Origin of the sequence: Nonomuraea sp. NPDC005650 (genome assembly GCF_040605375.1) — a bacterium.
In the GTDB taxonomy this organism is placed as follows: Bacteria; Actinomycetota; Actinomycetes; order Streptosporangiales; family Streptosporangiaceae; genus Nonomuraea.
The window spans coordinates 1-57,128 of the sequence record NZ_JBEXCR010000043.1 but is presented as its reverse complement, the minus strand read 5'-3'; the positions used below and the strand labels follow the sequence as shown (position 1 = coordinate 57,128).

Sequence of the window (57,128 nt, the reverse complement as noted above, 5' to 3'; positions counted from 1 at the left end):
CCCGAGGGAGACGGAGATCGCCCAGCTCATCGCGCGGGGAATGAGGAACAAGGAGATCGCGGCGGCGCTGGTGATCGCTCAGCGCACGGTCGAAGGCCACATCGAGCATGTTCTGTGCAAACTCGGCTTCAACTCCAGGACCCAGATCGTCGGCTGGGTCGCCGAGCAGGCCCGCCGCGCGGGCGAGCGGCCTTCCGAAGGCGAGTGAGCATGCCCGTGAAAGCCACGATCCGGAACGCCCCAGAACGGCAGGCGGACCCGCAGCAGGGCGAAGCCTGCGGGTTCGTCGGCCGGCGGCACGAGATCTCCCAGGTCAGGCGGCTCCTGGCCACGACCCGCCTGCTGACCCTGACCGGCGTGGGCGGAGTCGGCAAGACCCGGCTGGCGCGACGCGTCAGCGAGCTCCTGCCGCGGCGGTACCGGGACGGGGTCCGGCTGGTGGAGCTGGCCACCATCGACGACGAGGACCTGCTGGCCCCCGCCGTGGCCGCCGCGCTGGGAATCCAGGACCGAACCCCGGACCTCGCGGCCCTGCTGATCGAGCACCTGGCGGACAAGCAGCTGCTGCTGGTGCTCGACAACTGCGAGCATCTGCTCGGCGCCTGCGCCCGGCTGGTGCAGCAGCTCCTGCGCGGCACCGTGCGGCTGCAGATCCTGGCCACCAGCCGCCAGTCGCTCGGGGTGTACGGCGAGCGGGTGCTCCCCGTGCCGTCGTTGCCGACCCCGCAGCCCGGCGACAGCACGCGCGACATCGCCCGGCGTGACGCCGTACGCCTCTTCGTGGAGCGGGCGGCGACGATCCGGCCAGGCTTCCTCGTCGACGCCGCCAACGCCCAGGCGATCGCCCGGCTGGCCCGGCGCCTGGACGGGATCCCGCTGGCCATCGAGCTGGCGGCGGTCCGGCTGCGGGCGACGTCGGTGGAAGACCTCGTGAACGAGCTCGACGAGCGCCTGGAAACGCCGGCCCTGTCCGCCGGGGAGGCCGGCCCCGGCACGCTCGCCCGCCACCAGACCCTGCGGGCGACCATGGACTGGAGTTTCGGGCTGTGCTCGTGCGGCGAGCGGCAGTTGTGGGAGCGGCTGTCGATGTTCCCGGGGGGTGTGGACGTGGAGACCGCCGAGGCCGTCTGCCCAGGGCAGGGGCTGGCCCGCGAGGACGTACTGGATCTGATGATGGGGCTCGTGGACAAGTCCATCCTGTGCGGGGCGGAGCCGCACGGCGCCGGGGCCCGTCACCGCATGCTGGAGACCATCCGCGCGTACGGCCGCGAGCAGATGCCCGCGGCGGAGGCGGAGGCGCTGCGCGAGCGCTACATCGACCACTATCGCCGGCTGGTGGAGCGGCTGCGCGTGGACCGCGTGGAGCCGGGCCAGACGGATCACTACCTGCGGCTGAAGCCGGAGCTGCCCAACGTGCGCGTCGCCCTCGACCTCTGCTTCGCCCGGCCCGGCGACGCTCCCGCGGGTCTGGAGATCGCCTCCGTGCTGTGGGCCGGCTGGCTTCTGTCCGGCGCTCTCGGCGAAGGCCGGCACTGGCTGAAACGCGGCCTCGCGCTCGTGCCCGGCTCGAGCGTCATCAGGGCGATGGGGCTGTGGGCCGACGGGCTGCTCGCCCACTACCAGGGCGATCCGGCGGGGGCGGCCGACGCGCGGGAGTGCCTGGTGCTCGCGCGGCGGCTGGGGGACGAGACGGCGCTCGCGTTCGCCCTCCAGCTCTCCGGCGTCGCGGCGTTGTGCGCGGGCGACGCCGAGGGCGGGCTCACGCTCCTGGAGGAGGCCCGCACCCGGCACTGGGCGCGAGGTGACATCCACGCCGCGGCTGTCACCCTGTATCTCGCCGCCCTCTTCGGCGCCATGATGAGCCCGGACCGGGCCGCCGGGTACGGTGATGAGCTCGTGACGCTGTGCGAAAATCGCGACGCGTCGCTCTTCCGCGCGTACGCGCTGTACGCGGTGGGCATGGCCCGCTGGGAGCAGGGCGACTGGCAGGAGACCGAGGCCAAGATGCGGGAGGTGGCCGCGTTCTGGGCCGCGGCGGACGACCGGTGGGGCCTTACCCAGTGCCTGGAGGTGCTGGCCTGGACGGCCGGGGCCCGCGGCCGGCACGAGCGGGCCGCCCGGCTGCTGGGCGCCGCCCACCTCCTGTGGGAGGCGGTCGCCTCCTCACCGATGCGGCTGCGGTACCAGGCGAGATCGCACCAGGAATGCGCCGAGCGGGCACGTCGCGCGCTGGGGGCACAGGCGTTCACGGCGGCTTTCCGCGACGGCACGCGGCGCGAGCTCTTCCGGGCGGTCGCGTACGCGCTGGAAGAGCCATGACAGACCGCCCGCGGCACGCCGGCGATGCAGCGGCGCGGCCGGGGGCTCGGTCCAGAGTGATCAGCGGTGCGGGCGGGGGCCCGGACACGGCGATGCAGCCGTGCGGACGGGGGCCCGGTGCAGGGCGATCGGCGGTGCAGGGTGATCAGCGGTGCAGGCGGGGCTCGGGGCAGCCGCAGGAGCCGCGGGTGACCAGGTGGGCGGAGAAGATCTTGGTGACCGGCTCCACGCCCTCCGACTCGATGGCCCTCACCAGCGTCTCCGTCGCGTGCTGGGCCATCTCGTCGATGGGCTGGCTGATCGTCGAGAGCCCCGGCACCGTGTACGCGGCCTCCCGCGCCCCGTCGAACCCCACCACCGCCACGTCCCCGGGCACCCGCAGCCCGAGGTCGGCGGCGGCGCGCATCGCGCCGATGGCCTGGCCGTCTATGGAGGCGAACAACGCCGTGGGACGGTCAGGCGGCGACAGCAGCCGCAGCGCGGCGTCGTAGCCGCCCTCCAGGCTCAGCTCGCCCTCCGCGACCAGCTCCGCCGGCGGTTCGACGCCGGCCTCCTGGAGCGCGCGACGCCAGCCCGCGGCCCTGAGCTGTACCGGGGTGATGTCCAGCGGGCCGCCGACGAAGCCGATGCGGCGGTGGCCGTGTTCCAGGAGGTGCCGGGTGGCCTGGTAGCCGCCCTCCTCGTCGTCCACCGCGAGGCGGGAGAAGAACGGCGGAGCCGCGTGGTCGATGGTGACCACCGGAACGCGTCCCCGCATCTCCTCGGCCTGATCGGGCGAGACCGGCACCCGCATCAGCACCAGCCCGTCGACCTGCCGCTCCAGGAACCCCCGGACATAGCCCTCCGCCCGCGCCGGATCCTCGGCCGAGTTGCCGAACAGCACCGAGTAGCCCCGCTGCCAGGCCACCTCCTCGCACGCCCGGGTGAACTGGCCGAAGAAGGGGCTCTTCCCGCCGGCGCTGTCGGAGGCGATCACGCCGATGGTCCACGAGCGGCGCGAACGCAGTGACCTGGCCACCGCGTTGGGGCGGTAGCCGAGCTGCTTGATGGCGTCCAGCACGCGCTGCCTGGCGGACTCCGAGACCGGCCGGGGCCCGTTGTTGATCACGTAGCTGACCACGGCGGGCGAGGTGCCCGCCAGCCGCGCCACGTCGTTGCGCGTCACCACTCGCGTCTCACCAGGTGCCTACAGCGTGGAGGCCCCATCCTTCAGCCTCAGGGCGGGGAGGAGAAGCGGAACGGTCGGGCACGGCGTTCTCCCGGGTTTGTCGGTGTCGATCGGTAGATTGATCGGCATGTCTCGCTACCGGCTCCAGCCTTCGCCTGCCCAGGAGCAGGCTCTGCTGGAGCACTGTGGGCATGCCCGGTTCGTGTGGAACTTGGCCGTCGAGCAGCACGCGCATTGGAAGCCGGGGCGTAAGAGTGCGCCGGGGTTCGCCGAGCAGTGCCGCCAGTTGACCGAGGCGCGAGCAGAGTTTGAGTGGTTGCGCGGCGGGTCGATCGTCGTGCAGCAGCAGGCGCTCAAGGACTTCGCCCAAGCCATGGCCAACTTCTTCGGCAAGACGCACCGTCGCCCGACGTGGCGCAGACGCGGACAGAGCGAAGGGTTCCGGATCGTCGCCGTCAAGGCCGGGGACGCGCGCCGCCTGTCCCGCAGTGTGGGCGAGGTGAAAGTTCCGAAGGTGGGGTGGGTGCGGTTCCGCTGGTCCCGGGTCATTCCGGAAGGTGTGAAGTCCTACCGGATCACCCGCGACCGGGCGGGACGCTGGCATGTCGCGTTCGCCGCGATCCCAGAGCCGATCCCCGCGCCCGGCACGGGCACGGCGGTCGGTGCTGACCGTGGCGTGGCCGTGTCGGCGGCGCTGTCCACCGGCGAGATGTTGAACGCGCCCACGCTTCGCGAGCAGGAGAAGGCGCGGCTCCGGCGGTTGCTGCGCAAGCTGGTCAAGGCCAAGCGCAGCAGCAACCGGCGCGGCAGGGTCAAAGCTGCGATCGCGAAGCTGAAAGCTCGCGAGGTCGACCGGCGCAAGGACTGGGTGGAGAAGACCTCCACCGATCTGGCCCGCCGATTCGACGTGATCGCCGTCGAAGACCTGAACATCAAGGGCATGACCCGCTCGGCCAAGGGCACCCTCGAAGCGCCTGGGAAGAATGTTCAAGCCAAGGCTGGGCTCAACCGCTCCATCCTTGCCGCAGGCTGGGGTCAGATCATCGAACGGCTGGAGCATAAAGCACTCGGCCGGGTGATCAAGGTCAACCCCGCGTACACGAGTCAGCGTTGCTCGGCGTGCGGGATCGTGGATGCGAAGTCGCGCAAGAGCCAAGCCGCCTTCGCCTGCCGGTCCTGCGGATACGCCTGCAACGCCGATGTGAACGCGGCACGCAACATCGAACACGCGGCAGGGCATGCCGTGTCTGCGCGGGAAGGGCCACGGGTTGCCGGGCGGGTGCACCGCGAACCTCAACCTCAACTCCTCATCACGTAGGAAACCGGGTTGGTATCCCCCTCGTTTACCAGGGGGAGGATGTCAAGAAACCAGCTTATGGGCTGGTCCCCGGTGAAGTGGGCCTCAGCCCTGAGCGCGCTCGGGAAGCCGACAACCATCTGCACATCTTCACCGCCGGAGAGCGGCGTTACGGCTAGCCCCCGCTCGAATTGACGACGGCCTGTTGGACGAGACGACGACCACCCTGGCCGACGTGGCGGGTGGCGTGGGCGCGCGGATCAGCTGGGAGCGTGAGATCGTTGTCGAGCGGGCGACGGTGGCCGAGGAGGATGTCCGGTATCCGGCGGTCGTGGCGGGAGAAGGCGCCTGCCCGCCGGAGGACTGTGGTGGGAGGTGGGGATACCGCCTGTTCCGGGCCGCTCTGGCCGATCCCCGCCATGAGGAGCACGAGCACTTGGTGCGATGGGCGGGGCTGACCAGCGCCGCGGAGTTAGATCCGAAGCGTTTTGAACTGGCGGCGGTCCGGCGAGCGGTGCTGACCATCGCTTGATATCCGCTTCATTTGGTCAACAAGAGGGCGAAGTTCCAAGGCGAGCACTGCAGGAGTGGCGTCCGGCTGCGCCCGGTTGCGGTGGTTGCGCCAAGATAGAGCGGTTGAGTACGAGCTCAGGCTCCGTTGTCGTCACGATGTACGACGACGGAGCCCTTGCCGCGCTTGGTGATGATCAGCCCTTGCTCTCGAATGATCTTCATGGCCAGGCGCACAGTTGGCCGGGCAACGCCGAACTCCTGTTCAAGGGCCACCTCGGATAGGACGGTTTGCGGCGGGTAGACGCCGGATCGGATGCGCTCGCTAAGGGTCTCCGCAATCTGCTCGTACTTGTAGAGCGTTGCGTCCCATTCGATGTCTTCAGAGTCCGTCACATACATAACGCTACGAAGCCATTGACGTGTATGCATAGAACTGCTAAGGACCTCTTGAGAGGTAATATCTATAGACAGGACCTCACAGGTTGGCTAGAGTGAATGACGCTCAGTGATCCAGCCAGCCATGGCCAGACGGAAGGAGATCGCGTGATGGATCTGTACGGCAGCAAGCTTGGCGACGTGTCGTTCACCAAGATCTGCGGCGGAAATCAGCAGGAGGAGAACATGGAGAGCTGTGTCCTGATCGCCCCGATCCCCGGCGTGGAGGACGCCTACGCCCTGCGTGACTCGAAGAACCCGGACGCCGGGACCCTCCGATTCACCGGTGACGAGCTTCGCGCGGCCGGGATCGCCACTGTCTAGGCGTCCCCCCGAGGACGGCGGTCCCTGCTTGATCGAAGCAAACAGGGGCCGCCGCCTCCCAGGATCGTACGGGAGCTCCTCGCCATGCACTGGCACGCCTACCACTGGATCGGCGCCGGAGTCGATCGCGCCAACGAGGCCGAGCGTCGGCCGAGCTCGTCCGACTTCCTCTCTTCGGTGCTGCCGCCGATGCGGACCGGCGACTGGCTGGCCAAGCCGGCATCGCGCATCGCGGCGACGTTCTACGAGGTCGAGCAGGCGGCGGACTGGATGGCGGGCGTGTACGCGAAGGTGGGCGAGGCGCTTCTGCTGCCCGAAGGAGTGCCTCTTGGGGACCGGCTGGAGATCGCCCTCGATCTGCTGCCCCGCGGTGTGGACGTGCAGTGGGGCGAATGGCTGCAGGGAGGCCGGTTCGCCACGATCGGTGTGATCTGCTGCCCGAACCAGCATGTCGCCCACCCTTGCCCGACCCGCTCAGGGCGAACACTGCGTTGAGCGGCACCCCGTTGCCGGGAACTTGAACAGCACGATCGGCCCTGGAGGTCGGCATGATGACGGAGGAATTGCACGGCCCGCATGTGAAGCCGCTGAAAGAGGCGTACGTGGCCATCGACTGGTCCGCCCCGATGGCCAGATGCAACTCCGTCAGGGTTTGCGGCTACACGTGCGACTGCTCGCCGACGATGTACGAGCTCTGCGTGGCGGGCGGCCTCGGCCATATCCGCCGAACGGAGAGGTCCGCCAAGGGCGACCGGGTCAGCGAGAGCCCGTGGCTCCGAGACGCGGAGGCGAAGCGCCTGTGGCACGACCTCCTTGAGGGGGACGCGCGGTAGCGTTTCCGCAGGTGAACTGGAAGGTGGCGTTCTGGAGGAAATGCCGGCCCGGCAACTGCGCCTGATCATGCTCGGTCACTCAGCGGTGGTCACCGATAACGGCTGGTTATGGCGAGCTGTCGTGCGGCGAGGGCTGTGTCACCGTACAAGGTTGTGGCAGGTGATGCGGCTGGGTTGGAGGAGGCACTGGCCCGGGTGGTGCGACTGGCCGGCGATCACGTCGGCGCACTCGACTCCAGCATGCGTTACCTGGCGGCCCGCGCCTGGGTCGGCGGCGGCGCGGGCGCTTTCACGCAGGCCATGGGGGAGCAGCGGGCCCGGTTGCAGCGTGCCTTCGAGACCGCCGCCGCGCAGCTCGCCGAGCGCATCCGCGTCCTCGGCGGGTACGCCGCCGCGCCGTCGCTGTCCGCCTCGCTCGCCGCCACCCCGTCCGCGCGCGGCGGCTACGCAGGGATGGACGTGGAGGCGATGACCCGCATGGTGGCGGACCTGGAGCGCGCTGGGCACAACCTGCCGGCCGCGGGAGGCCGGCTCTCGGTGGAGTTGGCCGCCGCGGGCGTCAGTGCCGTACCCGCCCAGCAGGTCGCGGACGTGGGCGCCTGGGCCGCCGGGCAGGTCGTCGACCTGCGCAGACGGCTGACCGTGCTCCAGCGGCGCCCCGACGGCGAGGCGGGCACTGCGGCCGTGCTCGGCTTCGGGCTGTTCGGCGGGTCCGCCCCCGGCCCTGGCCGCCTCGGTTTCCTGCTGGCCGCCGCCGCGGCCGGCGACACCTCGGCGCTGGAGAAGCTGGTGGCGGCGCAGAACGCCGGCAAGGACCCGACCCTCGCCGCCCGGGTCGCCGCCTGGTGGCAACTGCTCGACCCGTTCGCTCGTCAGCGGCTCATCGACACCGCGCCGCAACTGGTCGGCTCCCTCAACGGCGTGCCCGCCGCCACCCGCGACAGTGCGAACCGGGCCTACCTGGCCCTACGCAAGGACGCCATCGCCAAGCGGCTGGCGGAGCTCCGGGTCCTGGACGAGTTCCTGGCGAAGGGGGTCATCGCGGCGGACGCGTGGCGGCGGATGAGCATCCACCGTGAGATCGAGGAACTGGAGCGGCAGCGGCGCCAGATCGACGCCGTCACCGAGAGCCTGGCCCTGGGCGGGGTCAACGGCCGCCCGCCCGCGTTCCTGCTCGCCCTCGAACTGGGCGGGCTCGGCAAGGCCGCCATCTCCTTCGGCGACCCCGACAAGGCCGACTCGGTGGTCACCTCCGTGCCGGGCACGGGCAGCACTCTGGAGGGGATCGGCGCCGACGTGGCCCGCGCCGGAACCCTGTGGGACCAGGCGAACCGTTCGGCCCCCCGCACGAAGACCGCCTCGATCCTGTGGCTCGGCTACACGGCCCCGCAACTCGACGCCGGGATCCTCCGGGCCGCCACCTCCGTGGCCGCACCCCACCTCGCCCAGGCCGGGGCCGGCCCGCTGGCCGCCTTCCTCGACGGCCTGCACGCCACCCACCAGTCGGCCGGCACACCGCGCTTCACCGTCCTGGGCCACAGCTACGGGAGCGTGGTGACGGGCATCGCCGCCCAGACTCGGAAGGGGGCGTTCGCCGATCAGCTCATTCTGGTGGGGAGCCCGGGGACGATGGCGCTGCGGGCGAGCGATCTGGGCGTCAAGCAGGTGTGGGTGGGGGAGTCACCACAGGACCCCGTCGCCGACCTGGGGCATGTTCCGCTGAGCGGCGGCCGGCACCCCGTCACGGGCATCCTGCAACCCGCCCTCCCCAACGGCCCAGGCCCCTTCGGCACCGACCCCAGCAACATCACCTTCGGCGCGCAGCGTTTCCGTGTCGATGAGACGCCGGTCTCGGGTTTCCTGGGTTTTACTGGGTACGACATCGAAACTCACTCGGGCTATTGGGACATTGACTCCAGCTCATTGAGGAACATGGGGCTCATCATCACCGGCCAGTATGAGGACGTGGCGAAGATGCCGACGCCGAAGCCGGTGTCCCCGCCGTTGCCCATTCCGCAGCCCTCACCCACCCCGCCGGGAGAGTAGATGTTCCGCTCTGTGAGGTTGATCATCGCTGTTGCGGTCCTCGTCTCCGGGTGCGGGCCCGGCGGACCTCGAAGGGGGGTGATGAACGCATCGGCCGACAAGCCGACGATTACCAAGGCCCAGGCGCTCGCCCGGATCGAGCAACTCATCAACGGGACCGTCAGTGTCATCCATCCCAAGCCCGAGCTGGAGCTGCACCGGCCCAGTCTCAACGACGGTCTCTGTCTCGACCCGCTCGACGGAGGCTCGGAAGAGCGGATCGTGGTCAACCGTGCGTACTTTTTGCACGGGCTGTCCCAGGATGCGACGAAACTCAAAGAAGTGATCGCCCAAGTAAAGGCGTACTGGCAGAGCCAGGGCCACCACATTCAGACCGAGTCCGAGAACGGCCTGCAGCTCTACGGCCGCTCGCGCCCTGACGACTTCTATATCACCATCGGAAGGTCGGAGGGTGACGTGCTCACCTTGGGCTCCACCTCCACCTGCCTGTGGCCCAACGGCACCCCTAAGCCCTCCTCCACCCCCTGACTCCGTCAGACCGTTTCCGTTGGGATGGTGATCGAAGAGGGGTCAGGCCGCGCTGTCTGGAGGCTTCTTCATTGACGGGCGATCGCAAGGTCCGATCGCCGAGTCGACGACCAAGTCGAGGCGTGCGCCGAGTGCCTCGACATGGCGAGCGATGACATCGAGAGAGCCCACCTCGACATGATCGCTGCAACGTCTTTCTGCCCAAGCCGCACTCTTTCCGCACTTCGGCCAGCGGGAGGTTTCCCACCGCTCCCAGTTGCCTGCCTTGTCACCGCCCAGGGCGTGTTTCAAAGACGGCCCCGCCTGAGACTCCGTGTGCGAAGGGCAGTCTCAGGCAGGGCTGTTTGCCGTCCAGTGATTGGCCGGCCTCCCGGGGCGCTAGTTGATCACTTTGGGTGGGGGCCCGCCGATCCTTTGCAGCTCGGATCGGATGGCGGTGAAGCAGTCGTTCATATGGCGGCGAAGGCCGGCGAGTTCATCACCGAGGGCCGCGAGGTCTTGTCTCATCTCGGCCCGGATGTCGGCGAGATCCGCCGGCACCAGGGCAATGCCGGTCGTCTTGGAGCTGTCGTCTCCGGGCTGCATGCTCTCCTCGAGTGCCCGGATACGCGCTATCAAAGTGAGGATCTGTGCCTCTATGTTCACCGCATTCCTGCCTTTGCGAAGGTGGGAAGGGCAATCCCGCACCAGTGGGTGGGTGCAAGGTCTGACAGTGAGCACAGTGGCACACAGCTGGGATTCGTGCAGGTCATCGCCCCGTGCGCGGGTGTGATTGTTTCTCCCGGTGTCCGGCGTGTTTCTCCCCCAGGATGAGATTGGGTGCTGGCGGCTCGGGCGCGAAAGGGGCCCGTTCTGGCGAAATGAGGGCAGGGCGGAAGGGGCGGCGGCTTTGATCATGGTTCGAAGTTCGGGCGCAGGCGGGCCTCGCTGTACGGGACAAGCCGTACGGGCCCGATGAGGCCGTACGGTTGGCGGGGTAGGCCGCCGTAGACCGCCGGGTCCGCCGCCCTGAGGCGGTTGCCGAGCGGTGTCGCCACCTCCACCTCGATGGTGTTGGCCCCCCGCCTGAGATACGGCCCCACGTCCACCACCGGGTTGATCTGGTTCACCGGGTCCAGGCGCCGGCCGTTGACGCGGACCCGGCACGTGTCCGTCACCTCTCCGAGCTCCAGGTACGCCCCGCCCTCCCAGTCCACCTCCACCCGGGTGGTGTACGTGCCGACGCCCGACACGTCGGCCAGCGTGGGAAGGTCCGTCCAGGCGGTGAGAGGGTCGAGGTCCAGCGAGTGTTCCAGCTTGACTGTCTCCACCGGTGACGGGCCGGGCTGCCAGTCCTCCACCGTGAGGTGCCATGACGACAGAGGCACGGGCGCGGGGAGCGGGCCGATCGATGTGGTGACGGCGCGGCCGTTCGAGAGTTCGGCGGTGTAGGTCCCGGCGCGGGAGGCCCGTAGCAGCAGGGCGTCGCCGGTGTGCCTGACGAGGTCCGCGTCGGTCGCCGTGACGTGCGGGCCTCGCCACGGCGGTGTTCCGAACAGCCCCGGCGGGCCGATGGCCACGAGCATCGACTCGCCCGGCTGCAGCCGCACCCGCAGCCGGATCCCGTCGCCGTCGGACGTGTAGAGCGCCAGGCGTTCGGCCCGGCCGGTCCACGGGTTCAGGAGGTACGGGACGCCGTCGCGGGACGTGTGCGCCAGCGTGACGTCGTGGTCGATGGGCGCCACCGGTGGCTTCGGGTTCTCGGTGTGCTTGCCGTTGCAGAGGTAGTAGTAGTCCACCTCGCCGGCCACCCGGCGGGCCGCCAGCAGGGTGGATGCGGTGGCGTACCGGATGTCGGGCCGCACCCCGAGGGTGGCGAGCGCGTCCGGGAGCTCGGCCTGGTCCGCGATCAGCCGGACGAACGGCTCGGCCAGCAGGTCGGCCAGAACCGCTCGAAGCCGCTCGTTCTCCCCCTCTGCGGCCACCCCGGGCACCGAGGCGGACCGCCACGCGCCGAGGAGCACGATGGGCAGCCCGGCCCGCGCGAACGACAGCAGCCGCCGGGCCACCGCGACCGTCATCGTGCACTCGGAGGCGTAGAAGCGGTCGCCCTCCACGAACAGCGCCTTGTAGGCGGGCCCGGAAGGCGCCAGCCGCCGGCCCGAGACGCGGGCGGCGGGCAGGTCGAGCAGGGGCGCGCTGACGAACTGGTGGGTCCACCCGGTGGGGACGCCGCTCGCGGTGAACCAGGCGGCGCCGATGCCGGTCTTGGTGTAGCCGGTCTGCCGCAGGACCGCGACGTCGGCCCGCGGGGCGCCCTCCCGCAGAACCAGGTGAACGCGGGCGAAATATCCGGAAATATCGCCGACGTGCCCCCAGGTGGGCTGCCGCGGCCCCCATGACTCCGCGTACCCGGCCGTCCCCGAATAGGGGGTGAAGGCGGCGAACCCGGGCCAGGTCGCGCCGGGCGCGGTGGCGTAGGAGAAGCCGTGCAGGACGACCTGGTTGAGCCCCGCCGCGTACGCGCCCCCCACAGTACGCAGCAGCTTCTTCCAGGTCGTCGTGTACGCCCCGCCCGCGTACGCCCCCGCCTCGCACGACAGCACCTCGTGCCCCGCCAGGTCCCGGCCACCGGCCAGGCAGCGGTAGTCGTCGAGGTTCTTGAAGCCGAGCGACTCGCCCTCGGGCACGTCGAGGACGGCCGCGGCGGCGATGGCGTCGGTCTGCAGCCCGTACGGCTGCGCGCGCAGCTCCAGGCCGATCGAATGTGCCCAGTCGCGCAGCATCCCGAAGTGGTGCTCGTTGAACAGCTCGGACACCGTGTCCCAGTAGTCCTTGCGGGCATGCCTGGTCAGCACGGCGTCGTACGCGAAGACCGGGTCCTCGTCCGCCAGCACCACCACCGGCAGGAACGGCGCCAGCGAGTACCCCCGCCGCCGCTCGAACTCCGCGAGCAGCCCCGGCGTCCACGGCAGCGCGTCGCTCTCGATCTCGATGGAGTCCTCGAACAGCGCACCGCCCGCCCGCTTCAGCAGCCGCCGCACGGTGGGCGTGAGCAGCCGGGACTCCCAGTAGTCGATCACCGCCTGGGTGCCCGCCCGGCTGAAGTGGTCCACCACGTACGCCTCGGGCGCCGTGTGCGGGCCGGACTCGGGGCGCTGGCCCGAGCCCCGCTCCCAGTACGCGATCAGCACCCACTCGCCCTCGGCGGGCGCCGTCCAGTCGACGCGCCCGTCGCTCACGGGCACCCGTACCACCGAGGCGGGGTCGAGGCCGGTCTCCTTGCGGGTGGAGTTCGCGGGGTCGAGCCGGGCCGCCTGGACCAGCAGTGGCGTTCGCGCCGGACGCCCGGCGACGGCGGGTGGCGGCGCCTCGCCCGCGTACGTGGCGCCCGCGGCCACGGCGACCGAGCCGTGCGCCAGCTCCTTGACCGTGGCGGGGTGCTCGGGCGTGATCGTGGGGACGGCGGCCGGCCAGGAGGGGCCGATGGTGAGGTCGACGGTCAGGCCACGCCGGGCGGCCTGGTCGAGCGCGGCCTCGACGGCGGCGTTCCAGGCGGGGGTGCCCCAGCCGTGCCCGGCCGGGTCCAGCAGCGACTTGTCGCGGATGCTGTGGTGCACCGCCGCGATCTCCGCCCCGCCGAACCCGGCGTCCGCGAGCCGGTCCACCTCCCGCCGGAGCTCGGCGGGATCGACGTGGGCGTCGGGCCACCACCAGCGCACCATCGGGCGCACGGCCCGGCGCGGCCGCGCGAACCACCCCGCCCCTGGAGGACCGGAGGCGGCAGCGGAGGCGGAGGCGGAGGAGGGCGAGCCGGAGGCGAGGGTGACGGCGAGGGTCGCGGTGAAGAGGAAGCCGCGGCGCGAGAGGTCGTCCATGATGCGTGCGCTCCAGGGGGTGCGGCGCCCGCGCGACGGACGCGGGTGCAGGCTGCTCGGAGGCGAGGAGGCTCGGGGCTGGGGGGCGAGGGGGCGAGGGCCTGGCCCGGCCGGACCCAGGCCCGGGGGCGAGGGCCCGGCCCGGCCGGGCCCTCGCGACCGCGTCTAGCTCGGGATCGGGTACGGGAACGCGCTCGTCACGCCGATCTTGTCGTACTCCATCTTCGAGGTGTCGAAGCCGTCGGCCCAGTTGGCGTTCTTGACCTCGTTGCACTTGTAGGCCTGGTACTTGTCGTCGCTGACCTTGCCCACCTCGACGTTCTCGATCGAGAACCCGCAGCCGCCCGCGTCCATGTGGACGCCGCGCGTGCCGGAGTCCGGCATCTGCCCGGCGGGGTCGTTGATGACGTCGCCGATCACCATCTGCGAGACGTAGTTGTCGATCGGGTGCGGTTCGACGTTGTGCACGCCGTAGGTGTAGAAAGCGCCCATGTCGCCGCTGTCGAGGCCGGTCTCCTCCAGGCGGATGTAGGAGAAGCGGTTGTTGCGGGCGTAGTTGTCCTCGTTCTTGATCTCGGGGCGCACCTCCAGGCTGATGCCGTAGCGGGCGCTGTGCTTGACGACGATGTTGCTGACCACGTTGTTGCCGGTGTTCATCATCTCGATGCCGGCCGCGTCGCCGGGCACCAGCTCACCGACGTGGTAGATGTAGTTGTTCGAGAACGTGTGGTGCCCGGTGATGTCGCCCTCGCCGGGATAGCCGCCCTCCACCTTGATGCCGTCGCCGCCGAGGTTGTCCAGCAGGCTGTCCGTCACCTTGACGCGCTCGTTGGCGAAGAGCAGGAAGACGCCCGTGAACCCGCTGTCGGACAGGTGCAGCCTGGTCAGGTCGATGTCGCGGGAGTTCGTCACGGTGATCATGCCGAACCGGTTGCGCGGCAGCTCGATCTGCCGGTCGTAGATCGGGTACTTGTGCTCGTAGCCCGAGTCGCCGGCGGCGTTCCACCCGTACCGGTACCAGTCGACGAAGTCGGAGTACTGCAGCGCCAGCCCGTCGAAGGAGAGGTTCTGCACCCGCCGCTCGGGCGAGGACCCGGCCAGCGAGATGAGCGTCTTGACGGTGGGGGCCATGACCTTGTCGATCGAGCCCTTCGGCCAGTAGTAGACCTCGCTGTTGGCGAAGTCGAAGTAGTACTCGCCCGGCTGGTCGAGGAAGCGCAGCGTGTTCTGCAGGAAGTAACGCGAGCCGCTGCGGCTGTTGACGAGGCTGAAGCGGGTGTCGTGGTTGAACGTGAAGAAGTTCTTGCGGAAGTCGGCCCCGCCCAGCGGCACGGTGTCGCTGAACCAGCTCCACGACCCGCCCGACCAGACGACCATCTGGGAGTTCTTGTCGAAGTCGGCGTCCCACTCCTTCGGGACGTCCTTGGGGTCGAAGAAGAGCCAGTTGTGCACGGCCTGGTACTCCGCCTCGGGCAGCACCGAGAACAGGTACGGCGACCAGAGGTCGTCGCTGGTCCTGTTCGGGTAGCGGGCGGTGGTGGCGCGCTTGCCGTCCTCGAAGAGGGTGTAGAAGTTCCGGTCGACCTTGGTCTTGTAGATGTTGTCGTCGTACTTCTGCCAGCCGGTCAGCGGCCTGGCCCCGAGCAGCCTGGCCTTGCCGGGGCCGTCGGCGCTGCGGTAGATGATCTTGTGGCCGTTCTCGCCGGAGTCGGCCTCGGTGAAGGTGATCGTCTTGTCGACGACGTAGTCACCGGTCTTGAGGTTGACCACGATGTCGCAGTTCTGGTGCTGCTTCTTCTTGGCCCGGAGCTGGTCGCGGGCCTGCTCGATGGACTTCCACGGGCGCTGGGCGCTCCCGTCGCCGCGGTCGCCGCCTGAGGGGGAGACGAAATAGTCACATGTCTTGGCGGCCACCGCCGGGGTCGGGGTCGTCAGCCCGCCCAGGAGTAAGACGACCGCGCCCAGGGACCTGAGGATCACTGGCTCTCCTTAACTTCCCGCCACCGCTCGTACTCGGCGCGGGTCTCGGGGGTGAGTGGGTAGTAGTCGGAAAGCGCCCCGCCCTCCTCGATGCGGGCGCGGCTGTAGCGCTCCCACTGCTCGTGGTCGGCGGCGGCCTCGAGCACCGACGCGGCGCGCCGGCGCGGCACCACCACGGCGCCGTCGTCGTCGGCCACGCACAGGTCGCCGGGCAGCGCGAGCGCGCCGCCCACGGCCACCGGCACGTCGTACGCCCACGGGAACAGCTCCGCCTGCGAGGCGTAATGAGGGGTCGCGCCCGTGGTCCAGAGCGGCAGCCCGATGCCGCTCACCCGGGGCAGGTCCCGGATCCGGCCGTCCACAACGATGCCCGCGCCGCCCCTGCCCTTGAAGTAGCGCACCAGCATGTCGCCGAAGCAGCCGGTGTACGCGCTGCCGTACGCCTGCACGAGCAGCACGTCGCCGGGCTCGATCGTCTCCAGCACGGCCCACAGCGCGGTGTGCCGTTCGACGTACTCCTGGCCGAGCCCGGAGGCGATGTCCTCGCGCTGCGGCATGAACTGCAGCGTGCGGACCCGTCCGGCGATCTTCTGCCCCTGGGCGATGGGACGCGGTCCCTCGATGAAGGTCCGCCGGATGCCCTGGGCGTGCAGCTTGGCGCAGGCGGTGGCCGAGCTGATCCGCTTCAGCCCCTCCACGAGGACGGGGTCGGGTCCGGCGGGCAGTGGCCCGCGAACAGGCAGATCCCAGATGGCGTCGTCCATGTAACTCCTCAGTAGTGCTGGTGCGACGGCGTGCGGACGCGCGCGGTCGTGTGCAGGTCGAGCCGGATGCGGCGGCCGGGCGGCAGCTCGACGAGAAGGCGCGGCCCGTCCACCGTCACCTCCCGCTCGGACTCGGTGATCGGGGGAGTGGTGTACGCGCGCGGGTCACCCGGGTAGCCCTCGTCGGCCCCGGTAGCAGACACTGTGATGACCGCGCGGTCGATGCGGTGCTCCCCGAACGCGCCCGCCTGGAGCACGACCCTGCGGGTGCGGGTGAGGCCGAGGTTGACCAGCTCGACGCGGGTGCCGTCGGGGCGTACCGAGTCGACCAGCGCGGCCACGTCCTGGGGCAGCCCCGGGCGGTGGCGGTCGGCGTCGAAGTAGGCCAGCCGGGTGGGCAGCAGCCCGCCGTTGTAGAGCACCTGCGGGGTGCCGGTGACGAGCTGCAGCAGCGCCTCGGTGAGCACGGGGTTGAGCCGCTGCCAGTGGTGGACGTGGATGGCGGACAGGTCCTCGCGGTCGGCGTCGATGAGCGCCATCCGGCGCTGCACCTGCCCGAGCGCGGTGGACAGCATGGCCTCGGGGAAGCCGGGGTTGGCGCCGCGCAGGAACTCCAGCCAGGGCGCCTCGTGCCCGGCCTCCTCCTTGTTCCTGAACGGGCGCACCGTGGCCCAGTCGTAGCCGGAGGCGGCTCTCAGCCGGTCGAGCCGATCAGCGTCCTCTCCTCCGAGCGAGGTGTGCCAGAGCCAGACGGGCAGGCCGAGCTGCGGCGGCTGGAAGTCGAACCAGCCCCGGTCGTCGTGCCGGTTCGGCACCAGCATGGTCGGCTTGCCGGCCTCGTCGCCCAGCTCGGCCAGCCAGCGGTCGCTGGTGCTCATCTCGGTCTCGGTCACGCCGGCCTGGACGGCCTGGTCGTACACGATCTCCAGGGGGTCGCGGCCGATGGCGAGCGCGGCGGCGTCGCCGGTCAGCAGGTGGGCGTTGACGGCGGCGATCGCGGCGGCGGCGCCGACGCTGTAGAGGCCGTGCGGCCACTGCCAGCCGTAGGTGCCGCCGTACCAGCGGCCGCCGTGCAGCTCGCCGACCTCGCCGGACAGGCCCACGTTGTCGGGCAGGACCCCGCCGTTGGCCGCGGCCCTGCGTTCCCAGGCGCGGATGTAGCGCAGGGCCCAGTCGCGGTAGCGGTCGTCGCCGTCGTACAGCCAGGCGTTGACGGCCAGGCTGGTCGCGGCCAGGTTCACGGCCACGTCGCCGCGGCCGAGGCGCTCGCTCATGGCGGCGCCCATGCGGGCGGCGTTGCTCGGGTCGCCCAGGTCCTCCCACTCGGCGATGCCGGGCAGGTCGCGCAGCGGCAGGCCGTACGGCCGCATGCTGACCAGGTCCGTGTGGTAGGAGGCCCACTCCCACTGCAGGCCGTAGCGGGGGCCGCCGGCGCCGTTGTGCGGGGCGCGGATGATGTCGTGCTCGTCGTCGTAGTTGGCCGAGCCGGGCAGGTAGAGGTCGGCGAAGCGGCGGGCGCGCTCGCGGAAGCGCTCGTCGCGGGGGTCGGCGGCGCAGATGCCGTAGAACAGCAGCAGCGACTCGCCCTGGTGGAACCAGTCATAGCCGCGCTCGAACTCGTCCACCAGGTAGCCCAGCTCCGTGAGCTGCGCGGTCACGCCCTCCCAGTGGTGCTTGGAGGCGTCCAGCAGGTCGTCGGCACCGCCCAGCTGGTAGAGCGTGGGCCAGTTGAAGAACGCCTCGTAGAAGTCGTCGGCGCCGTCCCGGTCGGCGGCCGGTCCGTGGTAGACGAGCCGCCCGTCGGGGCCGCAGTAGCGGCGGGCGAAGGCCCGCCAGGCCTCGTCGAGGGCGTCGAACAGCCTGCGTTCGAGCACCGCCCAGGCCGGTGGCGCGCCGAGCGGGACGGTTGCCGTGACAGAGGGACCGTCCGCGGATTCCGGGGATACTGTCCGCATCTTCACCCTTTCGTTGCTCCGGCGGTCAGGCCGCTGATGATGTGCCGTTGCATGAAGACGAAGAAGACCAGCAGCGGCGCGATGGCCAGCAGCAGCGTCGGGAAGACCACCGTGTAGTCGGTGGAGTACTGGCTGACGGCCGCGTAGACGCCGGTGGTCACGGTGTAGAGGCCGCTGCCGGGGCCCAGGATGATCTGCGGGTTCACGAAGTCGTTCCACACCGAGAAGGTGTTGAGGATGACCATCGTGGCGACCGCGGGCCTCATCAGCGGGAAGACGATCTGCCAGAACGTACGCAGCCTGCCCGCCCCGTCCACGGCCGCGGCCTGGTCGAGCACGGCCGGGACGGTGGCGATGTAGCCGGCGTACAGGAAGATCGAGAACGGTAGCGTTAACACGGTCTCGAACAGCACGAACCCCCGGATGGTGCCCATCAGGCCGAGGGTCTTGAGCACGTACACGACGGGGATGACCAGCACCTGGCCCGGGATGAACGTCCCGGCCAGGAAGAACAGCATCAGCACCCGGAAGCGGCGCTTCGGGCTGCGGGCGATCACGTACGCGGCGGGCGCGGCCAGGACCACCGACAGCACGTTGACCGCCACCACGAACAGCAGCGTGACCGCGTATCCCTTGACCACGTTGAACTGCGGGTTCGTCAGCGCCCTGCCCAGGGGCTCCAGCGTGAGGGCCCCCAGGCCGAACGGGTCGGCCAGGATGTCCTGCTGGCCCTTGAACGCGTTGACGGTCAGCACGTACAGGGGGATGAGCATGAAGGCGACGGTCGCCCAGAGGAATGTCCTTCTCACTGGTGGACCGCCAGTTCGCCGCGCCTGCGCAGCCTGGTCACCACGAACGCCAGCGCCGCCGTCACCAGCATGAGCAGCACCGACTGCGCGGAGCCGAAGCCGAGGCGGGCGTCGTGGAAGGAGTTCCACAGGATGAGGTAGGCGACGGTCTGCGTCTGCCCGGCCGGGCCGCCCGCCGTCAGCGACACCACCAGGTCGTACGTCTTGAGCAGCGTCACCAGCGACAGCACGATGTTGACGGTCACGGACGGGCCGAGCGCCGGGAGCGTCACGTTCCTGAACACCTGCCAGCGCGTCGCGCCGTCGATGCGCGCCGCCTCGATGAGGGAGTGCGGCACGGCCTGCAGCCCGGCCAGGTAGAGCACCACGTTGACCCCGAACCCGGCCCACACCAGCACCCCGATCATGGTGACCGTGGCCCAGGCCGGATCCGACAGGAACGGCAGCACCTCGCCGCCCCACTTCGTCACCAGGTTGTTGACCGCGCCGTTCGTGCCGAGGATCGCCGACCAGAGGAAGCCGACCACGAGGGCGCTGAGCACGTGCGGATAGAACAGGACGATCCGGAAGAACGTGTTCGCCTTCGAGGCGCCGTTCACCAGGAGGGCGAAGCCGAGGCCGAGCAGGTTGAGCCCGGCCGTGCCCGCGGCGGCGACCAGCAGGGTGACGAGGGCGGCGCGGCGCAGCTCGGGGTCGTCGAGGAGGTCGAGGTAGTTGGCGGCGCCGACGAAGGCGGGGTCGGCGCTGAATCCGTCCCAGTCGGTGAGGCTCAGGTAGAGCGCCAGGGCGACGGGGACGATCAGCATCACGGTGTAGAGGACGGTGGCGGGGGCGACCATGATCGTGGTGGCCCACCCGTCGCCACGCCTTGTCTTCTGGAGGACTGTGGTTTCGGGGATGACTGGGGGTGCTTCCCGGGTGAGCGTCATTTGCGCCCGGCCAGCCAGCGGTCGACGCCCTCGGCCACTTCCTTGGGCGACTTGCCCACGTACAGGCCCTGGACCTCGGTGTTCCAGGCGGCGTTGAAGCCCTTGGGGAGGGTCGCGTCGCCGTACCCCTCGCCCTGCGGGACGCCGGAGGGGGCGCTGTCGAGGATCTGCTGGACCTGCTTCTCCAGCGGGGTGAACTCGCGCTCCACGCCGGCGCGGAAGTTGCCGTCCTGCTTGAGCTGGCTCTTGACCGCCGCCTGGTCGCTGACGAGCCACTGCACCAGCTTGAGCGCGGCGTCCTTGTTCGGGGTGGACTTGAGGATCATGTACGGGGCCGCCATCGTGGCGCCCTGCGGGCCGGGGTACGCCTGGCCCTTGTCGACCGGGGCGGGGAAGACGCCGACTTCGAAGTCCTTCTTGGCCTTGGCCTCGGCGGCGGTGAACCAGCTGCCCATCACGTACATGGCGGCCTTGCCGGACAGGAACGCGGTCTCGGCGTCGGCGTACTTCGTGCCCAGGGCGTTCTTGTCGACGTACCCCTTGTCGATCCAGGTGCGGTAGCGCTCCAGGTAGGGCAGCAGCGACTCGCCGGCCTTGAGCTTGCCCGCCTTGACGTCCTGCTGCCAGGTGGGGTGGAGCTGGGCGCGCGACGGGCCGGAGAACTGCAGCAGCTGCAGCCCGGTCAGGAACTCGCCGCCGGTCTGCAGCGGCAGCCACCCGGCCGCCTTGAGCTTGCCCATCGCGGCGTCGAACTCGTCGAGCGTGGTCGGCGGCCGGTCGATCCCGGCCTTGTCGAACGCGCTCTTGTTGTAGAAGACCAGCGACTGCGCCTGCACGCCGACGCCGACCGTGTAGATCTTGCCGCCCAGGCTCGCCTCCTTGGCCAGCGGCGTGTCCTTCGTCCACGGCTGGTCGGTCAGGTCGAGCATCTGCTTGGAGAGCGTCTCGTCCGCCGTCAGCGTCTCGATCACGTCGGGCGCGTTCCCCGCGGCGAGCTGCTGCGGCAGCGTGTCGGCCACGCCCTTGCCGGTCGGCGCCTCGACCTTGACGTCGATGCCGGGATTGGCCTGCTCGAACGGCTTGACCAGGCCGTCCCAGTACGCCTGGGTGAGGTTGGGGGTGATGTTGACCAGCATCCGGACCGTGATCTGGCCGCCCTCGCCCTGCTTGGCCTGCGAATCGCCGGCGAAGCCGCCCCCGCCGCAGCCGGTGAGCAGGAGTAGGCAACCGAGGGCTGTGGGGGCGAGGAATGGATGGGGGGAACGCATCGCACCTCCAAGGGGGCGAGATCTGCGACGCCTTTTAATGGGTCGATACTCGATTAGCGATTATTTAATACGTTGGTCACATGGCCTCGTCAAGGGGCTATGTGGTGCTACAAATAAGTTTCCAGCGGATGACTGAGTCATAAATACGTTAAGGTGGGGCCGTGGCTGGACGCGATGACGACAAGCGGCTGGTGTTGGGCGAGGAGGAGCGCACCGCCCTGCGCGAGTGGGCCGAAGGGTCCTCCGGAGGGCTTGGGCTGCGCAGCAGGATCGTGCTCGCCTGCGCGGACGGGCTGCCGCGCAAGGAGATCGCCGTCCGGCTCGACGTGAGCCCGGCGACGGTGGCCAAGTGGCGGGCCCGCTTCGTGGAGCGCGGGCTCGACGGGCTGTCGGACGCGCCGCGGCCCGGCCGCCCGCGCAGCGCGGAGCGGCAGGAGGCCGAGCGGGTGATCGCCGCCGCGGCCGACGGCCCCGCCGTGCCCTCGACCCGTACGATGGCGCGGCAGCTCGGGCTGTCGCAGTCGACGGTGGCCAGGATCTGGCAGGAGCAGCAGATCGCGCCGCCCGCTGCCCGGTTGCTGCCCAGGGAGCTCCTGTCCGACCGCGTCTACGCGCTGCTGCGCGGGTGGATCGTCTCGGGGGAGCTGGTGGCGGGGCAGCGGCTGGTGGAGGCGGAGATCGCCCGCAGGGTCGGCACCAGCCAAGCCCCGGCCCGTGAGGCGATCAAGCGGTTGGCGCACGAGGGGCTGGTCATCTCCTATCCCAACCGGGGGAGCTACGTCGCGGAGATCTCGGACGAGCAGGCCCGGGAGGTTCGCGACATCAGGGTGCTGCTGGAGGAGTATGCCGCACGGGGCGCCGCCGCCCGCATCCAGGCCGACACCCTGCGGGAGCTCTCGGCCGACGTGCTGGCCATGCGGCAGGCGGCCCAGGACGGGGACATCGGCGCCTTCCGCGACGCCGACCTGGCCTTCCACCGGCGGGTCTGCGCGGCCTGCGGCAACTCCTTCCTGCTGCGGCTGTGGCGGACCATCGAGTCGAACCTGTGGAGCCTGCACGTGGTGGGCAACCCGCTGTACGACGGGGACTGGACGGCGATGGCGGGCCACCACGACGACCTGGTGGCGGCGCTGGCGTCGGGCGACCCGGACGAGGCCGCCCGCCTCTTCGCCGCCCACGCCCGCGGCGAAGCCTCCCGCACCCGCCCCCGCACCCGCCCACCATCGGAACCCGCACCGGCCCACCCCTGACACCGGCCCGCCTTTGGCGCACCCGAACCCCGGGGTGGCCGCCCGGCTCGGCGCGCGCTGCCGTCGGCGGGTCGGCGCCGCCTGAGCGGTGGCCCCCTCCTGAGCGGCGCCGCGTCGGTGGGGCGTGGTGTGGTGGAGTCCGGCGCCCGTGCACGGCGCGCGACCGAGGGTGCCGCGTGCCGTGTCACGAGGCCGCGCCTGCCGGAGGAGACCCGGGAGGGGCGGGGTGGGGCGGCGGGGCTCAGGTGGACGGGGTGACGTCGTAGGTGCCTCCTCGATGGGTGTCGAAGACGACGACGTTCGGCTCGGGGCGGGAGACCGCGACCGGGCGCCCGCCCGACGTCACCGTCACCGGCACAGCCGTCCGGAGGGTGAGCTTGCGGCCCAGGTCCGAGCGGATCCGCCCCCGAGCCAGCCCGCCCGTGCTCCACGACAGGTCCACCTCGAAGCCGCCCCGCGCCCGGAAGCCCCGGATCGACCCCGTGGGCCAGGCGGCGGGCAGGGCGGGCAGCAGGTGGACCTGGTCGCCGTGGCTCTGCAGCAGCATCTCCGTGATCCCCGACGTCCCGCCGAAGTTGCCGTCGATCTGGAACGGCGGATGCAGGTCGAACATGTTCGGCGCCGTACGGGCAGGCAGCAGCAGGTTCGACAGCCGCTTGTACGCCTCGGGCGCGTCCAGCAGCCGCGCCCAGAAGTTGATCTTCCAGGCGAGCGACCACCCCGCCCCCGCCTCGCCCCGCAGCTCAAGAGTGCGCCGGGCGGCGGCGGCCAGGTCGGGCGAGAGGCGGGGGTCGATCTGGTGACCGGGGAACAGGCCCCACAGGTGCGAGATGTGGCGGCTGCGGGAGAGCGCGGCGTCCCCCCGGTAGTCCTCCTGCCACTCCTGGATCTGGCCCAGGTGGCCGACCTGGTTCGGGACGAGCCGCGAGCGGGCCTCGGCGGCCTTGGCGCGCATCTCCGCCTCGACCCCCAGGATCTCCGACGCCTCCGAGAAGGCCCCGAACAGGTCCCGCAGGATCTGCATGTCCATCGTGGGCCCGGCGCAGATGCTGACGTTCTCCCCGCCGTCCTCGTGGTGACCGACCTCAGGGGAGTGCGACGGGTTCGTCACCAGGTAGCCGCTGCGGGGATCGGTCTGCAGCGTGTCCAGGAAGAACTCCACCGACCCCTTGATCAGCGGGAAGTGCTCGCGCAGGCGCCGCTCGTCCCCCGTGTAGAGGTAGTGCTCCCAGAGCATCAGGCACAGCCACGCCCCGCCGCTGGGCCACACGCCGTAGAACGCGAAGTCCACGGGCGCCGTCCCGCGCCAGCCGTCGGTGTTGTGGTGCGCCACCCAGCCCTTGGCGCCGTACTGCGCCGCGGCCGTCTTCGCCCCCGTCTCGGCCAGGTCCTTGATCAGGTCGAACAGCGGGTCCATGCACTCGATCAGGTTCGCGGGCGCGGCGGGCCAGTAGTTCATCTCGCAGTTGATGTTGATCGTGTACTTCGACTCCCACGAGGGCGTGAGCGAGTCGTTCCAGATGCCCTGCAGGTTGGCGGCGTAGCCGGGGGAGCGGGAGCAGGAGATCAGCAGGTAGCGGCCGAACTGGTAGTAGAGAGCGGCCAGCCCGGGGTCGGTGTCGAGTTGCTTGCGCGCGATCCGCTGGTCGGTGGGGAGCGCGGCGGCCTCCGAGGTGCCCAGGTCGATCTCGAGCCGCCCGAAGAGCCGCTGGTGGTCCCGTACGTGCTTGCGCTTCAGCACCTCGTACGGCTGCCCGCACGCCCGCGTGAGATGCCTGCCCGCCACCTCGGCAGGGTCGCCGCCGACATCCTTGTAGCTGCGGTAGCTGGAGCCCATGGAGATCAGCAGCGTGACCTCGTCCGCCCCCTCGACGATCAGCGTGCCGCCGTCGGTGCGGACCGCGCCGCCGCTGGCCTGCGCCCTGGCCAGGGCGCGGAAGCGGACCTCGCCCTTCAGGCCCTGCGTGTCGGTGCTGACGCCGTCCAGGGCGATCGAGTCGCGGCCGGCGGCCGAGCCGGCGGACGCCTGCGGGCTGGTGAAGGCCGCCTGGAACGTCACCGCGCCGGGCTGATCGGCCGTGTGACGTACGACGACGACCTGGTCGGGGTTGCTGGCGAAGACCTCGCGTGTGTGGCGCACGCCGTCCCGCACGTACGTGACCGTGGTGACGGCCCTGGTCAGGTCCAGCTCGCGGCGGTACTCCGTGAACTCGGCCGCGCCGGGGAACGTCAGCGTGAGGTCGCCCAGCACCTGGTACGGCGCCTGCTCGCTGGGCTTGCCGAGGAACTTCTTGTCCGCCAGGTTCTGGGCGGCCTGCCACTTGTCCTCCCAGACCAGCCGCCTGATCTCGGGGAGTGCGGCCAGGGCCTCCGGATTGTCGTAGTCGTGCGGCCCGCCGGCCCAGATGCTGTCCTCGTTGAGCTGCAGGCGCTCGGTGGCCACGCCGCCGAACACCATGGCCCCGAGCCGCCCGCACCCGACCGGCAGCGCCTCCAGCCAGGCCGCCGCCGGGCGGTCGTACCAGAGCACGAGCGGGCCGGCAGCCGTGGAGGCGTGCGCGGGAGCGGTCACGAGCAGGGATCCGGCCGCAGCGCCTAAGCCGGTCTTGAGTACGCCTCGTCGTGTGTAGCCGTCGTTGGACACCGTCACTCCTGTTCCAGAACACGGTGGAGGGGAGCGCATGGATGCGTACGACCTGTCCGGCTCAGCAGCCGCTCACAGGGACGCCACAAGCGCGGTGAACGTAGGATGTATCTTTACGCGAAGAAGTCATCTGATGTCCATACCTCCCGCAGATCTAGCCGAAAGATGGGAGCTCTGCTAGGTTGCCGATCATGGAGCAGCTCGGACGCAGCGGCGTCGGCGTATCCCGGATCGGCCTCGGCACGGCGCCCCTGGCCGGGCTCTACACCGCGGTCGGCGACGAGCAGGCCGCCGCCACGCTCGAAGCCGCCTGGTCCGCGGGCGTCCGCTACTTCGACACCGCTCCCCGCTACGGCTCCGGGCTGGCCGAGCGCAGGCTGGGCCGGTTCCTGGCGGGCGTCGACCGGTCCGAGGCGACCGTGTCCACCAAGGTCGGGGCGCTGCTCGGCCCCGCCAGGCGCGACTACACCGTGGAGGGCGTCTACGCCTCGCTCGCCGCCAGCCTGGAGCGCTCCGGGCTCGACGCGTTCGACGTCCTGCTCATCCACGACCCCGACGACCACTGGGAGGAGGCCGTGCGGCACGCCTACCCGGCGCTCGCGCGGCTGCGCGAGCAGGGCGGGGTGCGGGCCGTCGGCGTCGGCATGACGCAGGCCGAGATGCTGGTGAAGTTCGTGCGGGAGACGGATGTCGACTGCGTGATGGTGGCCGGCCGCTACAGCCTGCTCGACCGCACGGCGGCCGACGAGCTGCTCCCGCTGTGCGCGGAGCGCGGCACCGGGGTGCTGGTGGCGGGGGTGTTCAACGGCGGCATCCTGGCCGACCCGGGGCCCGGCGCGTACTACGACTACGCCCCGGCGCCCGAGCCCGTGCTGAAGCGGGCGCGCGGCCTGGCCGAGCGCTGTGCCGCGTACGACGTGCCGCTCGCGGCGGCCGCGCTCCAGTTCCCCTTGCGGCACCCGGCCGTGACCGGCATCGTGGTCGGCGCCCGCAGCCCCGAGGAGGTGGCCGAGGACCTCACCCTGGCCGCCACCCCGATTCCCGAAGCCCTCTGGACCGAGTTGGACTGAGCCATGACCCGTATCGACGCCCATCACCACGTCTGGGACCTCGCCGCCCGCCCGCACGGCTGGCTCGACTCCGACCCGATGGCGCCCGTCCGGCGCACGTTCACCCTCGACGACCTCGCCGGGCCCGCGGCGGCGGCCGGGGTGACCGCGACCGTGCTGGTGCAGGTGCTGCCCGACCTGGCGGAGACGCACGAGTTCCTGGCGCTGGCCGCGAAGTCCGACCTGGTCGCGGGCGTCGTGGGCTGGATCGACCTGACCGCGCCCGACGCCGCCGACACCCTGGCGGGCCTGCCGGCCGGGCTGGTGGGCGTCCGGCACGGGGTCCAGTCCGAGCCGGACCCCGGCTGGCTCACCCGTCCCGACGTGCGGCGCGGGCTCGCCGCCGTGGCCGCCGCCGGGCTGGCGTACGACCTGCTCACGCTGCCGCACCAGCTCCCCGCCGCCATCGACACCGTGACGGCCATGCCCGAGCTCACGTTCGTGCTCGACCACCTGTCCAAGCCGCCGATCGCCGCCGGCGAGCTGGAGCCGTGGCGCAGCCGGATCCTGGAGCTGGCCGCCCGCCCGAACGTCTACTGCAAGCTGTCCGGCATGGTCACCGAGGCCGACTGGACGTCCTGGCAGGTGGCCCACCTGCGGCCGTACGCCGAGACCGTCCTGGAGGCGTTCGGGCCCGAGCGGGTGATGTTCGGCTCCGACTGGCCGGTCTGCCTGCTCGCGGCCGGGTACGACCGGGTCGCACAGGCCGCGGACGACCTGTGCGCCGGGTTGTCGGAGGGCGAGCGGGCCGAGGTCTTCGCCGGCACCGCCCGCCGCGCGTACCGTCTCCATTAGGCCGTCTCCATTAGGCCGTCTCCATTAGGCCGGCTCCACTAGGAGACGCGGAAGGTCGTCTGATACGTCCGCGACTCCTGCGGGCCCAGCCAGATCATGCTGCCGTCCTCCCGCGCCGCCGCGTCGCCCGACACGTGGTGGGTGGACGGCTCCAGGCCGACCGCGTAGTTGCCCGAGCGCAGGTTCAGCCACTCGAAGAAGTACGGGAACTCCTCCGCCCGCCACTCCACGGTGACCTTCATCCCGAGCCGGTCGTTGGCCACCGCCACCCGGTGCAGCCCGTCCGCGCCGGGGTTGAGCGCGTGCTCGTACACCTGCTCCACGAACCCCGGCGCCGGCCCCGGGAAGGTGACGTGGTCGGCCTTCTGCTCGGCCACGCTGTCGCTCTGCCAGAGCGTCTCGCGGATGTCGGCCTCCAGCCTGGCGCCCTCGTCGAGCAGCGGCCAGCCCAGGTTGATGTGGTAGAGGAACATGTGCGGCGCCGGCTCGAACCCAGCGTTGGTGACGGTGTCGACGAGCCGGATCTCGTCGCCGCCCAGGTCGGCCTCGATACGGCGGACCAGGCGCAGGTTCTCGGCGAACACCGCGGCCTGGCGCACCTCGCCCTCGGCCCACAGCACGCAGCGCTCGCCGTCCCAGCGCTCGCCGTACCCGGTGAGCCGGGCCGGGAGGTTGCCGGCGCGGCCGTGCAGCCCGTGCCGCACCGACTGGCGGGGCGGGTAGCGGTAGGCGTCGGCGGGCACCTCGTCCCCGAACAGCGTGTGGTCGAGCCCGGCGGTGACGATGAGCCCGGAGAACGAGCGCAGCCAGGACAGCCCGTCCTCGTCGGCGTTCTCGTGCAGCCCGGGGTGGCGGAAGCCGGTGGGGGAGCGCCAGCCGAACGAGCGCCCGGCGTGCTCGGCGTGCCCGATGTCCATGCACCTGTCCACCAGCACGTCGAACGCCAGCCCCGAGCCGGTGCGGAACTCCAGCGTCCTGATGCCCCGCTCGACCCCGTCCCCGAGCGTCACCAGCCGGACCCCGCCGGCCGCGCTCAGGTCCCCGGTCAGCTCGGCCAGCCGCCTGCGGTCCGGCGTCATGCCATCACCCACCCTCCGTTGACTTCGATGGTCTGGCCCGTGACGAACGACGCGTCCGGGCCCGCGAGGAACGACACCACGGCCGCCAGCTCGTCGGGCGTGCCGCGCCGCTGGAGCGACTGCCGCTCCAGGACGAACCGGTTGTACGCCTCGGGGTCCTCGTGGATCTCCTCGGCCGCCGTCGGGAACGCGCCGGGCGAGACGCAGTTGACCCGGATCTCGCGCGGGCCCAGCTCGCGGGCCAGCGCCCTGGTCAGCGCCGCCGCCGCGCCCTTGGTGGCCACGTACGCGGCCAGGTCGGACCAGCCGCCGTGCATGGTGATCGAGGCGATGTTGACGATCGCGCCGCCCGAGGTCATCTGCCTGGCCGCGTGCTGGGCCGCCAGCCAGTAGGCCCGCTGGTTGACCGCGTGCACGTCCTCGTACTCGGCCAGCGGCACCTCCAGGAACGGCCTGGCCGGATAGACGGCCGCGTTGTTGACCAGGATGCCGACCGGGCCGAGCCGCGCCGCCGTCTCGGCGAACGCCGACTCGATCGCGGCCGGGTCGCGCAGGTCCGTCTTCAGGTTGAGCGCGCCTTCGAGGGAGCCGGCGTCGAGGTCGAGCGCCGCCACCTGATGGCCGTCGGCCGCCAGCCGGCGGACGATCGCCCTGCCGAGCGCCCCGGCGGCGCCTGTCACGAGCGCGGTGGTCATCTCTGACTCCATTCCTGGTGCAGGTCCCTGAGCAGGTCGCGAGGCCGGGCGCGGGCCAGCAGCCCGTCGCGGACCAGCGCGGACGACCTCTCCTGCAGAGCGATGTAGCCGGGGAAGCGCGGCCTGATCCAGGCGGCCTCCAGGGTGGCGAGCGTGGGGTCGCCCTGCCAGGCCGCGAGGGCCGCGGGCTGTCCGCCGGTGGCCGGGAACAGCTTCGTCTGCACGGGCTCCGACACCAGGCGGCGCAGGTGGGCGCGGACGGCCTCGCGGATCGAGCCGATGCGCCGCCTGGAGACCACGAGCCCGGTGCCGCCGAGCACGCTCCCGGGCGGCTCGCCCGGCCAGGCGGGGGCGTCCGAGAAGGTCAGCGGGTAGGTCACGTAGCCGTACAGAAGGGGGCAGAAGTCCACCCCGCCGGCCGTCATGGTGTCGAGCACGCCGATCGGGTTGAGCAGCGACACGTCGCGGTCGGACCGCGCGAGCAGCTCCGACATGAGCTCCAGCGCCCGCTCCCCGGCCGCCTCGTCGAGGAAGTCACCCGAGCACAGCGCGCAGAACATGAGGAACGCGTGCGGCCCGCCCAGACACAACGCCATCCGCGCGTCCCGCGCGAACTCCGCCATCTCCGGCCACGTCCCCGGGACCTCGACGCCGGGCCCGGCCGCGCTCACCTGGGTGGCCGCGTCGAGCGGCAGCGCCCACTGGCGGCCCTCCAGGTGGTAGCTCTCGTAGCTCCTGCCGACGAACCGCGTCTCCACCGGCTCGTCGAACAGCTCGTCCATCGGCACCAGAGCGTCCATGGCCGCGCCCAGCCCGGGGTGGTCGATCACGAGCACGTCGTACGTCTCGCACAGCTTCGCGATCGGCTCGGACTCGAACCCCTCCAGAGGCTGCCGGTCCCACGCGATCGGCTCCGGCACCTCCCCGTAGGGGTTGTCCCCGGCCAGGTCGAGCCGCGTCAGCTCGTCCAGCGGCGCGTACCCCCGGGGATGGTCCCAGGTCAGTCCTCGCATGCCAGCACGCCCTCCGCCACCAGCTCGGCCGTGCGCTCCGGCGGGTAGCCGAGCTCCGCCAGCAGCTCCCTCGTGTGCTCGCCCACCAGCGGCGCGCCCCGGCGCACCTCCGGCGGGCTGGCGCTGAAGCCGTAGGGGAAGCCGGGCGTGGTGACCGTGCCCTCGGTGCGGTGCTCGTAGGTGACGAACGAGCCGTTGTGCTTGACCTGCGGGTCCGCCACCAGCTCCGCGTACCCGTACACCGGGCCCGCCCACAGGTCGTGGCGGGCGCAGATCTCCAGCCACTCGGCCGTCGTACGGTCCGGCAGCCGCCCGGCGACCAGCGCGGTGATCTCGTCGCGCCTGGTGTGGCCGTCGGCGTCGCCGTCCATGGCGGCCAGCTCCGGCAGGTCGAGGGCCACCGCGAGCGCGTCCAGCCTGGGCATGCCGAGCGCGAGATAGCCGTCCTTGGTGGCGAACACCCCGTACGGCGCGCGGATGTAGGTGTGGCCGTGCGGCTCGTGCCCGCGCCGCTGCGGCACCCCGCCGACCGTGAAGATCGACAGCTCCTGCATCTGCACGGCGACGGCCGCGTCGAGCATGTTGACGCTCACCCGCTGGCCCTCGCCGGTCCGCTCGCGGTGCAGCAGCGCGGCCAGCGCCCCCTCGAAGGCGCTGTAGGCGGTGATGGCGTCGATCGCGTACGTGCCCGCGGGCGCGGGCGGGTCGCCGTCGCGGCCGGTGCTCAGCATGGCGCCGCTCATGGCCTGCAGGAGCAGGTCCTGGCCGGGTCTCGACACGTACGGGCCGCTCTCGCCGTACCCGGACATGGAGACGTACACGATGCCCGGGTTGATGCCGCGGATCGTCTCGTAGTCCATGCCCAGCCGCTCGGCCACGCCGGCGCGGTAGTTCTGCAGGAACACGTCGGCCGTCGCGGCGAGCCTGTGCACGATGGCGCGGCCCTCGCCGGACTTGAGGTTGACGGCCAGGCTGCGCTTGTTGCGGTTGAGGGACAGGAACGAGGCGTTGACCTGGTTCCCCGTCGCACCGCCCGCCGGGGCGTGCCGCTGCCACTCGCCGGTCACCGGCTCCACCTTGACCACGTCCGCGCCCAGGTCGCCCAGCCGCATGGCGGCCAGCGGGCCCGCCATCGCGATGGACAGGTCGACCACTCGGTAGCCGTCCAGGACGCCCATCAGCGCCCCTCGAAGACGGGCTCGCGGCGCTCGGCGAAGGCGGCCCTGCCCTCGGCCGCGTCCTCGGTGGCGAAGCAGACGGTCTGCAGGTCGCGCTCGTACTGGATGGCCTGGTCGAGCGGCATCGAGTAGGCCGCCTTGAGATTGGCCTTGGCGGTCTGCGCGGCGATCGGCGGGCGCCTGGCGATCGTCGCGGCCAGTTCGAGCGCCGCCGGCACCAGCTTCTCCTGCGGGAACACGTCGGTGACCAGCCCCCAGCTCCGCGCGCGGGCGGCGTCGACGGGGTCGCCGGTGAGCAGCATCGTGGCGGCGTTGCCGGGCCCGACGGAGTGCGCCAGCAGGGCCGACTGGCCGCTGCCGCCGATCCAGCCGAGCTTGATCTCCGGCGCGGCGAACGTCGCCGTGTCCGACGCCAGGCGGATGTCGCAGGCCAGGGCCAGCTCCAGGCCGCCGCCGTAGGCGTAGCCGTTGACGGCCGCGACGATCGGCTTGCGCAGGGCGCGGACCGCGTCGCCGTAGTCGCCGCGGTTGCGGAACTCCCACGGCGTGGCGTACTCGTCCAGCTCGCGGATGTCGCTGCCGACGCAGAACGAGCGCTCGCCCGCGCCGGTGAGCACCGCTGCCCGGATGGCGGGGTCGGCGTCCACCCGGCCCAGGCAGGCGCGCAGCGCGGCGGCCATGTCGGGGGTGATCGCGTTGAGCTTGGCGGGTCTGTTGAGGGTGACGACGGCCACGGGGCCGTCCACGTCGATGAGGACGTCCAAGGTCAGCTCTTTCTGGTTTTTAGCAGCAGAGGCGTATGTGCTGCTCGGCGTCTGCGCGGGCGACCTCGACCACCTCGCGCATGGCCTCCTCGGCCTTGCGGTGGTGCCGTCGCCTGATCGCCAGCGCCACGCGCTCGTGGCCGGGCAGCGTTTCCTTGTTGTGCGCGACCGAACGGGTGTGGACCTGCCGTACGGAGCGCAGGGCGATGCTGATCATGTCGTAGATGTAGAGCAGCAGGTCGTTGTCCGCCGCGGCGAACACCGCCTTGTGGAAGGCCAGGTCGGCCTCGATGAAGGGTTCGGGGTCGTCGGCCGTGGCGTACAGCGCGGCCATGGCCTCGTCGATGCGCCGGACCGCGACCGCGTCCGCCCGCTCGGCCGCCACCCTGGCGGCGCCGGGCTCCAGGGCGACGCGCAGGTCGGCCAGCATCTGGACGTCGCCGGGGCGTGGCTCGGGCTCGAACCGCCAGCTCAGGACGTCGGGGTCGAGCAGGTTCCAGGACCCGCGCGGGCGCACCCTGGTGCCCGCGCTCCGCCTGGTCTCCAGCAGGCCCTTGCCGGCCAGCACCTTCACGCCCTCCCGGACCGCGGAGCGGCCGACGCCCAGCTCGCCCACCAGGTCCTCTTCGATGGGGATGGACGTGCCGGGAGCGAGCTCGCCCGTGACGATGCGAGGGCCGAGGGCCTGGACCACCTGAGCGTGCCTGTCCCGTTTGGGATCGATTGCCACGCCCCGGACGCTACCGCTCTCGCCCGATTTTTCATAGCATTTCATCCGATGAAGATGACATTTCATCGGATGAAGTGAGGCTCATGACGAAGAGGCTGGGACTGATCCACACCTCCGCGACCCTGGTCGACGTGTTCGCCAAGCTGTGCGCCGAACACCTGCCGGGAGTCGAGACCTTCAACATCGTCGACGACAGCCTGATCAAGAACACCATCGCCGCCGGCCACCTCACCCCGCAGACCGCCCGGCGCGTGGCGGGCCACATCGGCTCCGCGGAGGCGGCCGGAGCCGACCACATCCTCGTGACGTGCTCGTCGATCGGCGCCGCCGTGGAGGCCGCCGAGCCGCTGACGGGCGTGCCGGTGACCAGGGTGGACCGTCCGATGGCCGACCGGGCCGTGGCCCTCGGCCGCCGGATCGGCGTGCTGGCCACCCTGTCCACCACCCTCGACCCCACCGCCGACCTGGTACGCCGCCGCGCGGCAGCCCTGGGCGGGGAGGTGTCGCTGACGGCCAGGGTGTGCGAGGGGGCGTTCGAGGCCCTGATGGGCGGGGACGCCGCCACGCACGACGCGCGGGTGGCCGCGGCGCTGACCGCGCTGGGCGGGGAGGTGGACGTGATCGTGCTGGCCCAGGCGTCGATGGCCCGCGTGGCCGGCACGGTCGACGCCCCGGTCCCGATCCTGGCCAGCCCGCCGCTCGCCATGGAGCACCTGGCGGGCGTGCTGTGAGCGAGCAGATCGTCGCCACGTACAGGGTGCTCACCCGCCTTCCGCTGGAACGGGCGGCGAGCGCGATCGCGGGGGAGCAGAGCACGGGCACCTTCGTCCGCGTGCGCGGCGAGACCGACGAGCTGCGCGCCCGCCACAGCGCCGCGGTGCTGTCCATCTCGGAGACCCCGCCTCCCGTCTCCGAGCCGCTGCCGGGGGCGATCGGGGACGGGCCTCTGACGGCGGGCCTGGTCAGGATCGGGTTTCCGCTGGAGAACACGGGCCCCTCGCTCACGAACCTGCTGCCCGTGGTCGCGGGCAACCTCTACGAGCTGCGCGAGCTGGCCGGGCTCAAGCTGGTGGACCTGGAGCTGCCCGCGGCCTTCGGGGAGGCGTACCTGCCGGCGGGGTTCGCCGTCGAGGGCACCCGGCGGCTGGCCGGCCGCCCCGAGGGGGTGCTGATCGGCACCATCGTCAAGCCGAACGTCGGGCTGCGCCCCGCCGACTACGTGGGCCTGGTGCGCGAGCTCGGCCTGGCCGGCGCCGACTTCATCAAGGACGACGAGGTCAACGCCGACTGCCCGCCCGCCCCGCTCCCCGATCGGATCCGCGCGGTGACGGCCGCCCTCGACGAGGTGGAGCGGCGGACCGGGCGGCGGCCGATGTACGCGTTCAACATCAGCGACGAGCCCGACCGGATGCTGCGCAACCACGACCTGGTGGTGGCCGCCGGCGGCACCTGCGTGATGGCCAACCTCAACATCGTCGGCCTCCCGGCCGTCGCCATGCTGCGCCGGCACGCCCAGGTGCCGATCCACGGCCACGTCACCGGCATCGGGGCGCTGGCCCGCCATCCGGGGCTGGGGATCGGGCACGTGGCGTACCAGAAGCTGGCCCGGCTGGCCGGGGTCGACCAGCTGCACTGCGGCGGGTTCCACAGCAAGTTCTACGTCACCGACGACGAGGTGGCCTCGACCGTGGCGGCGGTCCGGGAGCCGCTGTTCGGCGGCTTCCCCTGCCTGCCCGTGCTGTCGTCCGCCCAGTGGGCCGGCACCGCCCCCGTGGCCCTGGAGCGTACGGGGACCACCGACCTGCTCGTACTGGCCGGGGGCGGCGTGCTCGGCCATCCGGACGGTCCGGCCGCGGGGATCACGAGCATCCGCCAGGCCTGGGCGGCCTCCGTGGCGGGGGTGCCGCTGGACGAGGTGGACGAGCCGGAGCTGCGCGCGGCGCTGAAGCACTTCGGCGGGGTGATCCGCAAGTGACTCGGACCGGGCCTCTCGCGGTACGGCGTGGTGGCGGGGCTGCGTCGCGGGCTCGTGGGCGGCGACGGGACTGGTCCGGGGCGGTGGTGCGGGCTCGTGGGCGGCGGCGACGGGGCCGGTCCGGGGCGGTGGGGCCGTGACGGTGTTCGCCTTCGTCGCGGACGACTTCACGGGGGCGACCGACGCGTTGTGGCAGTTCAGGCGGTTCGGGCTGACCGGCTCCCTGGTCACCGACATGGCCCGCCTGCGCGAGGCCGACGACGCGTACGACGTCGTCGGCGTAGCCACCACCGCCCGCGCGGCCGAGGACCCGGTGCCGGTGGCGCTGCCCGTTCTCAAGGCCATGGCGGCGCTGAAGCCGCTGGTCATCCAGTACAAGGTCTGCTCGACGTTCGACTCCTCGCCCGCGCGCGGGAGCATCGGGGCGGTCATCGCGGCGCTCCACCGCGACGGGCTGGCGCGGGGTCCGGTCCCGGTGCTCGCCGCCCAGCCGGAGCTGGGGCGTTACACGTGGTTCGCGAACCATTTCGTACGTTCTGGGGCCGAGGTTCACCGGCTCGACCGCTACCCGCCCATGCGCGACCATCCGATCACCCCTGCCTCGGAGGCCGACCTCCGGGTCCGCCTGGCCGGGCAGGGCGCGGGGCGGGTCGGCCGGCTGCCCGCGTGGCCGCCGCCGTCGGCGGAGGCGTACCGGGCGCTGGGGGAGGACGCGGCCTTCGTCGCGGACGCCCAGACCGAGGAGCACGTCCGCGCGCTCGGCCGCCTCCTGCTCGCCGATGCGACGAGCCGCGACGGCCCGCTGTACTGCGTCGGCTCCGGCGGCCTGAGCTACGCCCTCGCCTCCGCCCTGGTGACGGCGGGCCGCGCGGAGTCGAGCGGTGCCGGGGAGCGGCCGGGTCCCGAGCCGCTCGGTCCGGCCGCGCCCGTGCTGGTCGTTTCCGGCAGCCGCTCGTCGATCACCGCCCGCCAGATCGACACGGCCGAGCGTGCGGGCTGGCGCGTGCTGGACGCCTCCGACGGTCTTCGCGGCGGAATCCGCGATGCGGGTGCGGCCTCCGCCGGGTCGGGTGGCTCCTTCGCCGGGCTGCTCGCCGACGTGGCGGAGAGCCTGGGGGAGGGGCGGCACACGATCGTCCAGTCCACCCGTGGCCCGGCCCGGGACCCCGCCGTCATCGGCGACCTCCTCGGGCGGATCGCCTCCGTAGCCATCCGGGCCGGGCTGGTCGGGCGGCTGGTGGTGGCGGGCGGTGACACCTCGGGCCAGGTCGTGGCCGCCCTCGGCGCCCGCTCCCTGGACGTGGTCGCCGCGCTCGCCCCTGGCGCCCCAGTATGCGTGCTGACCTCGGACGACCCCGCATGCGACGGGCTCGAAGTGGCGCTGAAGGGCGGCCAGGTCGGCGGCGACGACTACTTCCTGCGTGCCGCCGCCGGCACACCGCCACCTTGATCACCGGTCTACCGGTTTGCCGTCCGCCGTTTCACCGGCCCGCCGTCGTCGGTCCGTCGGGCCATCGGTTCGCTGACCGGTGGGGGTGTCGGCGTGCCGTCGTGCCGAGTTCGGGGGTGCGGTGCGAACGTGGTCGTGTCGGTCGTCCTCGGCGTACGACTTCGGGAGTATGAACGGCGTACGCGGTGCACTCCTCACGGCGCAGTCCGGGACGAGCCTCGCACCCGATGCCCTGAGCCCCCGCGCAGGGCACCGTGGAGTTCCGAGAGACGGGCTGCGATCGGTGAGGGAGTGGAAGTCATGATGTATCCGGATCTGCAGGGCAAGGTAGCGCTGGTCACCGGCGGTTCCGGAGGGATCGGGCGGGAGACCGCCAGGGTGCTGGCCGAGCAGGGCATGCGGGTCGTGGTGAACGGGCGCGACCCCGGCGCCATCGAGGCCGCCGTGAAGAGCATCGGCGGCGGGGCGCTCGGCGTGGCCGCCGACACCACCGACTTCGCCGCCGTCGAGGCGATGCGGGCGGAGATCGAGCGCAGGCTCGGGCCCGTCGACGTGCTGGCGATCTTCGCGGGTGGCGGGTCCGGGATGCCGCGGCCGATCGACCAGACGAGCGAGGAGGACTGGCACGCCACCATGCACGCCAACCTCACCACGACGTTCCTGGTCATCAAGGGTTTCCTGCCGCGGATGAGGGAGCGGCGCAGCGGCTCCATCATCACCATGTCGTCGCTGGCGGCCCGCACCCCGACCTCCGCCTCCGTGGCGTACACGGCGGCCAAGGCCGGGATCATCGCGATGACCAAGCAACTGGCGCACGAGCTCGGCCCCACCGGCATCCGGGTCAACTCGGTCGCCCCTTCGACGATCATGACGGATCGGCTGGAGGAGCGCATGCCGCAGGAGTTCAAGGAGCGCATGCTGGCCGAGCACCCGCTCGGGCGGCTGGGCACCCCGCTCGACGTCGCGAACGTGACCGCCTTCCTCGCCTCCGACGTGTCCTCATGGCTGACCGGGCTCACGATCGACGTCGCGGGCGGTAAGTGGATGCCCTGACGCAGCAGGGGGTTCCTTGGACAGGACCGAGGTGAGCGCGGCGAGCAGTTCCGCGGTGGGGTCCGCGGCCGGTCCCGCGCTTCGCCAGGCCACGAACCCGTCCGGCCGCACCAGCACCGCGCCCCTCGGCCCGATGCCGTGCCGAACCGCCGCGTCGGCGATGCCGTGCCGGGCCGTCGGGTCGGCCGCGGGCAGGGCGTCCACGGCGATGTCGGCTCCCAGTCGCCGGGCGGTCACCGGCAAGGGCATCTTGCCTGCCGCCGTCACCCAGTCCTGGCCGTCGTGGCCGGTCAGCAGGACGAAGCCGGCACCGTACAGGTCGATGGTGGACCGCTCGCCGGAGCCGGCGAGCGGGAGGTGCGGCGCCCTCGTGCCGGGCTCGCCGCACAGGCGGGAGACCTCCACCGGCCCGGCCGGCTCGCTCGCGCCGCCGATCACCGCCGTCGACCGGTACCGGTGTCCCATCATCACGGTCGAGCGATCCACCGGCCGCTCGTCGTGGGCGGGGCCGTCCCCGGCGGCCAGGCGGGACCGGTACCGCGTGAGCGCCTGCCGCAGGGCGAACTCGGCGACCGGGCGGCGTTCGTCCTGGTACGTGTCGAGCAGCCGCTCCCCGGCGTGACCACGTACGACGGCGGCCAGCTTCCAGGCCAGGTTGTGCGCGTCCTCCACGCCCACGACGCCGCCGAATCCCCCGGTCGGCGGCATCAGGTGCGCCGCGTCGCCGATCAGGAAGACCCGCCCCTTCCGGTAGGCGGCCGCCACGGCCGCGCCGACCTCGAACCGCAGGACGGTCCTGGTGGTGCCGGGGATCTGCGGCCGGAGCGCCACCCGCGCCGACGGCAGGCCGGCCGCGGCACGTACCAGTTCGATGCATTCGTCCTCGTCCGGCGCGGCGCCGTCCGGATCGTCCGTGGTGCCGAAGACCCAGCGCTGACCGGTCCGGTCCAGCGCCATCAGGTACGTCCGCGGCCGGGGACGTTCGAGGAAGGCCATGTGCACGGTACGGCCGGCCAGCGCTGGACGCAGGTCGGCGTCGACCATGAGCGTCAGCAGGCGGAAGAAGTCGACCGGCCCGTCCATCGGGATGCCGAGCCCGCTCCGGACCGAGCTGCGCCCGCCGTCGGCCGCGACGAGATACCGGGCCAGCAGCCGGTGCCCGGTGCCGTCGAGATCGCGCAGGCGCGCCTCCACCCCGCCCTCGTGCTGGGAGACGTCGAGCACCTCGGTGCCGAACCGGATCCGGGCGCCGAGCTCACGCGCGCGGGTCCGCAGCAGGGCCTCCACCCGGTTCTGGTCGATGGGCGTGCCGGTGCAGGGGCTGAAGGCGGCGGTCCGTGCGGTGTCGTCCTGCTGATCCACGGGGAGGTGCCGGGCGTCGGCCAGCGTTTCCGCGCGGATGGCGACGTATTCGGCCGCGCTGGCGAAGTCGACCCGGTTGTCCTGGATCCGGGATTCCAGTCCGGCCTGCCGGTAGATCTCCATGAGGCGGGGGACCAGACTGCGTTGCCTGGGATGGCTCAGCAGGTCGGGGTGGCGCTCCACGAGAGTGCACCGCACGCCGTGGCGGGCCAGGAACAGCGCGCAGGACAGCCCGGTCAGACCGGCCCCGACGACCAGCACCTCGGTGTCGTGGGACTGCGGCATCGGATGACCCCCGTTCGTGTCGGCGCTTGGGTGCCAGGCCGTGGCCTGATCGCGCAGGATCAGGCCACGGTGTGAATTGTCAGTACCAGTACCGCATGGCGCACCTCCTTGATTCGCCGCCGCCGTCCGTCGAGGTCCTTCGGACGGGTTTCGAGGCCGGAACGGCAGGCCCCGAGGTCAGAGCGGTCAGCTGTCGTGCCGGGCGATCAGCGTTCCCAGGTCGTCGAGCGGGGTCACCTCGTCGGTGACGGCCGAGCCGCCTGCGGCGGTCAGGCCGGCCGCGCGCAGGTCGGCGAGCACGTCGGCGGGCCGGTGGAGGTGGTAGTCGCATTCCACGGTCTCGGTGGCCACCAGCGTGTCGCGGTGGTAGGTGCGGTAGACGCGCCGCACCCACGCCAGGTCCGGCCCGAGCGGCCGGACGGCCGACGACAGGGTGTAGCGGCACTCTCCCTGGCGCGCGCCGCGCACCTCACGCTCGGGATGATCGGGTACGGCCTCGTCGGTCAGCATGTCCATGGCCAGCACGCCGTCCGGCGCGAGGTGCTCGGCCAGGCCGGTGAAGAGCGGCAGACGCGCCCGCGGCGGCACGTCCTGCAGCACGGCGGCCAGGTAGACGTAGTCGAAGCGCCGGTCGAGCCGGAACCCCGGCGCGGCGCCGTCGAGCACGGTCACCCGGTTCCGCAGGTCCGGCCGCCCGGCCAGCTTGGTCATGAGCACCGTCCGCATCCCCGGGGAGGGCTCCAGGCAGTGCACGCTCGCCGCGCGTCCGGCCACCGCCAGGGTCATCCGGCCGGTGCCCGGCCCGATCTCCAGCGCGTGCCCGCCGGGCGGGGCCAGGCCGGCGAAGAACGAGACCAGCGCCGCCGAGCGCGGGCCCACGTGCAGGTCGTCCCAGTGAGCCGCCACCGCTCCGTACGGGTCGGCGGCGGACGAAACGGCGAGTGCCACTTCCCTGTCCCCTCTGATGCTTGCTCACCGTGGCGGGATGACCCCGGCCTGCTCGGCGCGGCGCAGATATTCGTCGGTGGTGTTCGCCACGGGGAAGGGCAGGTCGGGCACGTCGACTCCCAGTGCGGCGCAGAGCGGCTCCCAGCCACGCGACGGCTCGAACTCGATGAGCCGGCCGGGCGGCACGGCCTCGCGAACCTCGTCCAGATGGGCGCGGTAAACGCCCATGGCGTGATCGCGATCCCCGAATCGCCCGGAGAACGTCCCGCGCCAGACGATCTTCTCGATGACCCGGTCCCGCACTGTCTCGTCGGCGTACGCGGGCCTGGTGCGGTACAGGGTGCGGCTCATGCTGGCGTACCACGAGGCCGGATCCCGCACGATCAGCAGGACCTTCGCCTCGGGAAAGGCGGCGGCGAGCTCCCGCCAGTAAAATGCCGCCGGCCAGGCAATCGTCGTGGCGAAACCGTCGAGCAGCCTTTTCCAGTCGGGTTTTTCGCCGTCCGCGACCCGCAGCCAATCCTGCGCATGCGCGGGGCTGGCGAAAAGCTCCCTCATGTAATGGCAGGGGCCGAATCCCAAAGTTTCCAACGCCAATCGGACCGAAGAGGTTCCGGTACGCCCGAAAGAGGCTCCGACGACCTTCAGCATGTGTACACCTCCTTCACCGAAGGGCGACCTCGAAACGCTCAATGCTGCGGGCCGTGAGGTTCGGGAAATACGTCGGCGCGCCGCGCGCCCTGATGCCGGGATATCGCTTGGCGATGACGCGGAGCACCACCCGGGTGAAGATGGCGGTAAAGGGCGAGCCGAGGCAGGACTTCGGGCCCCTGCCGAAGCCGAGATGCGGATTGGGATGCCGGTCCAGCAGCGCCGTGTCCGGGTCTGGGAAGCGCGCGGGGTCCCGGTTCGCCGCGCCCAGGAGCAGCGTGACGGCCTGCCCCGCGCGCACCGGGCTGCCGCCGACCTCGGTGTCGCGCACGCACGCGCGGGCGAGCGCCTGGATCGGGGAGGCGTAGCGGACCATCTCGTCCACCGCGCGGGCGGTGTCGGCCTCGCGGAACCGCTCCAGCCCGGCGGCCCGCTGGTGGAGCAGGGCGATCGCCACCAGCCCGAGCAGCTTGCTGCCGGAGCTGTAGCCGCTGAACAGCAGCCCCCGCACCGTGTTGGCGACGATGTCCGGGGCCACGCCGCTGCCGGTGGCCTGTTTCGCGATGACGCCGACGACGCCGGAGGGCGGCGGGCGGTCGAGCCAGTCCTCGACCAGCACGGCCAGCTCCTCCTGCGCGGCCACCACGGGTCGCCCCCGCTCGGGCCACAGCCCGGCGTCCATCCCCGCGACGATGTCGCGGGCGATCCGGCAGGCCCAGGCCGGGTCCGGCATCGGCACGCCGAGATAGGCGGAGGTCGTCGACAGGGCCAGCGGTTCGGCGAACTCCGTGAGGAACTCGAACGACGGACGGCGCGCGAGGTCGGCCAGCAGCTCGGTCGTGTGCTGCTCGATCATCCGCTCCAGGGCCTGGTGGTCCTGCGCGCGCAGCGCCTCCATGAACAGCCGGCGGACCACGGTGTGCTCCGGCGGATCCAGGGTCAGCATGTTGACGGCCCGCGGTGGCATCGTCTCGCCGACCCGGCGCCAGTCGGCCGCGAAGTTCGCGCTGTCCTTCAGTACGGCGACGCAATCGTCGTAACGACTGAAAATCCAGGAGTCAAGCCGGTCGTAGAAAAACGCGGGCCGTTTCCTGCGGAGTTTCTCGTACCACGGATAGGGGTTGCGAAGGAGTTCGGGAGAGGCGAGGGAGATAATGGGGTCGTGGTCCACAATTTCTGACAAGAGGCCCCTCTAACCGGCTGGCAGGCCTAATCAGACTCAAGCTCTCTAGAGAGATGATCCCTCGCGACCGGTTCGCTGTAAAGGCGTCAACTCCAGATAACACTGTGAATGCGCTCGGTGAGTAAACCGGTGCCCACGGTGATGTCATGGCGCTTTTCGCGTGCCGTTCCCGGGTGTAGGAGGATGGCCGGATGGATTTCCAGCCGATCGAGCGGGCGGCCGACGCGTTCCAGCGGCCGGTGAGCCCCGACCGCATCCAGGCCGTGTGCCGCCGCGTCTTCGGGCGGGACGCCCGGTCCGCCGTCGAGCTGGGGCTGGGGGCGTACAACAGCACCTATCGCGTCATGGTGGAGGGCCGGGCGCGGCCGGTGGTCGTGCGGTTCGCGCCGGAGCCCGCCGCGCAGTTCGGCTCCGAGCGGGAGCTGATGCGCAACGAGTACGCCACCGTGCCGTACCTCGCCGTCATCGCGCCGCTGATGCCGCGGGTCATCGCGGCGGACTGGTCGCACGAGCTGATCGGCCGCGACTACCTCGTGCAGAGCTTCCTCGACGGGGTGCCGGCGCCGGAGGGGCTGGGGGACTACCCGCGCACGGCCCGTACGACGTTCTTCCGCCGGCTGGGGGAGATCGCCCGCAGCGTCCACGCGGTGCGCGGGCCGGCGTTCGGGCCGGTCGCCGGCGAAGGGCACGCCTCCTGGAGCGCGGCCGTGCTCGCCTCCCTGGAGGACATCGCGGCCGACCTCGACCGATGCGCCCTGGACGCGGCCGACGTCCGCGAGGCCGCCGCCCTGGCGGCGGAGCGCCGCGCCGTGCTCGACGAGATCACCGAGCCCCGCCTGCTCACCGGCGACCTGTGGACGGTCAACGTCATGATCGCCCGAGGCGCCCCCGAGCCGCTGATCACCGGCGTGCTCGACCTGGACCGCACCTCGTGGGGCGACCCGGCCGCGGACTGGACCATCCGTATGGCCTCGGCGAAGCGGGACGAGCGGGTGGCGTTCTGGGAGGCGTACGGGGAGCCGGACCGGGGGCCGGCCGCGACCTGGCGTTCGCTGATCTATGAGGTGCGCCATCTCGGGGCGGTGCGGCTGGAGCGCCACCGCCTGGGCAACCACGACGGCGTCGGGCAGTCTTATGAGGCCGTGGCCAAGGTGCTGTCCGAACTCACTTGACGATGAGAAGCGCCGTGAAGTGGATCACTTTGCGTAGTCGTCAATTTATGTCCGGATTTCGTGACACACCAGCCCTGACGGAGCCGTAAAAGTGCGCCTAAAGTGGGACATTTACGCAGGTCAGATGGGTTGTGGTAAGAGATCGTATCGGTCTTGTCGATCTATTGCGGGTGACCTTACCGTTATGTCGGACGGTTTCTGACTGTTACATCTTTGCTTATATTCTGCGCGTTGATCGCCATCTCGTGGCAACTGGTTTTTCGACCCCGAGACGGGTTTTCGTTGCGGGGACGTCACTCCGGCCCGGAGTTGGGCGCCCCCCGTCAGCGCGAACGGAGAGTAATGGGCAAGTACCTGCTCCGCAGGTTGGCAATAAACGTGGTCCTGGTCGCCATAGCGGCGAGTCTCGCGTACATGCTCGCGGCCACCACCATGAACCCGCGAGCCGCGTATGAGGCCCGCCAGCCTCCCATCGCCGAGTCCGTCATCGACTCCACGCTCGACGGCTACAACCTGAACGACAAGGTTCCGGTGCTCGTGCGGTACGGGACGTGGGCGAAGGGCGTCATCACCGGGGACTTCGGCAAGACCTGGAACGGAGGCTCGGTCAACCAGGAGATGGGCCGCCGGATCATGGTCAGCCTGCGGCTGCTGCTCATCGGCACGCTGGTGGGCTTCGCCGTCGGGGTGGCGTTCGGCGCGATCTCGGCGGTGAAACAGTACAAGTTCAGCGACCGGTTAATCGGTGTGAGCTCCTTCGTGATCATGGCGATCCCGGTGTTCGTGCTGGCCACGGTGCTGGCCATCGCGACGTACAGCCTCAACGACGGGCTCGGGTTCACGCTGATCGAGTACACCGGCGAGTACAACCCGAAGCTGGTGGGCTGGGACCAGTTCCTCAACCGGCTGAACCATCTGATCCTGCCCACGATCTCGCTGAGCCTGGGCTCGATCGCGTTCTACAGCCGCATCCAGCGCAACATGATGCTCGACGTGCTGGGCCAGGACTTCGTCCGCACCGCCATGGCCAAGGGCCTGCGGCGCAGGACCGCGCTGATCAAGCACGCGCTGCGCACCTCGCTGATCCCCTCGGCCACGTACTTCGCGTTCGCGTTCGGCACGATGTTCACCGGGGCCACCTTCACCGAGAAGATCTTCAACTGGCACGGCATGGGCGCCTGGCTGGTCGACTCGATCAACCAGAACGACGTCAACTCCGTCGCGGCGGTGACCTTCTTCGCGGCGGTGTGTGTCCTGTTCGCCGCGTTCCTGTCCGACGTGCTGGTGGCGGCCCTCGATCCTCGGGTGCGGGTGAGCTGAGATGCGTTCGAAAGTCGTCCTCCGGCGCCTGTTCCGCAACAAGCAGGCCCGTTACGGCATAGCCGCCATGGTCCTGCTGGTCCTGCTGGCGTACGTCGGCCCCTTCATCGGCGCGTACGACTGGACGGACAAGGACTTCATGGCCTTCCTGTCGGCCCCCGACGCCGACCACTGGTGGGGCACCACCTCGATCGGCCAGGACATGTACGCGGTCACGCTCCGTGGCATGCAGAAGTCGATCATCGTCGGCCTGCTGGTCGCGCTGATCGCCACCGGCCTGGCCGCGGTGGTCGGAGCGTTCGCCGGATATTTCGGCGGCTGGGCGGACAAGCTGCTCATGTGGGGTGTGGACCTGCTGCTGGTCCTGCCCAGCTTCCTGATCATCGCGATCATCTCGCCGAGGTTGAAGGGCGGCTCCTGGTTCTGGTTCGTGGTGCTGCTCGCCGCGTTCTCCTGGATGATCACCTCCAGGGTCGTGCGCAGCATGACGCTCTCGCTCCGCGAGCGGGAGTACGTCCTGGCCGCCGTCTACATGGGCATCCCGCGCTGGAAGATCATCTTCCGGCACATCGTCCCCAACCTGTCCTCCTTGCTGATCATCGACGCCACGCTCAACGTCAGCGGCGCGATCATCGGCGAGGCGGCGCTGTCCTTCTTCGGCTTCGGCATCCAACCGCCGGACGTCTCGCTCGGCACGCTGATCGCGGAGGGCTCGCGCAACGCCACCGGTTACCCGTGGCTGTTCGTCTTCCCGGCCGGCCTGCTGGTGGCCATGGTGCTCGCCGTGAACCTGATCGGTGACGGCCTGCGTGACGCACTCGACCCGGGGAGCAACTCGTGAGCATCTTGGAGGTCAAGGACCTCACCGTCACCTTCCCCGGCGGCATCGAGGCCGTGCGCGGCGTCAGCTACGAGGTGGAGCGCGGCGAGGTGCTCGGCATCGTCGGCGAGTCCGGCTCCGGCAAGTCCGTGACCTCGCTCGCGGTCATGGGCCTGCTCCCGCGCAACGCCGTGGTCAGCGGCTCGGCCAAGCTGCACGGCCGCGAGCTGCTCGGCATGGACGAGGACGAGCTGATCAAGGTACGCGGCAAGGCGATCAGCATGATCTTCCAGGATCCGCTGTCGGCGTTCACGCCCGTCTACACGATCGGCGACCAGATCGCCGAGGCCGTGCGCGTCCACCAGAAGATGGCCAAGGACAAGGCCGCCAAGCGGGCCGTCGAGCTGCTCGACCTGGTCGGCATCCCGAACCCGGACCTGCGGGCCAAGGCGTTCCCGCACGAGTTCTCGGGCGGCATGCGCCAGCGGGCGATGATCGCCATGGCCATCGCCAACGACCCCGACCTGCTGATCTGCGACGAGCCGACGACCGCGCTCGACGTGACCATCCAGGCGCAGGTGCTGGAGGTGCTCAAGACCGCGCAGCGGGAGACGGGCGCCGGCATCGTGATGATCACCCATGACCTGGGCGTCATCGCCGGCATGGCCGACCGGGTGCTGGTCATGTACGCGGGCCGGCCGGTCGAGCAGGGGCCGGTGGACGACATCTACTACCGGCCGCGGATGCCGTACACGATGGGTCTGCTCGCCTCGATCCCCAGGGTCGACGGCGAGGAGGGGCCGCTCGTTCCGATCGAGGGCAACCCGCCGTCGCCGTCGGCGCTGCCGCCGGGCTGCCCCTTCGCGCCGCGCTGCCCGATGAAGGTGGACATGTGCGACGACGAGGAGCCGCCGCTGACGCCTTTCGGCGGCGGTCGCCACGTGGCGTGCATCCGCTCGCACGAGATCGAGCACAAGGGCCTGACCGGGCCCGACGTGTTCCCCGTGCCGGTCATCCCGCCGAGTGACGTGGTACGCGTGCCGCGCACCGAGCGCGCCACGGTGCTCGAGCTCGACGACATGATCAGGCACTACCCGCTGATGAAGGGCGCGGTCTTCAAGCGCCGCGTCGGCACCGTGTTCGCGGTCGACGGCATCAGCCTCGACATAGCCGAGGGCGAGACGCTGGCCCTGGTCGGGGAGTCCGGCTGCGGCAAGACGACCACGCTGCAGCAGATCATGCAGCTCCAGCCGCCGCAGGGCGGGCGGGTCGTGGTGCTCGGCAAGGACAGCGCCAAGCTGGACAAGGCCGCCCGCAAGGAGCTCCGGGGCGACCTGCAGATCGTCTTCCAGGACCCGATGGCCGCGCTCGACCCGCGCATGCCGGTCGGCGACATCATCGCCGAGCCGCTGCGCGCGCACGGCAGGAAGAACGCCTCGGCCCGGGTGGCGGAGCTGCTCCAGCTCGTCGGGCTCTCGCCCGAGCACGCCGAACGCTATCCGAGCCAGTTCTCCGGCGGCCAGCGGCAGCGCATCGGCATCGCCCGCGCGCTCGCGCTGGAGCCGAAGCTGCTGGTGCTGGACGAGCCGGTGTCCGCGCTCGACGTGTCCATCCAGGCAGGCGTGATCAACCTGCTGGAGGAGCTCAAGAACAGGCTGGGCCTGTCCTACCTGTTCGTGGCCCACGACCTGGCCGTGGTCAGGCACCTCGCCGACCGCGTCGCCGTCATGTACCTGGGCAGGATCGCCGAGATCGGAACGGTCGAGAACGTCTACGACCGTCCAGCGCACCCGTACACGCAGGCGCTGCTGTCGGCGATCCCCTTGCCCGACCCCGAGATGGAGCGCACCCGCGTGCGCATCCTGCTCGAAGGCGACCTGCCCAGCCCGGCCGACCCGCCGTCTGGCTGCAGGTTCCGCACTCGCTGTCCGAAGTTCGCCCAGCTCGGCGAGGCGGAGCGGCAGCGGTGCGTGGAAGAGGAGCCCTCGGTTGCCCGGCTCGCGAACGCCGTGGATCACGGCGCCGCCTGCCACTACGCGGAGGAGATCGAGGTCATCACGGCCTCGGACAATCAGGAGGAAGAGTGAAGGTTCGATACCGGGCGGCGGCAGGGCTCGCTGTCCTGGCGATGGCCGTGGCGGCTTGCGGCGGCGGTGGCACGGAGAGCAAGAAGCCGAGCGCCGAGCAGTCGCAGCAGGCCCAGCAGCAGATGGCGGAGACCCCGGCCATCAGCATCAACCCGGTGCCGTACGCGCAGGTCAAGGACGGCGGCACGCTGACCCTGGCGGTCGGCCAGTGGCCGAGCCAGTGGAACGGCAACCACGTCGACGGCAACCAGGCCGACACGGCGGACATGCTCGACGTGTTCATGCCCCAGCTGATGATGGCCGACGCTGAGGCCAACTTCACGCCGAACAAGGACTACGTCACCGACGTCAAGAACGAGACGGTGGACGGCAAGCAGGTCGTCACCTACACGCTCAACGACAAGGCCGTGTGGTCGGACGGCACGCCGATCACGTGGAAGGACCTCGAGGCCGCCTGGAAGATCAACAACGGCAAGGACAAGAAGTACAAGCCGGCTTCCACGGACGGCTGGGACAAGATCGAGTCGGTGACGAAGGGCGCCACGGACAAGGTCGCCGTCATCACCTTCGCCAAGCCGTACCTCGAGTGGCAGGGCATGTTCAACCGGGGCACCTCGCACCTCTTCCCCGCCTCGCACATGCTCGACCCCGAGAAGTACGAGAAGGACTACCTGCAGAAGATCCCGGTCACCTCGGGCCCCTTCAAGGTCGAGAAGATCGACGAGGGCACCAAGACGCTCACGCTCGTGCGTGACGACAAGTGGTGGGGCCAGAAGTCCAAGCTCGACAAGGTGATCTTCCGCACGATCGAGACGCCCGCCGCCGAGGTGAACGCCTTCGCCAACGGCGAGCTCGACGAGGTCGCGATCCAGGCGGGCAACCCGGCCGACCTCAAGCGGGCCAAGGAGGTCCCCGGCGCGGACGTCCGCAAGTCGCTCAGCCCGAACTGGCGGCACATCACCGTCAACAACCAGAGCGAGTTCCTGAAGGACAAGAACGTCCGGCACGCCGTCGCGTACGGGATCAACCGTGAGGTGATCACGCAGTCCGACCTGAAGGACATGGACTGGCCGATCCAGACGCTCGGCAACCACGTCTTCATGAACAACCACAAGGCCTACGTCGACAACTCCGGCGACCTCGGCAAGTACAACCTGGAAAAGGCCAAGCAGCTGCTCGACGCGGCCGGCTGGAAGCAGGAGGGCGACTACCGCAAGAAGGACGGCAAGGAGTTCGACCTGACCTTCGTCGTCCCCGCGGGCGTGCCGACCGCGAAGACGGAGGGCGAGCTCACCCAGGCCATGCTCAAGGAGGCCGGGATCAAGGTCACGATCCGCCCGGTCCCCGATGACAAGTTCTTCACCGACTACATCATCAAGGGCGACTTCGACCTGGTGCCGTTCTCCTGGATCGGCACGCCCCTGCCGATCGGCAGCCTCAAGCAGATCTACTACACCGGCTCCGAGAGCAACTTCCCGAAGGGCAGCGACCCGGCGCTGGACGCGGCCATCGACGCCGCGGTCGGCGAGACGGACCCGACCAAGGCCGCCGAGAAGGCCAACGAGGCCGACAAGCTGATCTGGGACATGGTGCACACCATCCCGCTGTACCAGCGCCCCGAGATCAAGGTGGTCAAGAAGACGGTCGCCAACTACGGCGCCCGCGGCTACGCGTACATCGACTGGACGTCGGTCGGCTTCACCGGCTGATCCCAGCCCTCTCCACGGAACCCCCGGTCGCTCCTCGGCCGGGGGTTTCCCCATTCCTCCGGATTTATCCGGCGAACTCCCGCAGCGTCATGGGCGGGCGGCCGCCGTAACGCTCGATGCTCTCGGTGACCCGGTAGAGCGGGTGGTCGCCGGAGCCGATGAGACGGAAGATCGCCCACAGGTGCGTCAGGTGATCGACCGTGTACGGGTCGCCGTAGACGCCCGGCGCCCGCGCCTCCCACTCCTCGGGCGGCAGATCGGCGTACGAGAGCCCGAGCGCGTCCGCCGCCTCCCCGATCGTCGCCAGCTGCCCGGTCACCAGGCACACCGGGTCGGCCGGTCCGCGGTCGAGCAGGAGCCCGGCGGCGACCCTGGCCACGTCCTCGCCCGCGACCAGCGGGATCCGCGTGTCGCGCGGCCCCAGTGGGAGCGCCAGCGTGCCGCCCGCGGCGGCGAAGGCCAGGTTCTCGAAGAAGACGGCGGCCCGCAGGTGCACCGCGCCCACCCCGGCCCAGTCGAACACCTGCTCCGCCACCCAGTGCCGGCGCATCCGCGGCGTGAGGGCCTCGGGGGAGGCGTCGAGCTGCGACACCTCGACCACGCGCGCCACCCCCTCCTCCCTGGCCGCGGCGGCGAACACGCCGGTGGCGTCGAGCAGCCCGGCCGTCACCGGATAGGTGAAGAACGCCCTGCTGATCCCGCGCATGGCGGGCCGCACCGACGCGATCTCCCTGAGGTCGCCGACCACCACCTCCGCCCCGAGCTTGCGCAGCTCATCGGCCCGGTGGTCGTCGGAGTGCACGAAGGCGCGCACCGCCTGGCCGCGCTGCAGCAGCAGGTTCGTGACGTGCCGGCCGGTCGAGCCCTGCGGGCCGCCGGCCGCTCCCGTGACCAGGATCATCACGCCTCCTTCCCGGGCAGGGTGAGGGTGAACAGGCCGAGCCGCTCCAGGTCGCGCAGGAACGGCCCGGCGGGGAACGCCTCGGCCGGGCCGTACACGCCGGGGCTGCCCGGGTCCGCGGCCAAGCGGACGGCGGCCTCCACCGAGGCCAGCGCGCTCATGCGCCACAGGTCGCGCCCGCTGACCTGCCCGGCCCCGCCGCCGCCGTCGGCGGTGATGACCTGCGCGGCGACCGTGAACGCGGAGCCCGCCCGCGTCCCGGCGTCGGCGTCCTCGCTGGTGAACACCTGCTCCTCCTGGAACGTGTCCGCCGTGAGCTGCGCCTCGACCCTGCGCGTGCGTACGTGCCTGGGGACGGTGACGACCTCGGAGAACGGGACGGGGGCGATCATCGTGCGCGGGCCGAGCGGCGGCGGGAACGGGAAGACGGCGTTGCGCGGCTCGACGTAGCCGACGTGCTGCTCGCCGTCGCTGTAGGTGATCCGCCGGGTGTCGGCGAACAGCAGCTCGGCGGTCTGCTTGGCGCCCGTCGTCAGCCGCCAGCCGGACACCGCGTAGGCGGTGATCACCCGTTCGATGTCCGTCAGGCCGTCGGCCACGGCGGCGGCGAGCAGGTCGCCCGTCCCGCCGTAGAAGCTCATGGCCGTGACCATGGTGATGCCCGCTCTCCTCGCGGGCTCTGGCATGACGTCGAACATCCACTTCGTGTGGTGCTGCTCCAGGGCGTGGTCCACGTAGTGGCAGCCGCCCTCGGCCGCCGCCGTGGCGACGGGCTTGCCGGTGTGCGTGAACGGGCCCGCGCAGTGGATCAGCACGGCCGACTGCTCCGCGAGCGCGCGCAGCGCGGCGGGGTCGTCCAGCGGGGCCTGGTGGAAGGGCGCCCCGCCGAGCTCGTCGGACAGGGTCTTGAGCGCTGCGCCGTCGCGGCCGGCCAGGATGACCTCCTTGCCGCGGGCGCGGAGCTCCGCGGCCACCAGCCGCCCGGTGTGACCGGTGGCGCCGTAGACGGCGATGCGCGGCGAGGACGAGGGGGACACGACTCACCTCCATGTTTCATACTGGCGGTATGTAACTGTGCTTCGAAGTTACGTACCGCGAGTATGCAAGTCAATGGGAGCGCGATGATCCGCCGTACCCAGGCAGAGCGATCGGACGAGACGACGGGGCGGCTGGTGCGGGCCGCGCGGGAGCTGTTCGGGGCCCATGGCTACACGCTCACGTCGATCGACGCGGTGGCCGCCGCGGCCGGGGTGACCAAGGGGGCGGCCTACCACCACTTCAACGGAAAGGTCGCGCTGTTTCGGGCGGCGTTCGTGGGGGAGCAGGAGGAGGTCGCCGCCGCCCTGGAGCGGGCCGCCCTCTCGGAGGCCGACCCGTGGGCGGCGCTGCGGCGCGGCTGCCGCACGTTTCTCGAGCGCTGCCTCGATCCGGGGTTCCGGCAGATCGTCCTGCTTGACGCGCCGTCGGTGCTGGGCTGGGAGACGGTCCGCGAGATCGAGTACGGTCACACGCTGCGGGTCCTGCTCGCCGGGCTCCAGTTGGCCACGGCGGACGGGTTGGCGACCGACGGCGACCTGGCTGGGGCGGGTGGGCGCGTGGCCGACGGCGACCTGCCCATCCGCGCGCAGCTCGTCTTCGGCGCGTTGTGCGAAGGGGGGATGCTGCTGGCCCGCTCCGCCGACCCGGCGGCCGACCTGCCGCGGATCGCCGCGGAGGCCGACCGCTTCCTGGCGGCGCTCAGGCCGTGATCAGCCGTGCGAGTCGGTGCGGCCGGCCTTGGCGAAGGTCTCGCAGGCCGGGCCGTTCGGCCCGCCGACGCGTACGGAGTTGAAGAAGTCGCGGAACGAGCTGAAGAAGTTGCCCTTCCCGCCGGCCACGGTCACGGCGGAGCAGCCGCCGTAGTTCGCCTCCGAGTAGAGGTGGATGGTCGAGCTCGTGCGGTTCCAGTCGGACTTCGCGCGGTCGGCCATGTTGAGGGCGGCCAGGTCCGGGGTGTTGCTCTGGATCTGGACGATGTCGCCCGTGCCGTCCAGGCCGGAGAACAGGCAGTAGTAGTTGGCGGGGCAACGGTCATAACCGTCGGCCGCCTGCGCGGGCACGGCCGTCAGCGCGAGGGCCGCGGCGGCGATCGGTAATGCCAGAATGTGAAGCTTCTTGCCCAATGTTCCTCCATTGGTGAAACTTTCTTTCGGATCGAACATACAGGGCGGGATCTTGTCAGGAAAGGGGGTTCGCCAACGCCGCTTCGCGTCCCCTCTCGCGACCCGGCCCCACCACTGCGCCCGCAACGCCACTCCGCCTGCCCGCTGCGTCCGTGTCGCGCCCGTGCCTACGCTGCCGAGCCGCGGTGAAAGGTTCACGCCGGTCCCATCGCCCGGAGGCCGCGGATGAACAGCTCCAGGTGGCGCCGGGCGAGCGCGTGCTTGGCCGCGTCCGTGAGCGGCCCGGGGAGAGGGCGGGAGATCCGTACGAGCATGGTCGTGATGTCCATGAACGTGACGCCCTCCGGCAGCGCCCCCGCCGCGTGGGCGTCGGAGATCATCTGGCGGATGGTGCGGGCGGCCTCCTCGCGTACGGGTGACAGCACCGGGTCGTTCGCCGGGTCCACCGCGTCGAGCAGGGCCGGGAGCACGGCCGAGACCCGCAGTTCGAGCGCCTCGCGCAGGTAGCGCGCCAGCGCCTCGAACGGATCGCGCTCCTCCTCGGCCGCCGCCTTGGCCGCGGCGGCGGTCCTGGTCAGGGCGTCCAGCGCGACCGCGCGCAGCAGGGCGTCGCGGTCGGGGAAGCGGCGGTAGAGCGTGGCGCTGCCGACCCCGGCACGGCGGGCGATGTCGTCGAGCGGGACGTCGGGGCCCCGCTCGGCGACCATGTCGCGGGCGGCGAGCAGGATCTGCTCCAGGTTGCGCCGTGCGTCGGCCCGCATGGGCTTGACCATCACACTCACCAGCATATGGGGGAAAACTCCCCGGTTGGGGTTGTGCCGGTCGGGGAGTCGTGCCAGATTTAAGTGGGGAATTTTTCCCCGGTTATTGAGAGGGGCAGATCATGAGCAGCCAGGAGCAGGTCCTCGACCTCGTTCGCCGCTGGGCGCGGGCCGAGCTGGACGGTGACGCGGACGCCTTCGGCGACCTCCTCGGCGAGGACTTCGCGGGCATCGGTCCCGTGGGGTTCAAGCTGGACAAACAGCAGTGGGCCGGCCGGCATCGGGGCGATCTGAAGAACCACCACTTCGAGATCCTCGACCCGCAGGTGCGCCTGCACGGCGACGCCGCGATCGTGCACGGCGTGCAGGAGCAGCGCACGTCGGTCAGGGGGCACGAGGTCAACGACTCGTTCAGGGTGACCCTGGTCGCCCTCAGGCAGGGCGAGCGCTGGGTGATCGCCAACCTCCAGCTCAGCGGCCCGCTCCAGGACGCGTCGGCGCCGCCGCCGTTCGCCCGTCCGCGGGGGTGAAACTTTCACCCTGTCCCCGCTGGTGAGGGGTATGGCCGCGGGCTGGGGCTGGGCGGCCGGGCGGGGGTGTTCTAGAGTTTTGGGAGCGCTCCCAAACCTCTGGACGTGCCATGAGCAGCAGACAGTGGGCGATCAAGGCGGCCGTGCCGCTGCTCGTCGCCGCCGGACTGGTCGTTCCCCGGGCGCTCGCCGCCCCCTACCAGGACCCGAGCCTGCCCGTGCCCACCCGGGTGGCCGACCTCATGTCCAGGATGACGCTGGACGAGAAGCTCGGCCAGATGACCCAGGCCGAACGCGGCTCGGTCGGCAACTCCGACGTCACCACGTACCGGCTCGGCTCGGTGCTGTCGGGCGGCGGCTCCGCGCCGTCGCCCAACACGGCCGCGTCCTGGGCGGACATGTACGACGGATACCAGAACGCGGCCCTGGCCACGCCGCTCGGCATCCCCATCCTCTACGGCGCCGACGCCGTGCACGGCCACAACAACGTCGTCGGCGCCACGATCTTCCCGCACAACATCGGCCTCGGCGCCACCCGGGATCCCGCCCTGGTCGAGCGCGTCGGCCGGGCCGTGGCAGAGGAGGTGTCGGGCACCGGCGTCGACTGGGACTTCGCCCCCTGCCTGTGCGTGGCCCGCAACGACCGGTGGGGCCGCACGTACGAGTCCTTCGGCGAGACGCCGGAGCTGACCGCGTCGATGGCCACGATCGTCACGGGCCTGCAGGGCGCCACGCTGAACGGCCCCGCGTCCGTGCTCGCCACCGCCAAGCACTACGTCGGCGACGGCGGCACCGCGGGTGGCGTCGACCAGGGCGACACCCAGCTGTCCGAGGCCGATCTGCGGGCGATCCACCTGCCGCCGTTCAGGGCCGCGGTGGAGCGCGGGGTGGGCTCGGTGATGATCTCGTTCAGCAGCTGGAACGGCGCCAGGCTGCACGGACACCAGTACCTGATCACCACGGTGCTCAAGGGCGAGCTGGGCTTCTCGGGGTTCGTGGTCTCCGACTGGAACGGCATCGACCAGATCGACGGCGCCACCGGCACGTCCGCGCTCGACGTGCGCACCGCCGTGAACGCGGGCGTCGACATGGTGATGGTCCCCACGGCCTGGCGCCAGTTCATCGACCTGCTGCGGGCCGAGGTGCAGGCCGGCCGGGTGACCACGGCCAGGGTCGACGACGCGGTACGGCGCATCCTGACCAAGAAGTTCGAGCTCGGCCTGTTCGAGAAGCCGCTGACGGACCGCTCGTACACCTCGACCGTGGGCAGCGCGGCGCACCGCGCGCTGGCCCGCGAGGCGGTGGCCAGGTCGCAGGTCGTGCTGAAGAACGCCGGGAACGTGCTGCCGCTCGCCCGCGGCGGCAAGATCTTCGTGGCCGGCAGGAGCGCGGACAACATCGGCTACCAGAGCGGCGGCTGGACGATCTCCTGGCAGGGCTCGTCCGGCAACATCACCCCGGGCACCACCATCCTGCAGGGCATCAGGAACGGCGCGGGCTCCGGCACGACCGTCACCTACAGCCAGGACGGCACCGGCATCGACTCCTCCTACCGCGTCGCCGTCGCGGTGGTCGGCGAGACGCCGTACGCCGAGGGCCAGGGCGACCGGCCCGGCGGCCTCGGGCTGGACGCCGCCGACCTCAACACCATCGCGAACCTGAGAGCGTCCGGCGTCCCGGTCGTCGTGGTGCTGGTCTCGGGGCGCCCCCTCGACATCGCCTCCCAGCTGTCCGGCTGGAACGCGCTGGTGGCCGCCTGGCTGCCGGGCACCGAGGGGCAGGGGGTGGCGGACGTGCTGTTCGGGGCCGTCCAGCCGGCCGGCAAGCTGCCCATGACGTGGATGAGCAGCGCGTCCCAGCAGCCGATCAACTCAGGGGACGGGAAGACGCCGCTGTTCCCGTACGGGTTCGGGCTGACGTACGCGCAGGGGGACACCAGCCCGCCCACCGCGCCAGGCACGCCGGCGGCCTCCGCGGTCACCTCGTCGTCCGCGACCCTGACGTGGGCCGCCTCCGGCGACGACGTGGGGGTGACGGGGTACGACGTGGTCCGCGTGCAGAGCTCGACGGAGACGACGGTGACCACGAGCACGACGGCCTCGGCCACCGTCACGGGGCTGACGGCGGGCACTTCGTACACCTTCGCCGTGTACGCCAGGGACGCGGCGGGCAACCGCTCGCCCCGCTCGGGAACGGTGAGCGTGACGACGGGCGGCGCTCAGGCGGGCGGCTGCACGGCCGCCGCGACCGTGCAGAGCCAGTGGGGCACCGGGTACGTCGTCCAGGTCACCGTGACCAACACCGGCACCACGCCCCTGACCAGTTGGGCCGTCACCTTCACGGTGCCGCCAGGGCACACGATCGTCGGGGGGTGGAACGTCACGATGAGCACGTCCGGCCAGGCCGTCACCGCCCGCAACGCCGCGCACAACGGCTCGCTCGCCCCGGGGGCGAGCACGTCGTTCGGCTTCCAGGGGAGCCGCCCCGACGGCGACGGCCGCCTGCCGTCCGGCTACGCCTGCGGATGACGGAAGGGCCGCCCGGCCCCTCCGTCACCCGGTCACGGTCAGCGGTCGACGTGCAGCCGGTCGAACTCGACCGCCGGCGTGCTGCCGGCGAAGTTGCGGTCGACCTCGGCGCGTTCGGCGGCGCTCGGGTTCGCGTTGGTGCAGCTCACGGGTGCGCTCGACCCTGACATCAGGTCGGAGCACAGCCCGGTGCGCCGGTCGGGCAGGCCCAGGATGTGGCCGATCTCGTGGGTGGAGATGCGCAGCGGGTTGTAGCCCTGCGCGGTGGCCTCCCTGCCGATCCAGATCGTGCCGCGGCCCAGGCTGGTGGGCAGCGCGCGCGGCCAGCCGTTGTCGGCGTACACGACGAAGTCGGCGGGTGTTCCCTGGACGAGCCGGACGTTGACGACGCTGGAGTTCCAGACCTGGGCTGCCTGGTTCACCGTGGACACGAACTCGGCCGCCCTGCTCGCGTCGTACCTGACGACCCTGACCAGGGCCGCGGCCTGCGCGGGCGCGGTGACCAGCAGGAACGTGAGACCGAGTAAGAGGGAGAGCGCGAGACGAAGGGGTCTTGGCACGGGGCCTCCTCCGGGAGTTGGGGGTGCCGCCACGGTATGCATGCCGCCCGCCCCAGGAGACGTACCAGATTGCCCCTATCGCGGTGATATGGCGGGCGCCTCAGCGGTCGCGGAGAGCGGGCCCATCAAAACTGTCAGTGGCCGAACGCATACTCAGAGCATGCAGGATGAGCCTCTCGAACTCGGCGAGATCGCCACCCCCACCTGGAACGTCCACAACGACAAGATGGCAGAGGTCGGCTTCCTGACCATCGCCAGGCGGCTGCCCTCGCTCGTGGCGCAGGCGATGCGCATGTCCTGGGGCGCCAGCCGGCGCGACACCCTGGCCACGATCACGCTCAACCTCCTCGGCGGCGTCTTCACGGCCTTCGGCCTGCTGGCGACCACCGGCGTCCTGACCGCCCTCTTCAGTGAGGGCCCGACCCCCGATCGCGTGCTGGCCGCGCTGCCCAGCCTCGTCCTGGTCGGCGGCGCGGCCGTGCTGCGCACGACCGTTCAGGCGGGCGCCGGCTGGGCGGAGTCACGCCTCACCCCGCAGATCACCCGGCTGACGGAGGAGCGCCTGTACGGGCTGACCAGCCGGGTGGAGCTCGTGGCCTACGACGACCCGGAGTTCCACGACGCCCTGGAACGTGCCAGAGGCCGGGGCGTGGGCGTGGCCGGCTGGGTGGTGTCGTCGGCCATCGACGTGGTCACGGCCGCGGTCGGCATCGCGGCCGCGGCCGGCGTGCTCGGCCTGCTCCATCCGGTGCTCCTGCCGCTGCTGCTGCTCGCCGTCCTGCCCGACTCCTGGGCGGCGGTCCGCAGCGCGCGCATGCGCTACGCGACCATGTACGGCCTCATCCCGGCCCGCCGCCGAAAGTGGATCATCGCGGAGCTGCTGGCCGAGCGCGACCCGGCGGCCGAGGTGCGCTCGTTCACCATGCGCGGCTTCCTGCTGCGCATGTACGACGCGGTGGCCACGGCCGAGCAGGACGTCCTGCTCCGACTGGCCAAACGCCAGACCGTCGCCCGGCTCGTCGGCGAGGCCCTCGGCGGCGTCGGCTCCGCCCTCGTCTACGTGGCCCTCGGCCTGCTCCTGGCGGTGGCCGCCATCCCGCTGGCGGTGGCGGGCACCGCGGTCCTGGCGATCAGATCGGGGCAGAGCTCGCTGAGCGGTTTCCTGTACGCCACCAACAGCCTCTACGAGCAGGGCCTCTACTTCACCGACTTCCTGGAGTTCTGCGAGGACGCCGAGCGCCGCCTGACCGGCCCCCGCCCGGCCGCGGCCCCGGCCGGCTTCGACCACATCACGGCCTCCGGCATCACCTTCACCTACCCCGGCGCCGAGGAGCCCGCCCTGCGCGAGGTGTCCATCGAGATCAAACGCGGCGAGGTCATCGCCTTCGT

Annotated in this window: 51 protein-coding genes (1 of these 51 running past the window's edge); 25 read left to right on the top strand and 26 right to left on the bottom strand. The window is 71.2% G+C overall.

The window, feature by feature from the left end; translation table 11 throughout:
* On the top strand, positions 1–208 hold the 3' portion of the coding sequence (locus ABZS69_RS50975; protein ID WP_355387384.1) for a LuxR C-terminal-related transcriptional regulator. Its footprint begins 2,135 nt before the window's first position; only the last 208 of its 2,343 coding nucleotides appear in the window; the start codon falls outside the window, past its left edge; the stop codon is at positions 206–208.
* Between the two features lie 8 nt (positions 209–216).
* Positions 217–2,319 carry an AAA family ATPase gene (locus ABZS69_RS50970; protein ID WP_355387381.1) on the top strand — a complete coding sequence of 701 codons (2,103 nt, stop codon included), beginning with the start codon at positions 217–219 and terminating at the stop codon, positions 2,317–2,319.
* A 145-nt stretch (positions 2,320–2,464) separates the two neighbouring features.
* On the opposite strand, the gene ABZS69_RS50965 is transcribed toward ABZS69_RS50970, so the two are convergent.
* On the bottom strand, positions 2,465–3,484 hold the full coding sequence (locus ABZS69_RS50965) for a LacI family DNA-binding transcriptional regulator (RefSeq protein ID WP_355387378.1): 1,020 nt from the start codon (positions 3,482–3,484) through the stop codon (positions 2,465–2,467).
* Between the two features lie 130 nt (positions 3,485–3,614).
* Here ABZS69_RS50965 and ABZS69_RS50960 point away from each other — a divergent pair, with 130 nt between their 5' ends.
* Positions 3,615–4,805 carry a transposase gene (locus ABZS69_RS50960; protein WP_355387375.1) on the top strand — a complete coding sequence of 397 codons (1,191 nt, stop codon included), beginning with the start codon at positions 3,615–3,617 and terminating at the stop codon, positions 4,803–4,805.
* Positions 4,806–4,989: 184 nt separating this feature from the next.
* Positions 4,990–5,316 (top strand): plasmid pRiA4b ORF-3 family protein, encoded by a 327-nt coding sequence (locus ABZS69_RS50955; RefSeq protein ID WP_355387372.1) that lies wholly within the window; start codon positions 4,990–4,992, stop codon positions 5,314–5,316.
* 116 nt (positions 5,317–5,432) lie between these two features.
* Here ABZS69_RS50955 and ABZS69_RS50950 read toward each other — a convergent pair whose 3' ends face one another.
* Positions 5,433–5,690 carry a winged helix-turn-helix domain-containing protein gene (locus ABZS69_RS50950; protein ID WP_355387369.1) on the bottom strand — a complete coding sequence of 86 codons (258 nt, stop codon included), beginning with the start codon at positions 5,688–5,690 and terminating at the stop codon, positions 5,433–5,435.
* A gap of 153 nt (positions 5,691–5,843) precedes the next feature.
* Between ABZS69_RS50950 and ABZS69_RS50945 the strand changes: the two genes are divergently transcribed.
* From ABZS69_RS50945 to ABZS69_RS50925, 5 genes are all read left to right on the top strand, one after another.
* Positions 5,844–6,056, top strand: coding sequence for a DUF397 domain-containing protein (locus tag ABZS69_RS50945; protein WP_355387513.1), 213 nt, complete (start codon positions 5,844–5,846; stop codon positions 6,054–6,056).
* A gap of 84 nt (positions 6,057–6,140) precedes the next feature.
* A complete protein-coding gene (locus ABZS69_RS50940) occupies positions 6,141–6,551 on the top strand; it encodes a hypothetical protein (RefSeq protein WP_355387366.1) in 411 nt (136 codons plus the stop codon).
* Between the two features lie 53 nt (positions 6,552–6,604).
* Positions 6,605–6,889 carry a hypothetical protein gene (locus ABZS69_RS50935; RefSeq protein WP_355387363.1) on the top strand — a complete coding sequence of 95 codons (285 nt, stop codon included), beginning with the start codon at positions 6,605–6,607 and terminating at the stop codon, positions 6,887–6,889.
* Positions 6,890–7,063: 174 nt separating this feature from the next.
* A complete protein-coding gene (locus ABZS69_RS50930; RefSeq protein WP_355387360.1) occupies positions 7,064–8,935 on the top strand; it encodes an alpha/beta hydrolase in 1,872 nt (623 codons plus the stop codon).
* A gap of 81 nt (positions 8,936–9,016) precedes the next feature.
* Positions 9,017–9,463 carry a hypothetical protein gene (locus ABZS69_RS50925; RefSeq protein WP_355387357.1) on the top strand — a complete coding sequence of 149 codons (447 nt, stop codon included), beginning with the start codon at positions 9,017–9,019 and terminating at the stop codon, positions 9,461–9,463.
* A 378-nt stretch (positions 9,464–9,841) separates the two neighbouring features.
* On the opposite strand, the gene ABZS69_RS50920 is transcribed toward ABZS69_RS50925, so the two are convergent.
* From ABZS69_RS50920 to ABZS69_RS50885, 8 genes are all read right to left on the bottom strand, one after another.
* Positions 9,842–10,108, bottom strand: coding sequence for a hypothetical protein (locus ABZS69_RS50920; protein WP_355387355.1), 267 nt, complete (start codon positions 10,106–10,108; stop codon positions 9,842–9,844).
* Between the two features lie 248 nt (positions 10,109–10,356).
* Positions 10,357–13,320, bottom strand: coding sequence for a glycosyl hydrolase (locus tag ABZS69_RS50915; RefSeq protein ID WP_355387352.1), 2,964 nt, complete (start codon positions 13,318–13,320; stop codon positions 10,357–10,359).
* A 165-nt stretch (positions 13,321–13,485) separates the two neighbouring features.
* Positions 13,486–15,300, bottom strand: coding sequence for a right-handed parallel beta-helix repeat-containing protein (locus ABZS69_RS50910; RefSeq protein ID WP_355387349.1), 1,815 nt, complete (start codon positions 15,298–15,300; stop codon positions 13,486–13,488).
* Positions 15,297–16,064, bottom strand: coding sequence for a hypothetical protein (locus ABZS69_RS50905; protein WP_355387346.1), 768 nt, complete (start codon positions 16,062–16,064; stop codon positions 15,297–15,299). Before ABZS69_RS50905 ends, ABZS69_RS50910 begins: the two co-directional genes overlap by 4 nt.
* An 8-nt stretch (positions 16,065–16,072) precedes the next feature.
* A complete protein-coding gene (locus tag ABZS69_RS50900; RefSeq protein ID WP_355387344.1) occupies positions 16,073–18,019 on the bottom strand; it encodes a hypothetical protein in 1,947 nt (648 codons plus the stop codon).
* Between the two features lie 2 nt (positions 18,020–18,021).
* Complete coding sequence (locus ABZS69_RS50895) at positions 18,022–18,792, bottom strand: carbohydrate ABC transporter permease (protein WP_355387341.1); 771 nt, start codon at positions 18,790–18,792, stop codon at positions 18,022–18,024.
* A 32-nt stretch (positions 18,793–18,824) separates the two neighbouring features.
* Entirely contained in the window at positions 18,825–19,667 is an 843-nt protein-coding gene (locus tag ABZS69_RS50890; protein ID WP_355387338.1) for a sugar ABC transporter permease, read from the bottom strand.
* An 86-nt stretch (positions 19,668–19,753) separates the two neighbouring features.
* Entirely contained in the window at positions 19,754–21,025 is a 1,272-nt protein-coding gene (locus ABZS69_RS50885; RefSeq protein WP_355387335.1) for an extracellular solute-binding protein, read from the bottom strand.
* A 161-nt stretch (positions 21,026–21,186) separates the two neighbouring features.
* Here ABZS69_RS50885 and ABZS69_RS50880 point away from each other — a divergent pair, with 161 nt between their 5' ends.
* A complete protein-coding gene (locus tag ABZS69_RS50880) occupies positions 21,187–22,275 on the top strand; it encodes an FCD domain-containing protein (RefSeq protein WP_355387332.1) in 1,089 nt (362 codons plus the stop codon).
* 241 nt (positions 22,276–22,516) lie between these two features.
* Here the strand turns inward: ABZS69_RS50880 and ABZS69_RS50875 are convergent, their stop codons facing one another.
* Entirely contained in the window at positions 22,517–24,919 is a 2,403-nt protein-coding gene (locus ABZS69_RS50875) for a glycoside hydrolase family 95 protein (protein WP_355387329.1), read from the bottom strand.
* A 191-nt stretch (positions 24,920–25,110) separates the two neighbouring features.
* On the opposite strand from ABZS69_RS50875, the gene ABZS69_RS50870 reads away from it, so the two are divergent.
* Together ABZS69_RS50870 and ABZS69_RS50865 are read left to right on the top strand one after the other, a co-directional pair.
* Positions 25,111–25,989, top strand: a complete 879-nt coding sequence (locus ABZS69_RS50870) for an aldo/keto reductase (RefSeq protein ID WP_355387326.1) — start codon at positions 25,111–25,113, stop codon at positions 25,987–25,989.
* A gap of 3 nt (positions 25,990–25,992) precedes the next feature.
* Positions 25,993–26,823 (top strand): amidohydrolase family protein, encoded by an 831-nt coding sequence (locus ABZS69_RS50865; RefSeq protein WP_355387324.1) that lies wholly within the window; start codon positions 25,993–25,995, stop codon positions 26,821–26,823.
* Between the two features lie 38 nt (positions 26,824–26,861).
* Here the strand turns inward: ABZS69_RS50865 and ABZS69_RS50860 are convergent, their stop codons facing one another.
* The 6 genes from ABZS69_RS50860 to ABZS69_RS50835 are packed head-to-tail and all read right to left on the bottom strand — an operon-like array spanning position 26,862 to position 32,282.
* Positions 26,862–27,902 carry an aldose 1-epimerase family protein gene (locus tag ABZS69_RS50860; protein WP_355387321.1) on the bottom strand — a complete coding sequence of 347 codons (1,041 nt, stop codon included), beginning with the start codon at positions 27,900–27,902 and terminating at the stop codon, positions 26,862–26,864.
* Complete coding sequence (locus ABZS69_RS50855) at positions 27,899–28,597, bottom strand: SDR family oxidoreductase (RefSeq protein WP_355387318.1); 699 nt, start codon at positions 28,595–28,597, stop codon at positions 27,899–27,901. The genes ABZS69_RS50860 and ABZS69_RS50855 overlap by 4 nt, the downstream gene beginning before the upstream one ends.
* Complete coding sequence (locus ABZS69_RS50850; RefSeq protein WP_355387315.1) at positions 28,594–29,610, bottom strand: hypothetical protein; 1,017 nt, start codon at positions 29,608–29,610, stop codon at positions 28,594–28,596. Before ABZS69_RS50850 ends, ABZS69_RS50855 begins: the two co-directional genes overlap by 4 nt.
* A complete protein-coding gene (locus ABZS69_RS50845; RefSeq protein ID WP_355387312.1) occupies positions 29,598–30,788 on the bottom strand; it encodes a CoA transferase in 1,191 nt (396 codons plus the stop codon). The genes ABZS69_RS50850 and ABZS69_RS50845 overlap by 13 nt, the downstream gene beginning before the upstream one ends.
* Complete coding sequence (locus ABZS69_RS50840) at positions 30,788–31,552, bottom strand: enoyl-CoA hydratase/isomerase family protein (RefSeq protein ID WP_355387309.1); 765 nt, start codon at positions 31,550–31,552, stop codon at positions 30,788–30,790. The genes ABZS69_RS50845 and ABZS69_RS50840 overlap by 1 nt, the downstream gene beginning before the upstream one ends.
* A gap of 19 nt (positions 31,553–31,571) precedes the next feature.
* Positions 31,572–32,282, bottom strand: a complete 711-nt coding sequence (locus ABZS69_RS50835) for a FadR/GntR family transcriptional regulator (RefSeq protein ID WP_355387306.1) — start codon at positions 32,280–32,282, stop codon at positions 31,572–31,574.
* A gap of 83 nt (positions 32,283–32,365) precedes the next feature.
* Here ABZS69_RS50835 and ABZS69_RS50830 point away from each other — a divergent pair, with 83 nt between their 5' ends.
* The 4 genes from ABZS69_RS50830 (at position 32,366) to ABZS69_RS50815 (ending at position 36,760) form a co-directional block, all read left to right on the top strand.
* Entirely contained in the window at positions 32,366–33,013 is a 648-nt protein-coding gene (locus tag ABZS69_RS50830; RefSeq protein WP_355387303.1) for an aspartate/glutamate racemase family protein, read from the top strand.
* Entirely contained in the window at positions 33,010–34,257 is a 1,248-nt protein-coding gene (locus ABZS69_RS50825) for a RuBisCO large subunit C-terminal-like domain-containing protein (RefSeq protein WP_355387300.1), read from the top strand. The genes ABZS69_RS50830 and ABZS69_RS50825 overlap by 4 nt, the downstream gene beginning before the upstream one ends.
* Before the next feature lie 136 nt (positions 34,258–34,393).
* Positions 34,394–35,707, top strand: coding sequence for a four-carbon acid sugar kinase family protein (locus ABZS69_RS50820; RefSeq protein WP_355387297.1), 1,314 nt, complete (start codon positions 34,394–34,396; stop codon positions 35,705–35,707).
* A 300-nt stretch (positions 35,708–36,007) separates the two neighbouring features.
* Positions 36,008–36,760 carry an SDR family NAD(P)-dependent oxidoreductase gene (locus ABZS69_RS50815; RefSeq protein WP_355387295.1) on the top strand — a complete coding sequence of 251 codons (753 nt, stop codon included), beginning with the start codon at positions 36,008–36,010 and terminating at the stop codon, positions 36,758–36,760.
* Here ABZS69_RS50815 and ABZS69_RS50810 read toward each other — a convergent pair.
* The 4 genes from ABZS69_RS50810 to ABZS69_RS50795 form a co-directional block, all read right to left on the bottom strand.
* Positions 36,707–38,407, bottom strand: a complete 1,701-nt coding sequence (locus ABZS69_RS50810) for an FAD-dependent oxidoreductase (protein ID WP_355387292.1) — start codon at positions 38,405–38,407, stop codon at positions 36,707–36,709. The genes ABZS69_RS50815 and ABZS69_RS50810 overlap by 54 nt on opposite strands.
* 186 nt (positions 38,408–38,593) lie before the next feature.
* On the bottom strand, positions 38,594–39,355 hold the full coding sequence (locus ABZS69_RS50805) for a class I SAM-dependent methyltransferase (RefSeq protein ID WP_355387289.1): 762 nt from the start codon (positions 39,353–39,355) through the stop codon (positions 38,594–38,596).
* Between the two features lie 24 nt (positions 39,356–39,379).
* Entirely contained in the window at positions 39,380–40,006 is a 627-nt protein-coding gene (locus ABZS69_RS50800) for a sulfotransferase family protein (RefSeq protein ID WP_355387286.1), read from the bottom strand.
* A gap of 13 nt (positions 40,007–40,019) precedes the next feature.
* Positions 40,020–41,189, bottom strand: a complete 1,170-nt coding sequence (locus ABZS69_RS50795) for a cytochrome P450 (RefSeq protein WP_355387284.1) — start codon at positions 41,187–41,189, stop codon at positions 40,020–40,022.
* A 191-nt stretch (positions 41,190–41,380) separates the two neighbouring features.
* On the opposite strand from ABZS69_RS50795, the gene ABZS69_RS50790 reads away from it, so the two are divergent.
* The 5 genes from ABZS69_RS50790 to ABZS69_RS50770 all read left to right on the top strand — a co-directional run bounded on the left by ABZS69_RS50790 (position 41,381) and on the right by ABZS69_RS50770 (position 48,297).
* Positions 41,381–42,361 (top strand): aminoglycoside phosphotransferase family protein, encoded by a 981-nt coding sequence (locus ABZS69_RS50790; protein ID WP_355387281.1) that lies wholly within the window; start codon positions 41,381–41,383, stop codon positions 42,359–42,361.
* 342 nt (positions 42,362–42,703) lie between these two features.
* A complete protein-coding gene (locus ABZS69_RS50785; RefSeq protein ID WP_355387278.1) occupies positions 42,704–43,681 on the top strand; it encodes an ABC transporter permease in 978 nt (325 codons plus the stop codon).
* Position 43,682: 1 nt separating this feature from the next.
* Positions 43,683–44,522 (top strand): ABC transporter permease, encoded by an 840-nt coding sequence (locus tag ABZS69_RS50780; protein WP_355387275.1) that lies wholly within the window; start codon positions 43,683–43,685, stop codon positions 44,520–44,522.
* Positions 44,519–46,588, top strand: coding sequence for an ABC transporter ATP-binding protein (locus ABZS69_RS50775; protein ID WP_355387272.1), 2,070 nt, complete (start codon positions 44,519–44,521; stop codon positions 46,586–46,588). The genes ABZS69_RS50780 and ABZS69_RS50775 overlap by 4 nt, the downstream gene beginning before the upstream one ends.
* On the top strand, positions 46,585–48,297 hold the full coding sequence (locus tag ABZS69_RS50770; protein WP_355387269.1) for an ABC transporter family substrate-binding protein: 1,713 nt from the start codon (positions 46,585–46,587) through the stop codon (positions 48,295–48,297). Before ABZS69_RS50775 ends, ABZS69_RS50770 begins: the two co-directional genes overlap by 4 nt.
* 64 nt (positions 48,298–48,361) lie before the next feature.
* Here ABZS69_RS50770 and ABZS69_RS50765 read toward each other — a convergent pair whose 3' ends face one another.
* Together ABZS69_RS50765 and ABZS69_RS50760 are read right to left on the bottom strand one after the other, a co-directional pair.
* Complete coding sequence (locus ABZS69_RS50765; RefSeq protein ID WP_355387266.1) at positions 48,362–49,198, bottom strand: NAD(P)H-binding protein; 837 nt, start codon at positions 49,196–49,198, stop codon at positions 48,362–48,364.
* Entirely contained in the window at positions 49,198–50,235 is a 1,038-nt protein-coding gene (locus ABZS69_RS50760; protein WP_355387263.1) for a saccharopine dehydrogenase NADP-binding domain-containing protein, read from the bottom strand. The genes ABZS69_RS50765 and ABZS69_RS50760 overlap by 1 nt, the downstream gene beginning before the upstream one ends.
* A gap of 84 nt (positions 50,236–50,319) precedes the next feature.
* On the opposite strand from ABZS69_RS50760, the gene ABZS69_RS50755 reads away from it, so the two are divergent.
* A complete protein-coding gene (locus tag ABZS69_RS50755) occupies positions 50,320–50,946 on the top strand; it encodes a helix-turn-helix domain-containing protein (RefSeq protein WP_355387260.1) in 627 nt (208 codons plus the stop codon).
* Here the strand turns inward: ABZS69_RS50755 and ABZS69_RS50750 are convergent, their stop codons facing one another.
* Entirely contained in the window at positions 50,947–51,360 is a 414-nt protein-coding gene (locus tag ABZS69_RS50750; protein ID WP_355387257.1) for a peptidase inhibitor family I36 protein, read from the bottom strand.
* Positions 51,361–51,554: 194 nt separating this feature from the next.
* A complete protein-coding gene (locus ABZS69_RS50745) occupies positions 51,555–52,133 on the bottom strand; it encodes a helix-turn-helix domain-containing protein (protein ID WP_355387510.1) in 579 nt (192 codons plus the stop codon).
* A 110-nt stretch (positions 52,134–52,243) separates the two neighbouring features.
* Between ABZS69_RS50745 and ABZS69_RS50740 the strand changes: the two genes are divergently transcribed.
* Positions 52,244–52,651: a nuclear transport factor 2 family protein gene (locus ABZS69_RS50740; protein WP_355387254.1), complete on the top strand. Its 408-nt coding sequence runs from the start codon at positions 52,244–52,246 to the stop codon at positions 52,649–52,651.
* Positions 52,652–52,761: 110 nt separating this feature from the next.
* Positions 52,762–55,179 (top strand): glycoside hydrolase family 3 N-terminal domain-containing protein, encoded by a 2,418-nt coding sequence (locus ABZS69_RS50735; protein WP_355387251.1) that lies wholly within the window; start codon positions 52,762–52,764, stop codon positions 55,177–55,179.
* Positions 55,180–55,217: 38 nt separating this feature from the next.
* Here the strand turns inward: ABZS69_RS50735 and ABZS69_RS50730 are convergent, their stop codons facing one another.
* Entirely contained in the window at positions 55,218–55,739 is a 522-nt protein-coding gene (locus tag ABZS69_RS50730) for a snapalysin family zinc-dependent metalloprotease (RefSeq protein WP_355387248.1), read from the bottom strand.
* 160 nt (positions 55,740–55,899) lie between these two features.
* Here ABZS69_RS50730 and ABZS69_RS50725 point away from each other — a divergent pair.
* On the top strand, positions 55,900–57,128 hold a 1,229-nt coding region (locus tag ABZS69_RS50725; RefSeq protein ID WP_355387245.1), incomplete at its 3' end, for an ABC transporter ATP-binding protein.

Coding starts and splice junctions, on each gene's coding strand:
- ABZS69_RS50915 (WP_355387352.1), bottom strand. CDS start 13,320: ATGGACGACCTCTCGCGCCGCGGCTTCCTCTTCACCGCGACCCTCGCC.
- ABZS69_RS50830 (WP_355387303.1), top strand. CDS start 32,366: ATGACGAAGAGGCTGGGACTGATCCACACCTCCGCGACCCTGGTCGAC.
- ABZS69_RS50745 (WP_355387510.1), bottom strand. CDS start 52,133: ATGGTCAAGCCCATGCGGGCCGACGCACGGCGCAACCTGGAGCAGATC.
- ABZS69_RS50885 (WP_355387335.1), bottom strand. CDS start 21,025: ATGCGTTCCCCCCATCCATTCCTCGCCCCCACAGCCCTCGGTTGCCTA.
- ABZS69_RS50870 (WP_355387326.1), top strand. CDS start 25,111: ATGGAGCAGCTCGGACGCAGCGGCGTCGGCGTATCCCGGATCGGCCTC.
- ABZS69_RS50940 (WP_355387366.1), top strand. CDS start 6,141: ATGCACTGGCACGCCTACCACTGGATCGGCGCCGGAGTCGATCGCGCC.
- ABZS69_RS50735 (WP_355387251.1), top strand. CDS start 52,762: ATGAGCAGCAGACAGTGGGCGATCAAGGCGGCCGTGCCGCTGCTCGTC.
- ABZS69_RS50895 (WP_355387341.1), bottom strand. CDS start 18,792: ATGCTCATCCCCCTGTACGTGCTGACCGTCAACGCGTTCAAGGGCCAG.
- ABZS69_RS50790 (WP_355387281.1), top strand. CDS start 41,381: ATGGATTTCCAGCCGATCGAGCGGGCGGCCGACGCGTTCCAGCGGCCG.
- ABZS69_RS50845 (WP_355387312.1), bottom strand. CDS start 30,788: ATGGGCGTCCTGGACGGCTACCGAGTGGTCGACCTGTCCATCGCGATG.
- ABZS69_RS50740 (WP_355387254.1), top strand. CDS start 52,244: ATGAGCAGCCAGGAGCAGGTCCTCGACCTCGTTCGCCGCTGGGCGCGG.
- ABZS69_RS50960 (WP_355387375.1), top strand. CDS start 3,615: ATGTCTCGCTACCGGCTCCAGCCTTCGCCTGCCCAGGAGCAGGCTCTG.
- ABZS69_RS50755 (WP_355387260.1), top strand. CDS start 50,320: ATGATCCGCCGTACCCAGGCAGAGCGATCGGACGAGACGACGGGGCGG.
- ABZS69_RS50765 (WP_355387266.1), bottom strand. CDS start 49,198: ATGATCCTGGTCACGGGAGCGGCCGGCGGCCCGCAGGGCTCGACCGGC.
- ABZS69_RS50810 (WP_355387292.1), bottom strand. CDS start 38,407: ATGCCGCAGTCCCACGACACCGAGGTGCTGGTCGTCGGGGCCGGTCTG.
- ABZS69_RS50890 (WP_355387338.1), bottom strand. CDS start 19,667: ATGGTCGCCCCCGCCACCGTCCTCTACACCGTGATGCTGATCGTCCCC.
- ABZS69_RS50900 (WP_355387344.1), bottom strand. CDS start 18,019: ATGCGGACAGTATCCCCGGAATCCGCGGACGGTCCCTCTGTCACGGCA.
- ABZS69_RS50815 (WP_355387295.1), top strand. CDS start 36,008: ATGATGTATCCGGATCTGCAGGGCAAGGTAGCGCTGGTCACCGGCGGT.
- ABZS69_RS50925 (WP_355387357.1), top strand. CDS start 9,017: ATGAACGCATCGGCCGACAAGCCGACGATTACCAAGGCCCAGGCGCTC.
- ABZS69_RS50850 (WP_355387315.1), bottom strand. CDS start 29,610: ATGCGAGGACTGACCTGGGACCATCCCCGGGGGTACGCGCCGCTGGAC.
- ABZS69_RS50855 (WP_355387318.1), bottom strand. CDS start 28,597: ATGACCACCGCGCTCGTGACAGGCGCCGCCGGGGCGCTCGGCAGGGCG.
- ABZS69_RS50780 (WP_355387275.1), top strand. CDS start 43,683: ATGCGTTCGAAAGTCGTCCTCCGGCGCCTGTTCCGCAACAAGCAGGCC.
- ABZS69_RS50860 (WP_355387321.1), bottom strand. CDS start 27,902: ATGACGCCGGACCGCAGGCGGCTGGCCGAGCTGACCGGGGACCTGAGC.
- ABZS69_RS50865 (WP_355387324.1), top strand. CDS start 25,993: ATGACCCGTATCGACGCCCATCACCACGTCTGGGACCTCGCCGCCCGC.
- ABZS69_RS50935 (WP_355387363.1), top strand. CDS start 6,605: ATGATGACGGAGGAATTGCACGGCCCGCATGTGAAGCCGCTGAAAGAG.
- ABZS69_RS50800 (WP_355387286.1), bottom strand. CDS start 40,006: ATGCTGAAGGTCGTCGGAGCCTCTTTCGGGCGTACCGGAACCTCTTCG.
- ABZS69_RS50785 (WP_355387278.1), top strand. CDS start 42,704: ATGGGCAAGTACCTGCTCCGCAGGTTGGCAATAAACGTGGTCCTGGTC.
- ABZS69_RS50905 (WP_355387346.1), bottom strand. CDS start 16,064: ATGGACGACGCCATCTGGGATCTGCCTGTTCGCGGGCCACTGCCCGCC.
- ABZS69_RS50945 (WP_355387513.1), top strand. CDS start 5,844: ATGGATCTGTACGGCAGCAAGCTTGGCGACGTGTCGTTCACCAAGATC.